General features: G+C 69.7%; 50 protein-coding genes and 1 tRNA gene (1 of these 51 running past the window's edge). 29 read left to right on the forward strand and 22 right to left on the reverse strand.

The window, feature by feature from the left end:
* Positions 1-505: 505 nt before the first annotated feature.
* From F6X53_RS12445 to F6X53_RS12455, 3 genes are all read left to right on the forward strand, one after another.
* Positions 506-1,765, forward strand: a complete 1,260-nt coding sequence (locus tag F6X53_RS12445) for a DUF4214 domain-containing protein (RefSeq protein WP_151000354.1) — start codon at positions 506-508, stop codon at positions 1,763-1,765.
* 393 nt (positions 1,766-2,158) lie between these two features.
* Positions 2,159-2,231 (forward strand) — tRNA-OTHER (locus F6X53_RS12450).
* Between the two features lie 306 nt (positions 2,232-2,537).
* Positions 2,538-3,218: a hypothetical protein gene (locus F6X53_RS12455; RefSeq protein WP_151000355.1), complete on the forward strand. Its 681-nt coding sequence runs from the start codon at positions 2,538-2,540 to the stop codon at positions 3,216-3,218.
* Between the two features lie 77 nt (positions 3,219-3,295).
* Here the strand turns inward: F6X53_RS12455 and F6X53_RS12460 are convergent, their stop codons facing one another.
* From F6X53_RS12460 to F6X53_RS12470, 3 genes are all read right to left on the reverse strand, one after another.
* Entirely contained in the window at positions 3,296-3,670 is a 375-nt protein-coding gene (locus tag F6X53_RS12460) for a hypothetical protein (RefSeq protein WP_151000356.1), read from the reverse strand.
* Positions 3,671-4,140: 470 nt separating this feature from the next.
* Positions 4,141-5,184, reverse strand: a complete 1,044-nt coding sequence (locus tag F6X53_RS12465) for a DUF4214 domain-containing protein (RefSeq protein ID WP_151000357.1) — start codon at positions 5,182-5,184, stop codon at positions 4,141-4,143.
* A 566-nt stretch (positions 5,185-5,750) separates the two neighbouring features.
* Positions 5,751-6,119 carry a hypothetical protein gene (locus F6X53_RS12470; protein WP_238296060.1) on the reverse strand — a complete coding sequence of 123 codons (369 nt, stop codon included), beginning with the start codon at positions 6,117-6,119 and terminating at the stop codon, positions 5,751-5,753.
* A gap of 174 nt (positions 6,120-6,293) precedes the next feature.
* Here F6X53_RS12470 and F6X53_RS12475 point away from each other — a divergent pair, with 174 nt between their 5' ends.
* Positions 6,294-6,575 (forward strand): hypothetical protein, encoded by a 282-nt coding sequence (locus F6X53_RS12475; protein ID WP_151000358.1) that lies wholly within the window; start codon positions 6,294-6,296, stop codon positions 6,573-6,575.
* A 344-nt stretch (positions 6,576-6,919) separates the two neighbouring features.
* The gene (locus F6X53_RS12480) at positions 6,920-7,567 is read left to right on the forward strand and encodes a DUF4142 domain-containing protein (RefSeq protein WP_151000359.1); all 648 of its coding nucleotides are present in this window, start codon (positions 6,920-6,922) and stop codon (positions 7,565-7,567) included.
* A 70-nt stretch (positions 7,568-7,637) separates the two neighbouring features.
* Here F6X53_RS12480 and F6X53_RS12485 read toward each other — a convergent pair whose 3' ends face one another.
* The 6 genes from F6X53_RS12485 to F6X53_RS12510 form a co-directional block, all read right to left on the reverse strand.
* A complete protein-coding gene (locus tag F6X53_RS12485; RefSeq protein WP_151000360.1) occupies positions 7,638-7,928 on the reverse strand; it encodes a formate dehydrogenase subunit delta in 291 nt (96 codons plus the stop codon).
* Positions 7,929-7,932: 4 nt separating this feature from the next.
* Positions 7,933-10,794: a formate dehydrogenase subunit alpha gene (gene fdhF / locus F6X53_RS12490; protein WP_151000361.1), complete on the reverse strand. Its 2,862-nt coding sequence runs from the start codon at positions 10,792-10,794 to the stop codon at positions 7,933-7,935.
* Positions 10,795-10,804: 10 nt separating this feature from the next.
* Positions 10,805-12,364: a formate dehydrogenase beta subunit gene (locus tag F6X53_RS12495; protein WP_151000362.1), complete on the reverse strand. Its 1,560-nt coding sequence runs from the start codon at positions 12,362-12,364 to the stop codon at positions 10,805-10,807.
* The gene (locus F6X53_RS12500) at positions 12,361-12,831 is read right to left on the reverse strand and encodes a formate dehydrogenase subunit gamma (RefSeq protein ID WP_151000363.1); all 471 of its coding nucleotides are present in this window, start codon (positions 12,829-12,831) and stop codon (positions 12,361-12,363) included. Before F6X53_RS12500 ends, F6X53_RS12495 begins: the two co-directional genes overlap by 4 nt.
* Positions 12,832-13,024: 193 nt before the next feature.
* On the reverse strand, positions 13,025-13,330 hold the full coding sequence (locus F6X53_RS12505) for a hypothetical protein (protein ID WP_151000364.1): 306 nt from the start codon (positions 13,328-13,330) through the stop codon (positions 13,025-13,027).
* A gap of 147 nt (positions 13,331-13,477) precedes the next feature.
* Positions 13,478-14,245, reverse strand: coding sequence for a class I SAM-dependent methyltransferase (locus F6X53_RS12510; RefSeq protein ID WP_151000365.1), 768 nt, complete (start codon positions 14,243-14,245; stop codon positions 13,478-13,480).
* 159 nt (positions 14,246-14,404) lie between these two features.
* Between F6X53_RS12510 and F6X53_RS12515 the strand changes: the two genes are divergently transcribed.
* The 3 genes from F6X53_RS12515 to F6X53_RS12525 all read left to right on the forward strand — a co-directional run bounded on the left by F6X53_RS12515 (position 14,405) and on the right by F6X53_RS12525 (position 17,628).
* Positions 14,405-15,010 carry a sulfite oxidase-like oxidoreductase gene (locus F6X53_RS12515; RefSeq protein WP_151000366.1) on the forward strand — a complete coding sequence of 202 codons (606 nt, stop codon included), beginning with the start codon at positions 14,405-14,407 and terminating at the stop codon, positions 15,008-15,010.
* Positions 15,003-15,722 carry a ferredoxin reductase gene (locus F6X53_RS12520; RefSeq protein ID WP_151000367.1) on the forward strand — a complete coding sequence of 240 codons (720 nt, stop codon included), beginning with the start codon at positions 15,003-15,005 and terminating at the stop codon, positions 15,720-15,722. Before F6X53_RS12515 ends, F6X53_RS12520 begins: the two co-directional genes overlap by 8 nt.
* Before the next feature lie 187 nt (positions 15,723-15,909).
* Entirely contained in the window at positions 15,910-17,628 is a 1,719-nt protein-coding gene (locus F6X53_RS12525; protein WP_151000368.1) for a DEAD/DEAH box helicase, read from the forward strand.
* An 88-nt stretch (positions 17,629-17,716) separates the two neighbouring features.
* Here the strand turns inward: F6X53_RS12525 and F6X53_RS32365 are convergent, their stop codons facing one another.
* Both F6X53_RS32365 and F6X53_RS12535 read right to left on the reverse strand, forming a co-directional pair.
* Positions 17,717-18,640 carry a hypothetical protein gene (locus tag F6X53_RS32365; protein ID WP_191970815.1) on the reverse strand — a complete coding sequence of 308 codons (924 nt, stop codon included), beginning with the start codon at positions 18,638-18,640 and terminating at the stop codon, positions 17,717-17,719.
* Between the two features lie 263 nt (positions 18,641-18,903).
* A complete protein-coding gene (locus F6X53_RS12535) occupies positions 18,904-19,845 on the reverse strand; it encodes a DUF6925 family protein (protein WP_151000369.1) in 942 nt (313 codons plus the stop codon).
* 166 nt (positions 19,846-20,011) lie between these two features.
* Here F6X53_RS12535 and F6X53_RS12540 point away from each other — a divergent pair, with 166 nt between their 5' ends.
* The 5 genes from F6X53_RS12540 (at position 20,012) to F6X53_RS12560 (ending at position 25,247) form a co-directional block, all read left to right on the forward strand.
* A complete protein-coding gene (locus F6X53_RS12540) occupies positions 20,012-21,448 on the forward strand; it encodes an ATP-binding protein (protein ID WP_151000370.1) in 1,437 nt (478 codons plus the stop codon).
* Entirely contained in the window at positions 21,445-22,119 is a 675-nt protein-coding gene (locus F6X53_RS12545) for a response regulator (protein ID WP_151000371.1), read from the forward strand. The genes F6X53_RS12540 and F6X53_RS12545 overlap by 4 nt, the downstream gene beginning before the upstream one ends.
* Positions 22,120-22,145: 26 nt before the next feature.
* Positions 22,146-22,862: a TenA family protein gene (locus F6X53_RS12550; protein ID WP_151000372.1), complete on the forward strand. Its 717-nt coding sequence runs from the start codon at positions 22,146-22,148 to the stop codon at positions 22,860-22,862.
* 18 nt (positions 22,863-22,880) lie between these two features.
* Complete coding sequence (locus tag F6X53_RS12555) at positions 22,881-23,654, forward strand: DJ-1/PfpI family protein (protein WP_151000373.1); 774 nt, start codon at positions 22,881-22,883, stop codon at positions 23,652-23,654.
* 129 nt (positions 23,655-23,783) lie between these two features.
* A complete protein-coding gene (locus tag F6X53_RS12560) occupies positions 23,784-25,247 on the forward strand; it encodes an amino acid permease (RefSeq protein ID WP_151000374.1) in 1,464 nt (487 codons plus the stop codon).
* A 21-nt stretch (positions 25,248-25,268) separates the two neighbouring features.
* On the opposite strand, the gene F6X53_RS12565 is transcribed toward F6X53_RS12560, so the two are convergent.
* The 3 genes from F6X53_RS12565 to F6X53_RS12575 all read right to left on the reverse strand — a co-directional run bounded on the left by F6X53_RS12565 (position 25,269) and on the right by F6X53_RS12575 (position 30,312).
* A complete protein-coding gene (locus F6X53_RS12565) occupies positions 25,269-26,195 on the reverse strand; it encodes an MBL fold metallo-hydrolase (protein WP_151000499.1) in 927 nt (308 codons plus the stop codon).
* Positions 26,196-26,402: 207 nt separating this feature from the next.
* On the reverse strand, positions 26,403-27,593 hold the full coding sequence (locus F6X53_RS12570; RefSeq protein ID WP_151000375.1) for a L,D-transpeptidase family protein: 1,191 nt from the start codon (positions 27,591-27,593) through the stop codon (positions 26,403-26,405).
* 136 nt (positions 27,594-27,729) lie between these two features.
* The gene (locus F6X53_RS12575) at positions 27,730-30,312 is read right to left on the reverse strand and encodes an ATP-binding cassette domain-containing protein (RefSeq protein WP_151000376.1); all 2,583 of its coding nucleotides are present in this window, start codon (positions 30,310-30,312) and stop codon (positions 27,730-27,732) included.
* Positions 30,313-30,640: 328 nt separating this feature from the next.
* On the opposite strand from F6X53_RS12575, the gene F6X53_RS12580 reads away from it, so the two are divergent.
* From F6X53_RS12580 to F6X53_RS12645, 14 genes are all read left to right on the forward strand, one after another.
* Positions 30,641-31,300 (forward strand): cytochrome c3 family protein, encoded by a 660-nt coding sequence (locus F6X53_RS12580; RefSeq protein ID WP_151000377.1) that lies wholly within the window; start codon positions 30,641-30,643, stop codon positions 31,298-31,300.
* Positions 31,279-34,239, forward strand: a complete 2,961-nt coding sequence (locus F6X53_RS12585) for a TAT-variant-translocated molybdopterin oxidoreductase (protein ID WP_244965560.1) — start codon at positions 31,279-31,281, stop codon at positions 34,237-34,239. The genes F6X53_RS12580 and F6X53_RS12585 overlap by 22 nt, the downstream gene beginning before the upstream one ends.
* Before the next feature lie 5 nt (positions 34,240-34,244).
* Complete coding sequence (locus F6X53_RS12590) at positions 34,245-36,245, forward strand: quinol:electron acceptor oxidoreductase subunit ActD (protein WP_191970816.1); 2,001 nt, start codon at positions 34,245-34,247, stop codon at positions 36,243-36,245.
* A complete protein-coding gene (locus F6X53_RS12595) occupies positions 36,242-36,772 on the forward strand; it encodes a c-type cytochrome (RefSeq protein ID WP_151000379.1) in 531 nt (176 codons plus the stop codon). Before F6X53_RS12590 ends, F6X53_RS12595 begins: the two co-directional genes overlap by 4 nt.
* Positions 36,769-37,818: a hypothetical protein gene (locus F6X53_RS12600; protein WP_151000380.1), complete on the forward strand. Its 1,050-nt coding sequence runs from the start codon at positions 36,769-36,771 to the stop codon at positions 37,816-37,818. The genes F6X53_RS12595 and F6X53_RS12600 overlap by 4 nt, the downstream gene beginning before the upstream one ends.
* A complete protein-coding gene (locus F6X53_RS12605; protein WP_151000381.1) occupies positions 37,815-38,285 on the forward strand; it encodes a hypothetical protein in 471 nt (156 codons plus the stop codon). Before F6X53_RS12600 ends, F6X53_RS12605 begins: the two co-directional genes overlap by 4 nt.
* A gap of 4 nt (positions 38,286-38,289) precedes the next feature.
* Positions 38,290-39,255 carry a cytochrome c oxidase subunit II gene (gene coxB, locus F6X53_RS12610; protein ID WP_151000382.1) on the forward strand — a complete coding sequence of 322 codons (966 nt, stop codon included), beginning with the start codon at positions 38,290-38,292 and terminating at the stop codon, positions 39,253-39,255.
* On the forward strand, positions 39,252-40,931 hold the full coding sequence (locus F6X53_RS12615; protein WP_151000383.1) for a cytochrome c oxidase subunit I: 1,680 nt from the start codon (positions 39,252-39,254) through the stop codon (positions 40,929-40,931). The genes coxB and F6X53_RS12615 overlap by 4 nt, the downstream gene beginning before the upstream one ends.
* Positions 40,928-41,599 (forward strand): cytochrome c oxidase subunit 3, encoded by a 672-nt coding sequence (locus F6X53_RS12620; protein WP_244965561.1) that lies wholly within the window; start codon positions 40,928-40,930, stop codon positions 41,597-41,599. The genes F6X53_RS12615 and F6X53_RS12620 overlap by 4 nt, the downstream gene beginning before the upstream one ends.
* 8 nt (positions 41,600-41,607) lie before the next feature.
* A complete protein-coding gene (locus F6X53_RS12625) occupies positions 41,608-41,919 on the forward strand; it encodes an oxidase (protein ID WP_151000384.1) in 312 nt (103 codons plus the stop codon).
* Positions 41,920-42,037: 118 nt separating this feature from the next.
* A complete protein-coding gene (locus F6X53_RS12630; RefSeq protein WP_151000385.1) occupies positions 42,038-42,868 on the forward strand; it encodes a class II glutamine amidotransferase in 831 nt (276 codons plus the stop codon).
* A 126-nt stretch (positions 42,869-42,994) separates the two neighbouring features.
* Positions 42,995-43,738 (forward strand): NepR family anti-sigma factor, encoded by a 744-nt coding sequence (locus F6X53_RS12635; protein ID WP_150962978.1) that lies wholly within the window; start codon positions 42,995-42,997, stop codon positions 43,736-43,738.
* 203 nt (positions 43,739-43,941) lie between these two features.
* Positions 43,942-44,355 carry a DUF1236 domain-containing protein gene (locus F6X53_RS12640; protein WP_151000386.1) on the forward strand — a complete coding sequence of 138 codons (414 nt, stop codon included), beginning with the start codon at positions 43,942-43,944 and terminating at the stop codon, positions 44,353-44,355.
* 177 nt (positions 44,356-44,532) lie between these two features.
* On the forward strand, positions 44,533-44,832 hold the full coding sequence (locus F6X53_RS12645) for a hypothetical protein (protein ID WP_151000387.1): 300 nt from the start codon (positions 44,533-44,535) through the stop codon (positions 44,830-44,832).
* Positions 44,833-44,938: 106 nt separating this feature from the next.
* Here F6X53_RS12645 and F6X53_RS12650 read toward each other — a convergent pair whose 3' ends face one another.
* The 6 genes from F6X53_RS12650 to F6X53_RS12675 all read right to left on the reverse strand — a co-directional run bounded on the left by F6X53_RS12650 (position 44,939) and on the right by F6X53_RS12675 (position 51,970).
* The gene (locus tag F6X53_RS12650; RefSeq protein WP_151000388.1) at positions 44,939-45,259 is read right to left on the reverse strand and encodes a DMT family transporter; all 321 of its coding nucleotides are present in this window, start codon (positions 45,257-45,259) and stop codon (positions 44,939-44,941) included.
* A gap of 116 nt (positions 45,260-45,375) precedes the next feature.
* Positions 45,376-45,804 (reverse strand): large conductance mechanosensitive channel protein MscL, encoded by a 429-nt coding sequence (mscL, locus tag F6X53_RS12655; RefSeq protein WP_151000389.1) that lies wholly within the window; start codon positions 45,802-45,804, stop codon positions 45,376-45,378.
* A gap of 115 nt (positions 45,805-45,919) precedes the next feature.
* Entirely contained in the window at positions 45,920-46,810 is an 891-nt protein-coding gene (locus F6X53_RS12660; protein WP_151000390.1) for a CDP-alcohol phosphatidyltransferase family protein, read from the reverse strand.
* A gap of 13 nt (positions 46,811-46,823) precedes the next feature.
* Positions 46,824-47,534: a phosphatidylserine decarboxylase gene (locus tag F6X53_RS12665; protein WP_151000391.1), complete on the reverse strand. Its 711-nt coding sequence runs from the start codon at positions 47,532-47,534 to the stop codon at positions 46,824-46,826.
* 827 nt (positions 47,535-48,361) lie between these two features.
* A complete protein-coding gene (locus F6X53_RS12670; RefSeq protein ID WP_151000392.1) occupies positions 48,362-50,293 on the reverse strand; it encodes an ABCB family ABC transporter ATP-binding protein/permease in 1,932 nt (643 codons plus the stop codon).
* 138 nt (positions 50,294-50,431) lie between these two features.
* On the reverse strand, positions 50,432-51,970 hold the full coding sequence (locus F6X53_RS12675; protein ID WP_151000393.1) for a LysM peptidoglycan-binding domain-containing protein: 1,539 nt from the start codon (positions 51,968-51,970) through the stop codon (positions 50,432-50,434).
* A gap of 246 nt (positions 51,971-52,216) precedes the next feature.
* Between F6X53_RS12675 and F6X53_RS12680 the strand changes: the two genes are divergently transcribed.
* Positions 52,217-52,819: an LOG family protein gene (locus F6X53_RS12680; RefSeq protein ID WP_151000394.1), complete on the forward strand. Its 603-nt coding sequence runs from the start codon at positions 52,217-52,219 to the stop codon at positions 52,817-52,819.
* Positions 52,820-53,092: 273 nt separating this feature from the next.
* Here the strand turns inward: F6X53_RS12680 and F6X53_RS12685 are convergent, their stop codons facing one another.
* Positions 53,093-53,323 (reverse strand): hypothetical protein, encoded by a 231-nt coding sequence (locus F6X53_RS12685; protein WP_151000395.1) that lies wholly within the window; start codon positions 53,321-53,323, stop codon positions 53,093-53,095.
* A complete protein-coding gene (locus F6X53_RS12690) occupies positions 53,320-56,175 on the reverse strand; it encodes an EAL domain-containing protein (RefSeq protein ID WP_238298360.1) in 2,856 nt (951 codons plus the stop codon). Before F6X53_RS12690 ends, F6X53_RS12685 begins: the two co-directional genes overlap by 4 nt.
* A gap of 343 nt (positions 56,176-56,518) precedes the next feature.
* On the opposite strand from F6X53_RS12690, the gene F6X53_RS12695 reads away from it, so the two are divergent.
* Positions 56,519-56,579: the beginning of a cupredoxin domain-containing protein gene (locus tag F6X53_RS12695; protein WP_238298571.1), read on the forward strand. Its footprint extends 350 nt past the window's final position; 61 of the gene's 411 nt are visible here — the first part of the coding sequence; it begins with the start codon at positions 56,519-56,521; the stop codon falls past the right edge of the window.

Below are 56,579 nucleotides of genomic sequence, written 5' to 3' on the forward strand. Positions count from 1 at the left end.
CGCTTCCGGGAAGGAGTGAATCACGCCCAGCTCGGCCACGCCACGGACTTCTTCAACACCCTGCTAAGCGTCTGAACGGGCTCGGGTATGTATTCTCGAATGACCTCTGCGACGCGACCGTCAACTCACGCTGCGTCGGTATCTTTCGGCTCAAGCCCGTTGGTCAGCCGGATGCGCGACGTTTTGGAGCCGATCGGGTCTGCGTCGATCTCGCCTCGGGGCAAGAACGGCTTTGGGGAACGCTTAAATTATCCGGCGTCCCTGCTCCCGCCGCGACAAACGCAAATCGTTGTGTCCAACCTTGTGATAATGTCTACACCGAACGGACTATATGCTAATACTGTTTACTGTTAATATAATCACAAGTTACGGCCCATTAGCTTGTGAAAACGGGCATATAGCTTCATACAAGCGCTCGCGTCAGATCGGCTGAAAGTGTCGACCTTATAGGTTAGAGTTCGCCTTGGCCTTGCGCGCAGAGATCGATTCGCGTGGAGTGGTTCCAATGCCTATCGTAGTTGATGGATCTCTCGCAGACTGGCAAGCGACACAGCGTCTAGATACGTCTGGAACTGGCGTTGAAAATTACGCACTATATGGCACCTTGCAAGGTGATAACTACATCTTCGGGCTTCAATCACCTATCGCTATCGGACCAAATACAACCTTTTGGTTGAACACCGATCATACTGACACGACAGGCGGTCAAGCCTACGATGGCTCAGCCACTGGAGCGGAGTACTTCATCAATTTTGCAGCAGACGGAAAGCCTTATTTATACAGCGGAACTGATTTCGGAGCTTTCCTGGCAGGCCCCCTGCCTGCAGTCTTTAGCGCTGACGGGAAGATTGTCGAGTTCTCGGTTTCCACATCGCAGCTCGGAGATGTGACCACCGGCTTTGACCTCAAAATAGATGTCAATGACAACGCGTTTTTACCCACCGATTACTCCATTTATAAATACACGCTTACGCCTGACGAAAATTCTCCAAATCTGCAAAATCAAGCTTACTTTGGGTCAATTACGACTGACGTGCACAGTTTTGGCGGTCAAGTCTTTGCGCTATACGATGGGCTGCTCGGGCGCGGGCCGGATTCACTCGGGTTAGAGTACTGGGCTGATAAGCTCGAGCACGGCACCTCCGTGCGCGATGTGGGCCAGCAGTTTCTGTTTTCAGCGGAGGGTCAAGCACGTGCTGGCGCGCTCGATAACTCGGCCTTCGTACAGCAGCTCTACCAAGCCACTTTGCATCGTGACGCCGACAGCGCGGGTCTCTCCTTTTGGACCGAGCAGCTCAATAACAATGCTGCGCGAATCGATGTGGCGAACGGTTTCATATTTTCCGAAGAGCATTTGAGTAATTTACAGCCGGTGTTCGGCGCGGGCCTGTTCGTGCCGGACGCGCAGGCTGCCGATGTGGCACGTCTGTATTATACCATGCTTGATCGAGCACCGGATGCGGGTGGCCTAGAGTTCTGGACTGATCAGCTTGAGCAGGGCGGCGCGCTCAGCAGCCTCGCTCAGGGTTTCCTCGCCACATCGGAGAGCCAAGCGAAGTACGGTTCCCTTGCCAACAGCTCTTATGTGGACGCGCTCTACGAAAACGCATTAGGTCGGCATGCTGATGCGGACGGCCTGCAGTTTTGGACGGCGCGCCTTGACAGTGGCACCTCGCGGGCTGATCTCGCGGTACAGCTCTCGGACAGCGCTGAGGCGCATACCGTCCACGTCGGTCAGATCGAGTTGGGTTGGCACTTAGCCTAATCACCGTTATTGAGACGGCCCATGTTCAAGGCTGTAAGGCGTATGGCGCAATTTCTGGCCCATACCTCTGTCGGCCTTGAATACCCTCGATAAGTGGATGCCTCCGGGCGGCCTCGTTGCTGCCCGCTGCCCTCGGGCCTATGATCGAGGCGTGAGCCCCGGGAAACGGTCACTGCGCTTCAGCACACACCCCTTGGCGACGAGATTTAGGGCGGCAGCTTCCGGGCGGTCGCCTTCGCTTTTTGTCCGCCATCGGGCGCGATTGGGGCGCGCCAGCGCTGCGGTCCGCGCCTGTGGCAGCGGACGGTAAAGCGGCCGCAAAGGGGTTAGACAAATCGCTGGAAAGCTGAATGATTTCAGTGAACGGTTAGACGAGGCTGCCGACCTATAAGTGCCTGAAGAACCAGCAAATACACTGCTCCTGAAAATCGCAGTGTCGGCGGTTCGACTCCGTCCCTGGGCACCATTCTAACTCCCTGCGTGCGCTGCCTTTTCGGCATTCATGTGACTCAACGCTGTTTCCCTGCGATTAGGTCGGGGACGCGCCGGGGACATGAACTGCGACCACTGCCCCGTTTCTCATTGCAGAGCCTTATCCGCCTGTCTGTCCACGGGGAGGCATGATTCAGCTATGCTGACGCTCCCTAAAGGAAGGCGGTCAACCTACGAAGTCGGTTGACGATAGCGCGCTTGCGGCCCGGCTAAAACCAAGCGCGCCGAGGCATTGAGATCGGTTCTTAAGGCGACGAGCGCCCGCAAGTCAGAAGCGGCCATGCTGGGCGCGCTCGGGAACAGTCGGCTTCAACTCACCCTCAACGAGGACGCGGAGCGCATCTTCATCGCCGAAGTGCGCGGTGCCGCTGCTTACCTCTGGCACGCTCTCGATGCCCTGGCTGAGAGTAAGACAGCACTACTCCTGGCATTTGCCGAGGGGCTACGGGACGAAATCCTTGGGCGCCGCGCCAGCGACGATGCGGCGGCGGCGGCATTCGGCCAGTCGAAATGGAAGGCGACTTGCCGGTCGAAACTGCGAGACCGCCTGACCGCTCAGACGAACGCATTGATGTTCGACTTCGGAAACGGAATCGTCGGGAGCCAACTTATGAAGCGATTACCCCAGAACGTGGTAAACATTCAAAACAGCATTTTCACCGACTCGCCCGTTTCAATTAACCAGTCGCTCACCTTCGACGAGAAGCGTGCCGAAATCACCCGCGCCTTGCAGGACATAGCAAGAAGCGATGAGTTTCGAGGGCTACCAGAGAATCACAAGTCGAAACTAAGCGGTCTGACCGATGAAGCGCTTACTCAAATCGCGAAGTCGCCGCCGGACGCGAGCCGGATTAACCGAAAGCTGAAGCAACTTCAGGGCTTTGCAGGCAACATTGGCGCAGTAGCGGCTTCGAAGGCGATCGCCGACCTGATCGTGAAGGCAGCAAGCCTCTTCGGATAAGACAGGTTGCCTAACACCGGCCAACGACCTCCTAGCGAGACCGTTGCTGTTACCGGCCCCGAGCCGCTCGCCTCGCGTCAAGGATCGCCCGAGCGTAGGGCCGCCTGACACTCGGCCTCGGCCCCCTTCGGCGTCATGGCGATGATCTTCTGAGCCCGCGCCCGCTCGGCGAGCACAGCCGCCGAGGGCGACGGGGTGACCGGCTTCACAGGCATTGGGCGCGGGGCGGGCTTCGCGATAGGCTGAGCAGACCGCACGCCGGGGGCAATCGTCCCGCGAGGTGCGGGGGCAGCCGCCAACAGGCCGGTCTTCTCGCGCTCGATCTGCGCCCGCAACAGGCTCAGCACGAAGCCCTCGCTCGCCGGATCAAGCCCGCGCGAGCGCTCGTCGGCCCTGAAGGCGATCATAGCCGCGTCGACCTCAGCCTGGGTTGCATGCACTCTCTTCGTCATCGTCAGGCTCCGCCGGGCGTCCCTCTGCCGGCAGGGTCGATGTCAGCCCGCCTGGTTCATCGGCCCGGGCGTTTTCGTGCGATGCGCACCTGATCCAGGTGAGTGACCGCCTCGCGTCACGAGCACAGATTGGCAGTGTCGGCATCCTGACCCGACGCGGCCTCGCATGCTCTTCCTCTCACAATCCTGCGGGGCCGCACTCCCAACAAAGCGCAGAGCCAGAGGCTCGACCGCGCGGCATGGCCGCGCGATCGGGGCTCAGAATGCGTGCACGCGCGGGTCTGTTGCCGGATCGAGAATCCGGTCGTCAGGACCCTCGATCCGATCTCGGCTCTGCTGGCACGCCCTGACCCGGTCTCGCTGCGCCGGGCCTTCGGAGCGCGAGCCGCGCAGGCCTCGGCCCCCGCGGCCTCATGGCGCGCGGGGACCCGTGTTGTCGAGCGCCGCGGTTCGCGCTCGCGGAATGTCCGCTAGGTGAGAACCCACCCCGATTCGATGACGGAGCTCAGGTGCTGGTTTGCCTCCGGGCTGTCGGAGATGGCGACCGCAACATCGGCGCGCGTCTGACCGGAGGTGAGCGCGTTGCTCCAGAACTGCGCGCCCACCGGATCGACCGAGCGTCCGAGCGCGCCCTCGTAGAGCGTCTCGACATATTGCGCGTCGGTCAGTGCGGTCGGATGCAAGGCCGCATATTCGGGCGAGGCCAGGATGCCCTGGGCAATCGGCGAGAACGAGGTTCCCGCATGAGCCTGGGCGTACCAGCCTTGCAAGCCGGACGTGTCAGGAGCCCGGTCAAGCAGCCCGTAATACAGGCGCGCGACGTCGGAATTGCCCGGGTCGGGCACGAAGATGGCCTGTTCGAAAGCCGGCTGCAGCTGCGCGAAATGCTCGGTCGAGAAGACGAAGCCATCCGCCACGGTGGCTCGCGAGGAGCCGCCGTCGAGGAGCGATGTCCAGAACTGAGCACCGGCCGCGTCGCCGGCCCGGTCCAGCACGGTTTGGTAGAGCTGCTCGACGAAGCCGGCATTGCTGGTGGCGTTGAAGAGCGCTTGGCCCTCCGGTGAGTTCAGGATGGCTTCGGTGACGGCGCTGAGGCTCGTGCCCTGGTCGAGGAGCGTGTGCCAACCTTCGCTGAGCGGATCGGGGGCGCGGTCGAGAAGGCCTTCATACAGCGCGTAGACCTGTCCGCCCGTGCTGTTGACGTAGTGCGTGTAGGAGCCGAACCAGAGGGCATTGTCCGGGTCGGGGCCTGACCCCCCGCCTCCGCCGGCACCACCGCCCGCCGTGTCGGTGCCGCCGGACCCATCCGTGTCGGTCCCGCCACCGCCGGCCGTGTCCGTGCCGCCGGACCCATCCGTGTCGGTCCCGCCGCCACCCGCCGTATCCGTGCCGCCGGAGCCCGTGGTTCCGCCGCCGGATGAGCCTGTCCCGCCCGAGCCGTCGGTGCCACCGGACGAACCCGTTCCGCCGGATGGATCCGTGCCTCCGGACGGCTCTGTGCCGGGCGGTGTCATTCCCCCGCCCGGCATCCCTGAATGCCCGTGACCGGAGGTGTGGGAATGCCCGTGATGGGAGTTGTGGGTGCCGCCGCCGGATGATGGCGCGTCATCCGGAGCGTGATGGTGCCCGCGACCGCTTGTTTCCCAGTGCGCGGGAGACAGGTCGTCATCGTCGTGGATTGGACCTGTGTGTCGGAGAGTCATGGCGGTCTTTCCCTGATGGGTTCACGCCCCCAGACGTAATGTTTCGATGAAAAAGCAGAGGTCAACTCGATCTTGCGCAAACTCATGCGAAGTTTCGGACGAGTAATCCTTATTCGCCATGGCCAACGTCTAGGACTCGACAAAAACAAAGTATGCTAATTTATGAGTTGATCTGTGCCCTGTCCTCTCATGATGGGGCTCGAGTGCGAAGGAGCGCGCGGCCTGAGCGCGGGCATCCGCGGGCGCGCGCGACGCGCGGACGGAGCCGCCGCGGGCGATGCGGTCGCGGCGCGTGAGGCGGCCGCGGGGTTGAGCGCGGCTTCGCGCATCCTCGGCCCTGCCGCCGATCCCTGACCGCCTCCGGCGCGGGCGGAGAGCTACTTTCGGACGATGATGTCCGGCAGGACTTTGCCGTCCTGCCCGAACAGCTCGACCGCCTTCTTGCAGCTCTGCGGTGCCTGTCCGCGATAGGCCTCCACGTAGGACCGGGCGCGCAACAGCAACTCGCCCTGCTCCAGTTCCTCGAGACGGACCCCCATGGCTTCGATCGCGGCCTTGATCCGCGCCGGATCGCTCCGCAGGTCCGGGCAGGCCATGTTGACGAAGCCGACGAGTCCGGCGAGCTTCGCCGCCTGGATGCGCGGATCCCCCGCGGCGGCGGCCCCGCTTCCCTCCGGGCCTGCCGCCAGCGCGGGGCAGGCGGCGAGCGCGGCGATCGTCAGCAGGGCGGGTCCCGACAGCTTCATCAACGCGCGTCACTCCTGGGCCGACCGACCGACCATCGCGCCGTGAGCACCGGGCGGCATTGCCGCCCTTCCTCAGGCTATCCTTCGGCCGACTGTTTCAATCCTTGCGGCCTATGCTATCCGGCGATACGTGTAAATGGATGCGGGGAGGTATTCATGGTCCGGATATTTGTCATGTCATTATTATTATTCTCAAATGTCACGCTCGCCGCCAGGGCCGATCGCCTGAAACTCGACGATCGCGCCTCCCTCTGGCCGCGCGCGAGCGCGACGGACAAGGTCGATTTCAGCAATCGCATGGGCAAGGCCTTCGTGGCGCTCGCGCCCGGCCTCGATCGGGAATACTTCCTGCGATGCCTGGAGGAGACGGCCAATATCGGCGATACGGGCGTTCTGACCTTGCAGGAGATGGTGAAGACGTGCGTCTCGCTGCAGAAGCCGACGGGCGACGAGTAGAGCCATGTCTCGCCCGGGATGGCGCGCAGTGGCTCGCAACATCCCGTCGGTGGGCCGGTTGCCGGCCTTGCCGTCGCGTCTCCGCTCGAGACCCTGTCGCCGGGCGGCCCTCCGGTCTGTGCCAGGGGGCCACGGTCGTGCGGACGAAGACGGATATGGGGAGGGCCCTCACCGCGCCCGCCAATCGATCCGCCGACGGAAACGGCCCTTCGGGCCCTATTATTACAACTATCAAGTGTATCCTATGTTAAATTAGGAACATAAGTTGTTTTCCTCGGTTTCGGCTCAACCACCGGGCCGGATGCGCGGCCCAGGTGCAATCTCTTGGAACCTGGAGACCTCGAATGCATCGCCGTGCGTTTCTCGCCACCATGCTGACGGCCACCGCGGCGCTTGCCGTGACGCGGACTGCCATCGCCCAGCCGACCCCGGCGGGCGCGCTTCCGACGCCGGTCTATCTCAACATGGCGACCAAGGGCGGGTTGTTCCTCGAGAACACGGCCCGCGATGCGAATGCCAAGTCCGGCAATCCGCGAATCCGGAAATTCTCGCGGGCCGAGGTGGTCGAGCAGGTCGGCCTCGCCAACAAGATCGATTCCTACACGGGCGGCGCGGCGCCGGGCGCACCCGGCACGCCTTCGGGTCCGGGCGGCCTCGTGGGCGGCCTCGTCGCCGCGCCCCTGGCGGTGGCGGGCGGGGTGGCGGGTGCCACGGTCGGGGGCGCCCTCGGAGTGCCGCAGGGGGGCGGCATGACCACGGACCAGCAGAAGGCGCAGATCCTGGCCCAGCTCTCGGGCATGCAGCCGGGGCCGCAATACGACGCCACCTTCGTGAACGCGTCGCTCCAGGGCCACCGCGAGGCGCTCGCGATCCACGGCTCCTACGCGGAGAGCGGCGAGGATCCGGGCTTGCGCCGCATCGCGCGCGGCGCGCTGCCGCTGATCCACCTGCATATCGCGCAGCTCTCGCGGATGCAGGCCGCGGCGGGCTGAGCGGTCGGGCGCGCCCGAATCGGAGAGCGGGCCCCTGAGCCGCGAGGGGCGCTCGCCGTCCCCTGGGCGCTCAGCCGGCGTCGCTGGCGCCGGCGCCGAGAAGCTGCGGGTTGCGGGTCGCGGCCCGTACCGGGCTCTCGGCCCGGGGCTCACCCTCCAGGGCCCGCCGCACCAGAGCGTCGAGGCCATCTCCGGCGCTCGCGGCGTGGCGCTCCAGGGTGGCCCGCATCTTCGGGGTCCAGAAGGCCACGATGTGCTTGTGGATGCCCGCCACCGCCTCCTCGTCAGGGTAGGAGCGGAAGAAGGTGGCGATCTGGTTCGCCATCCGGACCAGCTTGTCGACGTTCGAGGTCGCACTCATCGGCTTACTCCGCCGCGTCGAGAGTCTGGGCGATGCGCGTCAGCGAGAAATCCTCCTCAAAGAAGCGCGCCTGCCAGTCGGAGGGCCGGTTCGTGCGCCGGACCTGCACCGCCGTGACTTTGTATTCGGGACAGTTCGTGGCCCAGTCGGAGTAATCGGTCGTGATCACGTTGGCACCGGTCTTGGCGTGGTGGAACGTGGTGTAGACCACCCCCGGCTGCATCCGCTCGCTGACCCGCGCCTTCAGGGCGATGTCGCCCGAGCGGCTCTCCAACGCCACGAGGTCGCCGTCGACGATGCCCCGCGTCTCGGCGTCGAAGAGATGGATCTCCAGCACGTCCTCCTCGTGCCAGCGCGAGTTCTCGGTGCGCCGGGTCTGCGCGCCGACATTGTACTGGGACAGGATGCGCCCCGTCGTGAGGATGAGGGGGAAGCGCGGGCCGGTGCGCTCCTCGGTGGCGACGTATTCGGTGATCATGAACTTGCCGAGGCCGCGCACGAAGCGGTCGACATGCATCATCGGGGTGCCGAGCGGCGCCTTCTCGTTGCAGGGCCACTGGATCGAGCCCAGCGCCTCGAGCGTCTCATAGGAGACACCGGCGAAGCTCGGGGTCAGGCTCGCGATCTCCGCCATGATCTCGGACGGGTGGCCGTAGCGCATCGGATAACCGAGGGCGTTGGCGAGCAGGATCGTGCCCTCCCAGTCGCCGTACCCGCCCATGGGCGGCATCACCTTGCGGACGCGGGAGATGCGCCGCTCGGCATTGGTGAAGGTGCCGTCCTTCTCGAGGAAGGAAGCGCCCGGCAGGAAGACGTGGGCGTATTTCGCGGTCTCGTTCAGGAACAGGTCCTGGACCACGATGCACTCCATCGCGGTGAGGCCGGCGGTGACGTGGTGGGTGTCGGGGTCGGACTGGGCGATGTCCTCGCCCTGGATATACATCCCCTTGAACGAGCCCTCGACGGCCTCATCCAGCATGTTGGTGATGCGCAGGCCCGGCGCCGCGTCGAGCTTGGCGCCCCACAGGGCCTCGAAGCTCTCGCGGGTGGCGTCGTCCGAGACGTGGCGGTAGCCGGTGAGCTCGTGCGGGAACGAGCCCATGTCGCAGGAGCCCTGGACGTTGTTCTGGCCGCGCAACGGGTTCACGCCGGCCCCGACCTTGCCGATATTGCCGGTGGCCATGGCGATGTTGGCCATGCCCATCACCATGGTGGAGCCCTGGCTGTGCTCGGTGACGCCGAGGCCGTAGAAGATCGCGGCGTTGCCCCCGGTGGCGTAGAGGCGGGCCGCTTCGCGCAGGTCCGCGGCGTTCACGCCCGTATAGGCTTCCGTCGCCTCGGGTGAGTGACGCTCATCCGCGATGAACCGAGCCCAGGATTCGAAATCGCCGAGGTCGCAGCGCTCGCGCACGTAGGCCTCGTCGACGAGCCCTTCCGTCACGATGACATGCGCGAAGGCGTTGATGAAGGCGACGTTGGAGCCCGGCTTCAGGGGCAGGTGATAGTCGGCCTTGATATGGGGCGACTTGACGAGGTCGATCCGGCGCGGGTCCGCCACGATGAGTCTGGCGCCGGCGCGCAGGCGCTTCTTCATGCGCGAGCCGAAGACCGGGTGGCCGTCCGTCGGGTTCGCGCCGATGACCAGGATCACGTCGGATTCGTCGACCGACTTGAAGTCCTGCGTGCCGGCCGAGGTGCCGAGCGTCGACATCAGGCCGTAGCCGGTCGGCGAGTGGCAGACGCGGGCGCAGGTATCGACATTGTTGTTGCCGAAGGCCGCGCGCACGAGCTTCTGAACGAGGTAGGCCTCCTCGTTGGTGCAGCGCGACGAGGTGATGCCGCCCACCGAATCCTTGCCGTAGGTCGCCTGGATGCGCTTGAACTCGGAGGCTGCGCGCTGGATCGCCTCCTCCCAGCTCACCTCGCGCCACGGATCCGTGATCTTCTCGCGGATCATCGGCTTGGTGATGCGGTCCTTGTGGGTGGCGTAGCCGTAGGCGAAGCGGCCCTTGACGCAGCTATGGCCCTCATTGGCCTTGCCGTCCTTGTAGGGCACCATGCGGACGACCCGGTCGCCCTGCATCTCGGCCTTGAAGGCGCAGCCGACGCCGCAATAGGCGCAGGTCGTCACCGCCGCATGCTCCGGCTGGCCCATCTCGATGATGGATTTCTCCTGGAGCGTCGCGGTCGGGCAGGCCTGCACGCAGGCGCCGCAGGAGACGCATTCCGAATCCATGAAGTTCGTCGGCCCGGCCGCGACGCGGCTGTCGAAGCCGCGGCCCGCGATGGTGAGCGCGAAGGTCCCCTGCGTTTCCTCGCAGGCACGCACGCACCGGTTGCAGACGATGCATTTCGACGGGTCGTAGGTGAAGTAGGGGTTCGACTCGTCCTTGGGCAGGTACTTCTCCGCGCTCGGCTTGACGTGGTTGTCGCCGTCATAGCCGTAGCGCACCTCGCGCAGGCCCACTTGACCCGCGGTGTCCTGCAGCTCGCAGTCGCCGTTTGCCGCGCAGGTCAGGCAATCGAGGGGGTGGTCGGAGATGTAGAGCTCCATCACGCCCTTCCGGAGCCTGGCGAGCTTGTCGGTCAGGGTGGACACCACCATGCCGTTCTCGGCCGGTGTCGTGCAGGAGGCCGGCGTGCCGCGCCGTCCCTCGATCTCGACGAGGCACATCCGGCAGGAGCCGAAGGGCTCCAGCGAATCCGTGGCGCAGAGCTTCGGGATCTGCGTGCCCATGCTCATGGCGGCCGCCATCACGGAGGTGCCGGCCGGGACGGTCACGGCCACGCCGTCGATCGTCAGGCTGACGCTCTGATCCGAGACGCGGATCGGGGTGCCGTAGTCGATTTCCTTGATGAGGCCCATGGAACGCTCCTCACTCCGCCGCGATCGGCATGCTGCCGCCGCGCGTAAAATCATCCGCGAAATGCGTGATCGCGCTCATCACGGGCATCGGCGTGAGGCCGCCCATGGCGCAGAGCGAGCCGTCCGTCATGATCTCGCAGAGATCCTCGACGAGCTTCAGGTTCTCGGCCGGGCGGATGCCCGCCATGACCTTGTCCATGGTCTCGACGCCGCGGGTGGCGCCGATGCGGCAGGGGGTGCACTTGCCGCAGGATTCGGTGGCGCAGAACTCAAAGGCGAAGCGGGCCTGGGAGGCCATGTCGACGGTGTCGTCGAACACCACGATGCCGCCATGGCCGACGAGGCCCTTGGCGGCCGCCATCGCCTCGTAATCGAGGGGCGTGTCGAGGAGGTGGTCCGGGAAGTAGGCGCCGAGCGGGCCGCCGACCTGCACGGCCCGGACCGGCCGGCCCGAGCGGGTGCCGCCGCCGAATTCCTCGATGACGGCCCGCAGCGTGATGCCGAAGGCGTACTCGATCAGGCCGCCCTGCCGGACATTGCCGGCGAGCTGGATCGGCAGGGTGCCAAGCGAGCGGCCCTGGCCGTAGGCGGCGTAGGCCTCAGCGCCGTGCTCCAGGATCCAGGGCACGGCCGTGAAGGTCATGACGTTGTTGACGAGCGTCGGCTTGCCGAGGAAGCCCTTGAGGGCCGGGATCGGGGGCTTGGCCCGCACGATGCCGCGCTTGCCCTCCAGGCTCTCCAGCAGCGAGGTCTCCTCGCCGCAGATATAGGCGCCGGCTCCGAGGCGGACCTCCAGATGGAAGGACTTGCCGGAGCCCATCAGGTTCTCGCCGAGCACGCCCGCGCGCAGGCCGTTGGCGATGGCCTCCTTCAGGGTCTCGAAGGCTTGCGGGTATTCCGAGCGCAGATAGATGTAGCCGCGCGTCGCCCCGACGGCGATTCCGGCGATCGTCATGCCCTCGATGAGGTTGAAGGGATCGCCCTCCATCATCATCCGGTCCGCGAAGGTGCCGGAATCGCCCTCGTCGGCGTTGCAGACCACGTATTTCCGGTCGGCCTCCGCGACCATCACGGTGTTCCACTTGATGCCCGCCGGGAAGCCGGCGCCGCCGCGCCCGCGCAGGCCCGACTCCCGCACCGCCGCCACGATGCCCTCGGGGCCGCGCTTCAGCGCCGCTTCGAGCCCGCGATAGCCGCCATGCGCCCGGTAATCCTCGACCGAGACCGGGTCGACCACGCCGCAGCGATGGAAGGTCAGGCGGTGCTGGCGCGCGAGGTAGGGGATCTCTTCCGGCTTGCCGAGGCGCAGCGGATGATCGGCGCCCCGCGTCAATCCGGCCTCCAGCAGGGCGTCGACGTCGCCGGGCTTGACGGGACCGTAGGCGATCCGGCCCTCCGGGGTTGCGACCTCGACCATCGGCTCGAGCCAGAACAGGCCGCGCGAGCCGGTGCGCACGATGGTGATGTCGAGGCCGCGGCGCTCGGCCCCGGCGAACAGGGCGCGGGCGACGCGGTTCGCGCCGAGGCCGAGGGCGACCGCGTCGCGCGGGACATAGATCGTGATGCTCATGCCCGGGCCTCCGCGAGGGCGGCTTCGAGGCCGTCGAGCGTCAGATGCGCGACGGGCTCGCCGTCCACGAGGGCCGCCGGGCCGTTGGCGCAGAGCCCGAGGCAGTAGACCGGCTCGACCGTGACGCCGTCCGCATTGGTGCCGTGCCACGCCACCCCGAAGCGCGACAGGATCTCACCGTGAAGCCGGTTCGAGCCCATCGCCTGGCAGGCTTCCGCACGGCAGAGCTTCACCGCGTGGCGGCCGGCCGGGTGGGCGCGAAAATCGTGGTAGAAGCTGATGCAGCCGTGCACCTCCGCGCGCGACAGGTTCAGCGCATCGGCGATCAGGGGCACCGCCTCCCCGTCGACATAGCCGAAGGCCTCCTGCAAGGCGTGCAGGATCGGCAGGGTCGCGCCTTCGCGATGGGCGTGCGCGGACACGATCCCGGCCGCGCGGCTCGCGTTCCAAGGCTCGTAGCTTGGCATGAATTTTCCTGCCCAGATTGGTCTTGTTCTAAGACCGATTGGAACAGGCGGACCCGGTGTATTCAATCAAGCAGTCCGGTCGAACGACAGGGGAAGCCTGTCGAGGAGGAACGATCCTGCTTGATCCCGGAACGCAGTCAGCCCCGAAGCCGGGGCTTCGGGGCTGAGGGACGACGCGTCGGGCGGGTGCGGCTTACTCGCAGACGCGAATGCGCCGGAAGATCACGTCACCGTAGGGATCGACGTAGCGGCGGCGCTCGACATGGCAGATCGGGCCGACATCTTCCTCGACATAGACCGGCGGCGGGGCGCGGTAGACCGGGCGGCCCGGGTAATAGCTGTTCTGCGAGGAGGCGATGGCGCCTCCGACCGCGAGACCACCGAGCACGCCGAGCGCCGCTGCGCCGCCGGCGCCGATGCCGTCGCGCGCCTGCGCGGCGGGTGCCGCCGCGAGGGCGAGCCCGCCGGCCATCAATGCGGTGGTGAGAAGCCTGTTCATCGATCAACCCCTCCAGGGACGCCGTGTTGGATTCGAGAACGTTACGGCGCAGATCTAAAGAAACAGCCTCGCCAATGGGGCAATTGTTCGGCAGGCGCACGCCCCTCGCGATCGTCCGCGCGCGCCTGTGCCGCCGCGCACGCGCCCTCAGAGACGCCCGAGCCGCAGGGCGAGGGGCCAGCGTACGCTCCGCCGCGCCGCCGGATCGCCCCAGCACGCGGCGAGCGCCGCGCGAAAGCGCTCGACCGGCCCAGGGCCGGACGCGGCCTCCAGAGCGCGGACCGCCGACCAGGTGTCGACGTAGCCAATGAGATCGGCGAGCCCCCACGAGACCATGATGGCGAGATCGGGCGTGGGCAGGTCTGGCGTGGACAGGTCGGGGACCGGGAAGGGCAGGCTGCGATAGCCGGTCTCGACATGGCGTCGCTCGGGCGGCCAGTGCGGGCCGGCGACCGCGCGGTAGAAGTGATCGACGACGGGCCCGGGCTCGCCCTCCACCCGCAGGATCCCGTAGCTGATCAGCGCCAGGATCGCGCCGGGCCGCGCCACGCGGCGGGCCTCCGCGTAGAAGGCGTCGAGGTCGAGCCAGTGGGCCGCCTGCGCCACGCTCACGAGGTCGATGCTGCCCGCCGGAAGCCCGGATTGCTCGGCGGGAGCGACGCGGTAGTGGATTTTCGGATGCGGCGTCGCGTTGGCGACCTGCGCGGCGCTCGCATCCGTGGCGATGACTTGCGCGAAATGCTCGGCCAGGAGCACCGAGAGCTGGCCGCTGCCGCAGCCGCAATCCAGGGCGCGGTCCCGCGCGGGCGCGAGCGCGGTGAGATGGGCCGCGAGCTCCGCCGGGTAGGTCGGGCGATGGGCCGCGTAGGCGGAGGAGCGGGCCGAGAAATGGTCCTTGAAATCCGCTCCGCTCATGGCCGCCCCCGCCCGCTTTCGCCCTCGGGGCGCCAGATTAGCCGCCCCGCCTCCCGGTTGCGAGGGCGTGCCGGCCTTGACGGCGCCGGGCATTCCGGCTCGAACCCGACGGGCGGGCCGCCGCGTTCGTTGCCCGGTCCGCCGCGAGCGAGGTTCTGCATGGCCACACGAGGCTTCACCGGACGGCGTCCCCCCGAGGCGACGCGGGAGCGGCTTCCGCCGGGGCAATACCTGACGCAGGATTTCCCCGTCCTGCAGATCGGGCCGAACCCCCGCATCGATCTCGACACCTGGCGCTTCACCCTGCGCGACGGCCCCAAGCCCGTGAAGACCAGGACCTGGGAGGCCTTCAGCGCCCTGCCCCGCACGCGCTGGGGCGGCGATATCCACTGCGTCACCAAGTGGTCGAAGTTCGACACGGCCTGGGAGGGCGTGAGCTTCGACGACCTGCTGGCCGATGCGGGCCTTGCCGCGCCGACGGACTTCCTGCTGGCGGAGGGCTACGACGACTACACCACGAACCTGCCGGTGGCCGACCTCGCGGGCGGCCGGGCCATGGTGGCGACGCATTACGACGGCGACCCGATCCCTCCCGACCATGGCGGACCGGCCCGGCTCTTGGTTCCGCATCTGTATTTCTGGAAGAGCGCCAAATGGGTGAAGGGTCTGCGCTTCACCCGCAAGGACGAGGCGGGGTTCTGGGAGCTTCGCGGCTATCACATGTACGGCGATCCTTGGCGCGAGCAGCGCTTCACCGGTGATTGAGCCGGCAGCCCTCCGCTGGCAGGACGCCGTCATCGCGGAGATCGCGATCCTGACGCCGCGGGTGAAAAGCTTCCGCCTGCGCGTCGGCTTCGCTGCCCGGTTCCGCCCCGGGCAGCACGTCGACGTGCGCCTGACCGCGCCGGACGGCTACCAGGCGCAGCGCAGCTACTCCATCGCCTCGGCCCCGGACGCCTCCGGCCTGATCGAGCTGATGATCGAGCGGCTCGACGACGGCGAGGTCTCGGGCTTCTTCGCCGATATCGCCGAGGTCGGGGACACGATCGAGCTGCGCGGGCCGATCGGCGGGTCCTTCGTCTGGTCGGCGGCGGAGGGCGGCCCGGTTCTGCTCGTCGGTGGCGGCTCGGGGGTGGTGCCGCTCCTGGCGATGCTGCGTCACCGGGCCGCCGCCGCTCCCGGCGTGAAGGCCCTGCTGCTCTACTCCGCCCGCACCCGCCAGGAGGTCATCGCGCGCGCCGAGCTCGACGCCCGCGCCCGCGACGAGCCCGGCTTCGCGCTGCATCTCGCCCTCACCCGCGAGCCGGGCGGCCGCCGAATCGACCGCGCTGCAATCGACGCGGCCCTCGCCCGGATCGGGGCGCCGGCCCACGTCTTCGTCTGCGGCGGAAACCCCTTCGTCGGCGCGGTCTCGAACCTGCTCCTCGATGCCGGGGTCGCCCCGGCCCTGATCCGGACCGAGCGCTTCGGCGGCTGAGGCGCCCTCGCGCCCGGCCCGCTTGTGCAACGCAATAGGCCTATGCGGGCCGGGTTCTGGCGCACGGCGCCCGGAACGCGTAGAAGCATGCCTTCCGCACTCGATTCGAGACCGGTCGCTCTCCGTCCGCCCATTCGGCTTTGCCCGTGCCGCGTCGGATGGCTCGCCGGCGTTGAAAGCCCAGTCCGTGCCGTTTCCTACCCTGCCCGCCCCCTTCACGCGGGCGCTCGCCGAGCGCGACTACAATGACCCGACGCCGGTGCAGAGCGCCGTGCTCGAAGCCAATGCCGAGGGCCGCGACCTTCTCGTCTCCGCCCAGACCGGCTCCGGCAAGACCGTCGCGTACGGGCTCGCCATCGCGGCGACCTTGCTCGGCGAGGCCGAGACCCTGCCCCCCGCCGCGGCGCCGCTCGCCCTCGTGATCGCGCCGACCCGCGAATTGGCGCTGCAGGTTCACCGGGAACTCTCGTGGCTCTACGCCAAGGCCGGTGCCCGCGTGATCGCCTGCGTCGGCGGTATGGACCCGCGCCGCGAGCATCGCGCGCTGGCGGAGGGCGCCCATATCGTGGTCGGCACCCCGGGGCGCCTGCGCGATCATATCGAGCGGCGCAACCTCGACACCCGCGACCTGCGCGCCGCGATCCTCGACGAGGCGGACGAGATGCTCGATCTCGGCTTCCGCGACGATCTCGAATTCATCCTGTCGCAGACGCCGGAGAGCCGCAGCACGCTGCTGTTCTCGGCGACGCTGCCCAAGGCCATCGCGACGCTGGCCGAGCGCTACCAGCGCGACGCCCTGCGCATCGCCGTGAAGGGCCAGGAGCGGGGCCATGCCGACATCGCCTACCGGGCGATCCGGGTCGTGCCGCGCGAGATCGAGCACGTGGTGCTCAACGTGCTGCGCGAGGCCGACGCGCCGACCGCGATCGTGTTCTGCAACACCCGCAACGCCGTGCGCCATCTCCAGGCCGGGCTGACCGAGCGCGGCTTCTCGGCCGTGGCGCTCTCGGGCGAACTCGGCCAGGGCGAGCGCAACGCGGCGCTTCAGGCCTTGCGCGACGGCCGGGCCCGGGTCTGCGTCGCCACCGACGTCGCGGCGCGCGGCATCGACCTGCCGACCCTGAGCCTCGTCATCCACGCCGACCTGCCCCACGATGCCGAGGTGCTCCAGCATCGCAGCGGCCGCACCGGCCGGGCCGGCCGCAAGGGCACCAGCGTGCTCCTCGTGCCGAATTCGCGCCGGCGCCGGGCCGAGCAGATGCTGATGATCGCCAAGATCACCCCGGACTGGAGCGGCCCGCCCTCAGCGGACGAGATCCGCCGCCTCGACGGCGAGCGCATGCTCGGCGACCCGCTCTTCACCGAGCCGGCGGCCGAGGAGGATCTGGCCCTGGCCGAGTCGCTGCTGGCCCAGCGCTCGCCGCAGGAACTCGCCGCGGCGCTCGCCAAGGTGTACCGCACCCGCCTCCCCGCCCCCGAGGACGTCACCGACCCGGGCGATACCGGGCCGAGGCGCTCCACCGGCCGGCTGCCCTACGACCCGGCCGATGCCGAGCGCATCGAGGCCATGGGGCCGGCCGTCTGGTTCCGGCTCAATCTCGGACGGCGCGACAATGCCGATCCGCGCCGCCTGCTGCCGATGCTCACCCGCCGCGGCGGCATCGACCGCCAGGAGATCGGCGCGATCCGGATCTTCGACCGAGAGACGAAGTTCGAGGTGCGCGGCAACGCGGCCGGGCGCTTCGCGGCGAGCTTTGCCCGCAACGGCTCCCCCGAGATCCAGGTCGAGGCGCTGTCCGGCAACGAGGGCGCGCCCCCCGAGCGCAAGGGTCCGAAGGGCTTCAAGAGCCCGCGCGCCGTCAAGCACACGCGCGAGGCGGGAAAGCCGCCGCGCAAGCCGGCCTGATCCGGCGCGCGACGCTCCGGAGGCCGGGCATCGCCCTGCGCCTCCGGAATGAAGGCTCGGTCTCGGCCGAGCCTGGGCGAGCGCTTGGCTAGAACTTTTCCGGAATGCCCCGGACCGCATCGCCGAGCGCCTCGACGCTCTCGCGGATCTTGCGGCCGGCGGGCGCCAGCGACGGCAGCTTCAGGCCGAAGACCTCGGTCGTCTCGGGCTCGGCCTCGGCGACGGCCTGCGCCGGAGCGGCCTGCGCCACGGCGGGCTTGGGCTTGGGGTCTGACTTGGCCTTCGCTGCTGCCGCCTTGGCGGGTTTCGCCGGCTCAGCTGCGGCTTTGGTCGGCGGCAGGGCCGCGAACGCGCTGTCAGCCGAGCGGGCGCGCACCGTCTCAGTGCGCAGGGGCGCCACCGCGACGGCCGTCTTCGTTGGCGCTAGCACGGGTGCCTCGCGGCTCGGACCGATCACGGCGGCGTTCTCGATCATGGGCGGGCGACGCGGCGGGGCCGGGACAGCGGAGACCTTCGCGGCAGCGGGCGCCGCCGCAGGACTTTTCGCAGTCGAATTCTTGGTGTCCGAAGCTTTGCCCTCCGGGATGCTGGCTTCGGGAATCTTCGGATCGGGACCTTTGGCAGCCGGCATGTCGGACGCCGGGGCGAGGCTCGGCCGCAGGGCGCTGTCGGTCGCCGGCGTCATCACGAGCGGCACGTCCGGGTCGGCGCTGGCGACCTTCGCGAGCGGCGCCGAATCCGCGGCCGGCAGCGCGATCGGCTTCGCCGGGCCCCGGTTCACCAGGTCGGGCACGCCGTCCTTGAGTTCGGGCCAGTTCGCCGCGCTGCGGCTAAGGCTGACCGGCATCGGGGGCGGGCCGGCCAGGCCGGAGAGAAGCGCGTTGGCGGTGACGGACAGGCCGACGATGCCGCCGATGCCGAGGCCGCCGAGGAGCACGAGGCGTCCGATCGGGGCCTTGCCGGGCTTCGTCTCAGTGCGGGTCTCGGACGGGTCGATCGCGATCGGCATCATCGGGCGGGGTCTCTGAACGCTACAGCTTGGGACGAACCGGCTCCCCCATTCGCCGGTCCCGGCGCGCCGCGAGCGAGGCAACGCACCGTGAGGCCGATGCCGGATGACGGGAACGCATCACCGGCACAGGCTATCAATAGACGAAGTGATGATGACAATGCGGCGCAAAGATGTCCGCAGCTGCAACGCCAGTCATCACGGCCGGCGGATTCATAACCTACCTGTAGAGCTCTGACGATTAAGGGTTCGTATCTGACGGAGACTTAAGGCGTCCCGCCCTGGTTCGCGCCGCGACCTGTCGTGCGGCTAGGCGACCCGCCGAGGTAGGCCGCCTGAGCCCGCCCGACCCGTTCGGCCCCCCGCGTCCAGCGATCCGCCGGTAGGTCCGGGGGCGGGCCAAACCCGAGGGCGTGCCGCTTGGCGGCAACGAGCCTCGGGTCGCCCCAGCGCGCGAGGAGGGCCTCGAAGGCGGCGTGGCGCGCCGCGTCGAACGCGATCGCCTCGCCCGAGGCGCGTCTGGCGGGATGGGGCGGGAGGAAATGCGCGACCGGGACGAGGCCGGCCGGGATCGGCGCGGTGGCCGGGTGGGAGCGCCGCAGGCGGAGCATGCGCGGCACCAGGAAGAGCCGGAGCGCGAGGGGATCCGTCGAAACCCCGGCCGGGATCTCGATGCGCCCGAGCGGACCGGAGACGATCCAGGTGAGGTCCGCGGGAATCTCCGAGGCAAGGCGCGGATCGTCGAGGGAAGGGGCCGACCCGCCGCAGGCCTGGCGCAGGAAGGCCAGCACCTTCGGGCCGCGCGCCCGAAGGCCGATCTCGGCCTGGCCGAGGCCGAAGCCGAGATCGAACAGGACCGCGTCGCGATCCTCCGCGCACAGGGCTTGCCGGTCCCGCCCGATCTCCGTCACGGCGTTCCGGCCCGGCGCGGCGCAGGCCACGCCGGGCAGGCAGAGCGCGACCGCGTGGCTCCAATCCGCCCCGAACGCGGTCTCGTAGGCGAAGGGCACGAGATCCTGGCGCGGCCGCAGCCCGATGCCGCCGCGCGGCGTGATGAGGCCGTATCGACCGTCGGCGAGCGGCCGGCAGGGCTCGTCGGCGGTCCACCGGAAGCTCGCCAGGGCCCCGTAGGCGCCGAGCGTCCAGCCGGTCTCGCAATCGCGGAGCGCTGAGGCGATGAGGTCGCCGATCTCGGGCCGGAAGGTCATCGGCCCGTGGCTACGCCGCCGGCCGCCTCGGCTCAAGCGCGCCCGCGCCGCGCCTGTGGACCCGACCGAGCGCGACGTCGTCGGGCGTGGACATCGCCTCCGGGCTTTGCCACGGTTCGGCGCCGGCACGCGAGAGGCCCATCCCCCCATTTCCGTTCCCGATGCCATGACGCCCGCAGCCGATCCGGCCCAGACGTCCCCGCAGCTCGTGCATCGCCGCGCGCCCGTCTGGGCCAGCTGGTCGACACGGACGCGGATGCTCGCCGTCGTCCTGGCGATCGACGTGATCGCGGCCCTCGTCTCCTGCGGCGTCATCGTGCTGAACGCGCGCGCGGCCGTGAAGGTCGAGACGCGGGCCTCCCTCGCCACCGTCGAGCTGCTCGTCGCCGACACGATCCGCCTGTCGCAGACCGCGTCGCGCGAGAGCCTGCTGCGCACCCTCGACCTGCGCTTCCAGGCTCTGCGCCACGTCCGCGTCGCGGTGCTCGACGCGGGCGGGCAGGATGTGCGCCTCTCGGTCCCGCGCCTGCGGCCGGACAAGCACGTGGCGCCGACCTGGTTCGCCCTGATGATCGCGCCACGAATCCAGCAGCACGTCCTGCCGATCGTGGCGGGGGGCGAGCGCATCGGCACCGCCCAGATCACCACAGAACCCCTCGACGAGATCGACGAGGTCTGGGGCTACGCCGTGGCGCTCTCGCTGACGACGCTCGGCATCAACGTCGCGATGCTGGTGGCGCTCTACCTCGCCTTCGGCCGCGTGCTGGCGCCCCTCGGCCGCCTCTCCCACGGACTGACGCAGCTGGAGCGGCACGATTACACCGCCCGCCTCGATGCGGAGGGGCCGCCCGAGATCGGCGTCATCGCGGAGCGCTTCAACAAGGTTGCGGCGGCGCTCACCGAGGCGCGCGCGGCCAATGGGCGCCTCAACCGACAGCTCCTCACCGCCCAGGACGACGAGCGGCGGCGCACCGCCCTCGAGCTCCACGACGAGTTCGGGCCCTGCCTGTTCGCCCTGGAGGCGAATGCCGCCTCGGTGAGCCGGATCGCGCAGGGACCGGGCGAGCCGGACCGGAGCCGGCTGGCGCAGCGCGCGGCCGATATCGGCACGATCGTGCATCAGGTCCAGACCCTGAACCGGGACCTGCTCAACCGCCTGCGGCCGCATGCCCTCGGGCAAGTGCCGCTCGCCGATTGCCTGAATCTCCTCGTGCGCGACTTCACCCGCCGCCATCCCGGCACGGCGTTCGAGGGCGTGTTCGACGACCTCGCGCGCGGCTACGGCGACCTCGTCGACCTCACGATCTTCCGCTGCATCCAGGAGAGCATGACGAACGCGGTGCGCCACGGCGCGGCGCGCCATGTCCGGGCCGTGGCGGAGGAGCGCGACGGAATCCGCCTGCACCTCACGATCACCGATGACGGCCGCGGATTCGCCCCCGAGCACGGGGTCGGGCTCGGGATTTCCGGGATGCGGGAGCGGATCGGGGCCCTCGACGGCACCTTTGCACTTGACAACGCCTCACCCGGCGCGGTTGTCCGGATCAGCATCCCGATCGATCCCGACCGGGGGGACGACACGCAACAGAACCTCTCGTCATGAACGCCATCGCGCTGAACACGGCCGCCGCGACGACACGGACCCCCGTCCTCGTCATCGACGACCACCCGATCGTGCTGCAGGGCTGCCGCCGCGTGCTGGAGGATGCCGGCATCGAGACCATCGCGGAAGCGACCAGCGTGGTGGCCGGCTACCGGCTGTTCCACCGGCTCCGTCCGCCCGTGGTGGTCTGCGACCTCACCTTCCAGGGAAGCGGGCTCGCGGGCCTCGGTCTCATCCGCCGTATGCGGGCGGTGGAGCCGAAGACGCGAATCCTCGTTTTCAGCATGCACAACGACCCGGTGATCGTCTCCCGGGCGCTCGAGGCCGGCGCCCTCGGCTACGTCCTGAAGGACCATGCCTCGGGCGAGTTGTTCGAGGCCTTCGAACGGGTGCGGGCGGGCGACGTCTATCTCGACCGGCGCCTGGCCACCGAGGTCGCGATGCTGCGCACCGATGCGCGTCGCACCCCCGAATCGCAGCTGACGCCGCGCGAGCAGCAGATCCTGGCGCGCCTGGCCCAGGGCAAGTCCTACGGCGCCATCGCGGCCGATTTGTCGGTGAGCTACAAGACCATCACCAATGCCTGCTCGCAGATGCGCCAGAAGCTCGGCGTCCGCACGCTGGCCGAACTCATCCACGTCGCGGTGACGCAGGCGCAGCGCCAGGGCTGAGGCCGCCACGCCAGGGAGCGCGACCGATGGCCGAAACCGGATCCTCGCCCGAGGCCTTCTCAGCTGAGACTTTCTCGGCACAGACTTTCTCGGCAGAGGCCTGGGCCCGCAATGCCGAGGCCTACGAGGCCATCCGGACGATGCCGTTCAACGCGGAGCTCGCCGCCGGGACGCTGAGCCCGGCGCGCTTCCGCCACTACATCGTGCAGGACGCGCATTACCTGATTGGCTTCGGCCGGGCGCTCAGCCTCGCGGCCGCCAAGGCGCCGGACCCGGACCGCATCGTGCAATTCGCCCGCGGCACCGAGACCGCCATCGTGGTGGAGCGCGCGCTGCATGGCGGCTTCCTGCGCGATTACGGCATCGGCCCGGAGACTTTCGCGGGCACCCCCCTGTCGCCGCCCTGCGACCATTATGTCTCCTACCTGCTGGCCACGGCCTATGCGGAGCCCTACGAGGTCGTGCTCGGCGCCTTGCTGCCCTGCTTCTGGATCTACGCCGAGGTCGGGCGGGACATCTTCGCCCGCGCAGCACCCCGCAACCCCTATCAGGCCTGGATCGACACCTATGCGGGCGAGGACTTCGCCGCCGCCGTCGCCGAGATGATCGCCGCCACCGACGCGGCGGCCGCCGGCGCTGCGCCGGCCCTGCGCGACCGGATGCACCGGGCCTATACCCACGCCACCCGCCTCGAATGGATGTTCTGGGACGGGGCCTACCGGGACGCGGCCTGGCCGCTCTAAGCGACCGAGGGGCTTGCCATGATGGACCGGCGCGACGTGACGGCGGCGCTCGCGGCCTTGAGCCTTGGGGCGATCCGCCCCGCCCTGGCCCTCTCTGAGCCGGCCCCCGAACGGCCTCTGCGCATCGCCATGCTGCTCTATCCCGGCATGACGGCCCTCGACGTGGTCGGGCCGCAGGCGTTCCTTGCCGGCCTGTCGCCCGGCACGCTCCATCTCGTGGCCAAGGCCGAGGGTCCGGTCCCGAGCGATACCGGGTTGAGCCTCCTCGCCACGACGAGCCTCGCGGCGTGCCCGGGCGACCTCGACGTGCTGTTCGTGCCCGGCGGCGACGGCACCCCGGCGCAGATGCGCGATCCCGAGATCCGCGCCTTCCTGCGCGACCGGGCGGCGCGGGCCGGCTGGGTCGCGAGCGTCTGCACCGGCTCGCTCATCCTCGGCGCCGCGGGCCTGCTCGAGGGCTACCGCGCCACCTCCCATTGGTGCGTGCGCGACGCCGTGCTGCCGCTCCTCGGGGCCGAGCCGGTGGACGAACGGGTGGTGTTCGACCGCAACCGCGTGACCGCGGCCGGCGTCTCGGCGGGCCTCGATCTCGGTCTCGCCCTCGCGGCGCGCCTGCGCGGGGCCGATTACGCCCGCACGAGCCAGCTCGTCGCTGCGTATGCGCCGCAGCCGCCCTTCCGGGCCGGCACGCCGGAGGAGGCCGGCCCCGCGATCACCGAGGCCGCGCGCCGGATTCTCGAGACCCTGACCACGGATGCACGCGCCGCCGCGCGCGACCTGCAGCGCCGTTGACCAGAATTTCCCAGCCGCCTCCGCGCCTTGGACTGGTCGAGTGGCGGCGCTCTGCTAGCTTGACGGAGTGGGGTCGCCGTCACGGCCGTGAGGCGTCCGGCGCTCACCTTTGAAAATCGGGATGGAAGCATGGCCTCCGGCGTCGCGAACGATCTGATGCGCACGAAATCCCTCGAACGGCTGAACGCCGACGCAGAGGCCGGAGAGCACACGCTTCAGCGCACCCTCGGGCCCTGGAGCCTGATCGGCCTCGGGATCGGCGCGGTGATCGGCGCCGGCCTGTTCTCGCTCACCGGCATCGCGGCGGCCGAGCATGCGGGTCCGGCGGTGGTGATCTCCTTCGCCATCGCGGCCCTCGGCTGCGCCTTCGCGGGCATGTGCTACAGCGAGCTCGCGGGCATGATCCCGGTGGCGGGCTCGGCCTACACCTACGCCTACGCCACGATGGGCGAGTTCGTTGCCTGGATCATCGGCTGGGACCTCGTGCTAGAATACGCGGTGGGCTCCGCCACCGTCTCGGTGAGCTGGTCGAAATACGTCACGCGATTCCTGCACGAATTCGGCGTCGACCTTCCGGCGAGCCTCGTCCACTCGCCCTTCGAGACCTACCAGCTCGCCGACGGCACCGCGGCGCACGGCCTCGTCAACCTGCCGGCGATCCTCATCATCTGCGCCGCCTCGTTCCTGCTGATGGTCGGCATCCGGGAATCGGCCCGGGTGAACGCCATCGTGGTGGCGATCAAGCTCGCGGTGGTGGCGGTCGTGATCGGCGTCGGCGTGTTCTACATCAAGCGCCAGAACTACGTGCCCTTCATCCCGGAGAACACCGGCACCTTCGGCGAGTATGGCTGGAGCGGCATCATGCGGGCGGCGGGCGTGGTCTTCTTCGCCTATATCGGCTTCGACGCGGTCTCGACCGCCGCGCAGGAGGCCAAGAACCCCCAGCGCAACATGATGATCGGCATCCTCGGCTCGCTGGCGATCTGCACCGTCATCTATATCCTGTTCGCCGGCGTGCTGACGGGCCTCGTGCGCTTCGACGCCATGAAGGGCGATGCCGCCCCGGTGAACACCGCCATCGCGCAGACGCCCTTCCCCTGGCTGACCTCGCTCGTGACGCTCGGCATCATCGCGGGCTTCTCCACGGTGATCCTGGTGCTGCTCCTCGGCCAGAGCCGCGTCTTCTACACCATGTCGCAGGACCGGCTGCTGCCGGGCTTCTTCTCGCGCATCCACCCGACCTGGAAGACGCCCTACCGCTCGAACCTGTTCTTCATGGTGTTCACGGGGGCGCTCGGCGGTTTCCTGCCGATCAGCCAGCTCGGCCACATGACCAGCATCGGCACGCTCCTGGCCTTCGTGCTGGTCTGCCTCGGCGTCATCATCCTGCGCCGGACGCAGCCCGACGCGAAGCGGGAATACCGCACGCCGCTGGTGCCGCTCGTGCCGATCCTCGGCATCGTCGCCTGCGGCGCCATGATGTTGTCCCTCGACGGGGAAACCTGGCTGCGGCTCGTCGTCTGGCTGGCGATCGGTCTGGTGATCTACTTCGCCTGGAGCCGCCGGCACAGCCGCATCGGCCGCGAGGCCTGAGGGCAGCTCCGGATCGGGCGATCAGGCGATCCGGGCGAGCGCTAGGGGCTCGATCGCCTCGCTCGGGCGGGGCGCGCCTGCGGGCGCCTCAACCGGCGCGCCGACGAGCACGCTCTGGCGCTCCCGGGCGATGAAGGCCGACGGCATCTCGGCCTGCATGTCGGCCTCGACGCTGTGGAGCAGGGTGTCCGAGTGGCAGGGATGGAGGTGGATGATCGCCAGGGCCTTCACGCCCGCGGCCTTGGCGAGCTCGACGCCCTTCTGCCACGTGGAATGACCCCAGCCGCGGCAGGTCGGATACTCGCAATCCGTGAACATGCCGTCATACACCATCAGGTCCGCGTCCCGGACGAAGTCGAGCAGGGCGGGGTCCGGCCAGGGGTCGGTGTGCTCGATGTCGCTGATGACGCAGAGGCGCTTGCCGCCATGCTCGAACCGGTAGCCGACCGAGCCCTGCGGGTGGTTCAGCAGGATCGTGTCCACGCGGGTGCCGTCCGGGAAGGTCAGCGGCTCGCCGGCCCGGAAGCCGTGATGGCGCATGGTGCAGGGCAGGACGTCGAGGGTGACGGGAAATAGCGGCGGCGCGAACAGGCGCCCGAGCGCCTCCTCGGCGGAGGCGCCGTCGAGATTGCCGCAATAGGTGTTGAGCGTCCGCTCGGCATCGAAGATCGCCGGCTTGAAGAAGGGCAGCCCGCTGGTGTGGTCGAGATGGAGGTGGCTGAACAGGAGGTCGACCTGTTTCGGCAGGGCGTCGCGGTGGTGCTGGCCGCAATTGTAGAGGCCGGACCCGGCATCGATCAGGAACATGCGCTCGCCGCAGCGAACCTCCAGACAGGGGGTGCTGCCGCCGAACTCGGCGTAACTGGAGCCGCTCACGGGCGTAGAGCCACGCACGCCCCAGAAGCGAAGGACAAGGCCGCCGTCCGAGGTTGGACTTTCCGACGTCATCATCACGGTTCGTTTTACCAATCGACCTGATCTCGAGCGATCAGGAACCTGTCGCCGCGCCTCCGTCAATGCGTCTGCGCGGGTCGGCCGAATGGCCAGGAGCGGCTCGCGCTCTCTATAGAGTGTTGAGGTGGTGAGGGGCCACCGGCCCTGATGTGCGTGTCCGCACACCGCAAATGCCGCATCCCGCGTGTTTTCCCAGTGATTTCAGCGCTGAGCCACCAACTCGCGAGACGCGATCGGGCTCCGTTCGAGGGGCCGGGTGGTGCCGGCGAGGTCCGCCTGGAGCCAGCGCGGCAGGGTCTGCGTATAGGCCGCGAGCATCGGTCCGAACCGGTCGGGCGCCTGCGCGTAGGCGGGCACGAAACCGCCGGCGCGCCGCGCGAGCGAGAGCGGGGAATCCGGCCCGATCCAGGCGGCCCAGACAGACTCCGGCACGGGCGCGGGCGCGCGCCGCGCCGGGATCACCACGACCTCCTGGCCCGCATAGGCCAGGGCCTCCGGCCGGCTGACCTCCCCGAGCGAGACGCCCTTGGCGGCGAGCGCCGCCCAGAAGGCGTGCTGGCCGCCGTCGGAATAGGTCGTGCGCACGGCGGCCGCGCCATCCTCCACCAGGGCGGCGATGCGCGCCTCCTCCACGGCGCGCCGGAGCGCGACCGCGTTCTCCTTGGCGGGGTCGCGCGAGGGCGCGAAGACGTAGCGGCCGCCCTCGACGCCGACCTGGAGCTCGTCGCCGGTCGCCTCGAACCGGTCCGAGCCCTCCTTGAGCTGGCGCCAGAAGGCAATGTTCGGGTCGGTCCGGTGGCGCGCCATGTTCGCCGCCGTCATGCGGAACGGGTAGGATTGAAACTGGAAGGCCGCCTGCCCGCCATTCAGGGCATCGCGGGCGATGGCGTAAATCTCGCCGACCGATTGGTCGGTCATCGCGAAGCAGCCCATCGACGAACAGACCCCGTGCACCATCACGGCCGAACCGGTGCCGCCATGGGCGCGGTCGTAGGCGTTGGGATAGCCGACGTCGAAGGAGAGATAGTAGCGGGAATTCGGGTTCATCTGGCGCTTGGGCACCGTGTAGAACCCTTCCGGCGTCTGCCGGTCGCCGTTCTTGCGCTTGGGCCCGAGCTGGCCGGACCAGCGGCAGATCGGGAAGGCCTTCACCAGCACGAAGCGGCCGGCCGGGTTTTTCTTCCAGACCTCAATCTCGGATTCGCGCTTGAAGGCCCGGAACAGAACCGGGGACTGGGCTGTCACGCCCTTGGCGGCCATCGCGGCCAGGGTCGCGGCCGGGATCGGTGCCTCGGCCTTGGCGTTCTGCGCCCGGGCGCCGCCGATGGGCAGCCCGAGAAGCAGCCCGAGGCAAGCGAGCCGGAGACCCTTTGCGGGTGAGGGAAGGTGCATGCGTGGCCCGACGAGACGGCAGAGCTTGTAGCAGCCCCGCCGACGGCGCGCGAGACGCGCCTGCCGGGCTACGCTGACGGCCCAATGGGGCGGGGTTGAGGCCGCCGCCAGAGCGCCGCCCGCCCAAGCCGGGGCCTCAGGCCGGCACCGCCTCCGCAATCACGGCGTCTGCCGGCACCACGGTGTTCCGCTCCACCGCGATCACCGCGTCGAAGGGCGGCAGGTCGCGCAGATCCGCCGTGTCCGGCAGGCAGACGATGAGGCCGCGCCCTTCGCGCGCGGCGCGCAGGCGCTCCAGCCGCTCGCGGAAATCCTCGGGCTTGCGCTCGTCGAGCAGGATGGCCACGACGGCGATGTCGGGGCGTCGCACGAGGCTGCGGGCGAGATCGATGGCGACGCGCTCGCGCGGGCCGATCGCCCCCTCCCCGAGGCTCGCGCCGGAGCCGGCGGTGGCGGGCTCGACCCGGCTGTCAAGGCCGAGGCGGTAGACCGACCGCTCCAACCCCTGCTCCGCGAGGACGCGGCGAACGAGCGCGCGCACCCGGGGCTCGGCGCCGGCCTCCCCGTAGGCGATGCGGCCGAACAGCAGGTTCTCCTCCAGGCTCGCGGCGGCGTTCAGCCGGCCCGGATCGTAGAACTCGACCTTGGGGCGAAATTTCTGCGGCAGCATCCGCGAGAAGGAGCGGCGCGCCTCGACGAGCCGCGCCTCGAAATCCGCATCGATCAGGCCGAAGCGGTGCCGGGTCTCGCTGTAGCGCAGGGACAGGCCGATCAGCCGCTCGCGGTCGCGCTGGCCGGCCGGCCCCCGGCGCCAGCCGCTCGCCTCCGTCTGCCGGGCGACGAGGTCCTCGAAATAGCCGCGCTCGGCCGCCGGGAACAGCGAGAACGCGTCGAAGAGCGGGTGGTCGTTCGGCAGGTCGGCGAAGATCTCGATGGTGGAGCGAGCCACCTGCAGGCCGATCTCGCTGAGGGGACGGGTGAGGTCCTCCGCCTCCAGCACCGCCCGCAGGTAGGGGTGGCGCGCGAGGTTCGCCTGCGCGAAGGCGGTGCCGACCGGCTCGCCGAACAGGATGTTCTCGCCGACCGTGGCCTGATGATTGTAGCGGGCGGGATCGAAGGGCTCGACCAACCGCTCCGCCTGGTCGGCTTCCAGAGCGTCGCGGACCGCGTGGCGGGCCGCCACGATCGCGCGGGCGAGATCGGGCTCGGCGGCGGGATCGACCTTGCCGACGAGCCCGCGGGTATACGCGAGGGCGTCGAGCCCGGTGAGGCGCAGGATCTCGACGAGGTCCGCCTCGTCCGGCGTTCCCTCCGGATCGGTGCCGTAGAGGATGTTCTGGCGCAGCGAGCCCTCCATCAGGATGGCCTCGCCGGCCGCGAAGGCGATGCGCCGCGCCCGCTCGGACGGATCGAAGCTGCGCAGGTCGTGCCCATCATAGGTGACCGACCCCGCGGTCGGCTCGACCTGACCCGCCAGCACCGCCGCCAGCACGCGGCTGCCGCTGCCGCGCCCGCCCGTCACAGCGACGTGGGCCGGCATCGCGAGGCGCAAATCGACGCCGAGCAGGCGCTCGCCCGTGGTCGAATCGTAGGCGCCGACGCCGCTCGCAACCAAGTCGCCCTGCCGCGGGACCGGCACGCTCTGCGCGCCCGGGCGCAAGCGCCGGCCCTCGAGCCCGCGCCGCGCCCGCGTGATCTCCTCGAAGATCGGACGCACCCCCTCGCGCACGAACCAGAAGCGCAGGCTCGCGGCGATCATCAGCGCGGCGACCGCGAAGGCGCTCGCCGCCGCCACGAGGGCGCCGGGCTCGACGATGGCGGCGGGCGGCGCGCCGCCGCCCGCCCCGCGCCACAGCGCGCTCCCGAGGAGGATGGCCGGCAGCAGCACCGCGAGGGCGATGGCCGGCGCCCGCGCGTAGGCGAGGCGCTTCTCGGCCCGCGCGAAAGCCCCGCGGCTCGCCAGCATCTTGCCCCGCAGGCGCGCGCGCTCGTAGGCCGCCGCGCCGTGGACGCGCACCGCCGGCATGCGCCGCACGAGATCGACGAGGATGCGCTCGGCCGCCGCGCTCTCGGTCCGCCGCAGATTGGTGCGCACCCGGCTGCGTCCCAGGATCAGGGCGTGGGCGAGCCCCACCCCCAAGAGGCCGACGGCCACGGCCGGGACGAGCCGCGGGGCGGCGAGCGCCGCCATCAGCAGGGCCAGCAGGATCGACCCGAGCGTCATCGCGGGGACGAGAAGCCCCACGGCCAGGAGGCCGTCGATGCGCGACAGGGCGTCGCCGACGAGGTGGGCGAGGCTGCGCGCCTCGTCGCGGGCGCCGACGGGCGCGCCGAGGATCGCGCTGCTCGCGACCTCCCGCAACCGCGCGGCCGCCCGGGACTGCGCCGAGAAACACAGGTACCCGACGCCCCAGGCGAGGCCCGCGAGGGCGAGCGCGATCAGGGCGAGCCCGACGAAGCCCGCGAGTTCGAGCTGCAGCGGGTCGAGGGACCAGCCCGCGGCGAGAACGAAGTCAGGCCGATCGCCGGGCAGCGGCAGCACCACGCGCAGGAAGGGCAGCGCGCCGCCATCGTCGCGGGTGAGGACGCCGATGAGGTCGCGCAGGCAGAGCAGCGCCAGGGCACAGAGCGGCCCCCCGACACCGAGCGCCAGCCCGATCGCGGCCGCGTGCCGGCCCGGCGCGGCGCGCCAGGCGAAGAGGATCGGGTCACGTTCCATCGTCGCCCCTGCCCGGCCGGAGGCGCGGGCTCTCATCAGAACTGGGGCTTAGTGGATCGGGCTGCCGAGGCAAAGCGTGTCAGCGCACGCGGCTGACGGCTTTGTGAGTCCCTCGGCCCGTCAGGCCTTTGCCATGAAGACTCCGGTTCCTGGACTGGCCCGCGACGGACGGGCCGGCCTTCCGGCATTGATTTATGATAGGGACGCCCTTCCTAAGCTCGGGCACAGAACTGGCTGGACGCGCCGGGTCGGCGAAGACGGGAAGTAGCGGATTGCGGCACTCCGATCCCGTATCTGAGGTTCGCGGCCCCGGCCGAGGAGCCCTCTGATGGCGCAGCTCTTCTCGCCCGGCGCCGACGCGATCTATCGCCTGACGCTCCTCACCGCCCTCGCGTGCCTGGCCGGCGTGCCGATGGTCGCGGCCGGCATCGTGCGGTCGGACTACGTCACGGGGGTCGGGGTCGCGCCACCGCAGCCCGCGCCGTTCAGCCACAAGCACCATTCGGGCGAGCTCGGCGTCGATTGCCGCTACTGCCACACCACGGTGGAGACCCAGGCCACCGCCGGCCTGCCCCCGACCCATACCTGCATGACCTGCCATTCGCAGATCTGGACGGGCTCGGACATGCTCAAGCCCGTGCGGGACAGCTACGCCCGGAACGAGCCCCTGCAATGGGTGCGCCTGAACCGGCTGCCGCAATATGTCTATTACAACCATTCCGTGCACGTGACGAAGGGCATCGGCTGCTCCACCTGCCACGGGGACGTCACCACGATGCAGATGACGTACCGGGCCAACGCCTTCGAGATGCAGTTTTGCCTCGATTGCCACCGGAACCCCGAGAAGTACGTCCGCACCCCGGATCAGGTCTGGAACATGAACTGGACGCCGCCGCCGGATCAGGCGACCCTCGGTCCGAAGCTCGTGGCGCAGAACCATATCCGCGGCGGGGAGCGCCTCGTCGAATGCTCCGTGTGCCACCGCTGATGCGCGCCGACCTCGATCTCGCCGCCCTGCGGGCGCGGCTCGCGGGCGGCGACGGGCCGGCCTTCTGGCGCAGCCTCGACGCGGTGGCCGACACGCCGGAATTCCGCGCCTACATCGCCGAGGAATTCCCGGCGGCGGCCCGGCTCGCGGCGGCGCCGGAGCGGCGCGGCTTCCTGAAGCTGATGGCGGCCTCCTTCGCGCTGGCGGGGCTCTCGGCCTGCGACGGGTTCGACGGGCGCCGGCACGAACTGCCCTACGTGAACCAGCCGGAGCGCATCCTCCCCGGCGCGTCGCTCAGCTACGCCTCCTGCGCGGTGTTCGACGGTTTCGCCAACGGCGTCCTCGTCACCACCCGCAACGGGCGCCCGCTCAAGATCGAGGGCAATCCCGACCATCCCTGGACCCGCGGGGGCACCGACGTGCTGGGCCAGGCCTCGATCCTCGGGCTCTACGATCCGTTCCGGTCGCAGGCGGTGCAGCATCTCGGGCGCCCGAGTTCCTGGGCGGCGTTCCGGGGCGCGATGGCCGGTTTTCTCGCGGCGTGGCGGGAATCCGGCGGCCGCGGCCTCGCGCTGCTGACGGGGCCGATCACCTCGCCGGCCCTGGCGGCCGAGATCGCGCGCATCCGCGCGGCCTATCCGGGCCTGCGCTGGTTCTCGTCGGCGGGCGTGCCGCGCGACACCCTCTACGAGGGCGCGCGCCAGGCCTATGGACGGCCGCTGGAGACCCTGCCGCGCTTCGAGCGCGCCCGGGCCATCGTGTCGCTCGACGGCGACTTCCTCGATCTCGGGCCGGGACAGGTCGGGCTGTCGCGCCGCTGGATCGAGGCCCGGCGCGCCGCGCACGCGGCCGGCGGGCTCCTGCCGATGCATGCCGCCGCCCCCACCCCGAGCCTCACCAGCGCCAAGGCGGATCACGCGGTCGCGGCCGGCAATGCCGAGATCGCCCAGCTCGCCCGCGATCTTCTCAGCCTGCAGGAGGGCGGCTCCGCCACCCTCGCGGACGGCCCCCTCGGCGCCTGGCTGAAGGGTGCCGCCGGCGCGCTCGCGGCGGCGCGCGGCGCCGGCATCGTCACGGCGGGCCTCGCTCAGCCGGCGGAGGTCCATGCCCTCGTCCACCGCCTCAACGGCGCCCTCGGCAATACGGGGGCGAGTGTCGTCCATGTCGGCGCCGTGCCCCTGCTCGGGGCCGAGCCGGTCCCGGCTTTGGCCGAGGCCATCGGGCGCGGGGAGGTCCAGGCCCTGTTCATGCTCGGGGTCAACCCGGTCTACGATGCGCCGGCGCGCCTCGATTTCGGCAAGAGCCTCGCGCGGGTGCCGCTCAAGATCCATGCGGGCCTGTATGCCGACGAGACCGCGGCCTACGCGGATTGGCACCTTCCCCTCGCGCATCCCCTCGAGGCCTGGGGCGACGGCCGCGCCCTCGACGGCACCGTCGGGCTGATCCAGCCGATGATCGCGCCCCTGTATGAGGGCCGCGCCGCCCACGAGATCCTGGCGCTGCTCGATCGCGGCGAGCCGGGCGATGGCCGCGCGCTCCTGCGCGACCATTGGCGCGGGCCGGATCAGGACGACACGGCCTTCGAGGCCCGCTTCTCGGAGGCCCTGCGCCTCGGCTTCCTGCCGGATTCCGCGCTGCCGGTCGAGAACGTGGCGCTGACCGGCAGCGCGCCCGCCCCGGCTCAGCCCAGCGCCCCGGGCGACGCGATCGAGGTGGTGTTCCGGCCCGATCCCACGATCTGGGACGGGAGCGTGGCGGATCTCGGCTGGCTGCAGGAATTGCCCAAGCCCCTGACCAAGGTGGTGTGGGAGAACGTCGTCGCGCTGAGCCCGGTGCTCGCCGGGCGCCTCGCAATCACGACGGGCGACATCCTGCGCGTGGAGGCCGCGGGGGCGGCCGTCGAGGGGCCGGCCTGGGTTCTGCCCGGGCAGGCCGAGACCACCGTGACCCTCACGCTGGGCTATGGCCGCGCGGTGCCCGACCACCTCTCGAACGGGCTCGGCTACGACGCCACGCGGCTGCGCGCCGATGGCGGCTGGAGCCTGGCCGGCGCCACGCTCCGCAAGACCGGCGCGCGCCGGGCGCCCGCCACGACCCAGGACCTCGGCACGATGCAGGGGCACGATTTCGTTCGGGTCCAGAATGTCGGCGCCCCGCCGGCCGGCGAGACGGACAGCTTCCGGCTCGCCTCGTTCTACCGGGCGCCCGAGGCCGCCGATCCGGGCCACGAGCGCGCCTGGGGCATGGTGATCGACCTCGATGCCTGCATCGGCTGCAATGCCTGCGTGACCGCCTGCCAGGCGGAGAACAACATCCCGGTGGTGGGCCGCGAGGAGGTCGAGCGCGGGCGCTGGATGGGCTGGATTCGGGTCGACCGCTACTACGCCGGCGGCCTCGACGCGCCCGACACCCATTTCCAGCCGGTGCCCTGCATGCATTGCGAGCAGGCGCCCTGCGAGGTCGGCTGCCCGGTCGAGGCGACGGTGCACGACAGCGAGGGCCTGAACCTGCAGGTCTACAATCGCTGCGTCGGCACCCGCACCTGCCAGAGCTACTGCCCCTACAAGGTGCGCCGCTTCAACTACCTCGACTATACCGGCGCGATGGCCCCGGTGGAGCAGCAGCAGCGCAACCCGGAGGTCACGGTCCGGGCCCGCGGGGTCATGGAGAAGTGCACCTACTGCGTCCAGCGCATCGCGGCTGCCCGGATCGATTCCGCCAAGGACGCGCACGCGCCGATCCCGGACGGCACCGTCGAGACCTCCTGCCAGAACGCCTGCCCGACCCGGGCGATCATCTTCGGGGATCTCTCGGATCCGGGCAGCCGCGTCTCGGCGGCGCGCCAGGACCCGCGCAACTACGCGCTCCTCGGCGAGTTGAACACGCGCCCGCGCACCACCTACCTGGCGAGCCTCGCGCCCGCCGCAAAGGACGGATGAAGGCCATGGCCGGTGCCGCCCTCGACTCCGCGCAGGATCCGGGCCTGATCGGCGCCACCCAGACGGGCATCCCGCTGCGCCATCCCGCCAACCGGCGCTGGTGGATCGCCTTCGCGGGCGCGCTGTCGCTTCTCGGCGTGTTCGGCGCGGCGATCGTGTGGCTGCTCATCAACGGCGTCGGCATCTGGGGCAACAACAACGCCGTCGTCTGGGCCCTCGACATCGCCTCCTACGATTGGTGGATCGGCATCGCCTCGGGCAGCCTGCTGGTCTCGGCGGTGCTCCTGCTCCTCGGGGCGGAATGGCGCGGCGCCATCAACCGGATCGCCGAGACCTGCGCGCTTCTCTGCACCCTCGCGGCCGGGCTCTACCCGATCCTGCATCTCGGAAGGCCCTGGTTCTTCTACTGGAACCTGCCCTACCCGAACACGCTGGGGCTGTGGCCGCAATTCCGCTCGCCGCTGGTCTGGGACGCCATCGACATCGTCTCCTTCCTCGTGGTCAGCGTGAGCTTCTGGTATATCGGGCTCCTGCCCGATCTCGGCGCGCTGCGCGACCGCGCCTACGAGGCCGCCCTCGCCACGGAGGCGGAATACGGCCGGGTCCGCAAGCTGGCGCTCCTGAAGGCCCAGCTCTACGGCATCCTGGCGGCGGGCTGGCGCGGCTCGGCCTCGCATTGGCAGCTCTGGGTCCAGGCCTACCGCACCGTCGGGCTCCTCGGGGTGCTTCTCGTCGTCTCGCTGCAGACCGGCGCCTCGGTGATGCTCGCGGGCTCCGTGCTGCCAGGCTGGCACGACACCATCCTGCCCGTGACTTTCCTGGTGAATGCGGTGTTCTCCGGTGTCGGCGTCACCGCGGCCCTCGTCGTGATGATCCGGGCCGTCTACGGGCTCGACGCCCTGATCACCGAGCGCCACCTCGCGATCCTCGCCCGGCTGTTGCTCTGCCTCGGCCTCGCCAGCCTCTACGGCTACGCCACCGAGCTCTTCTCGAGCTTCCTGCACGGGGATTCCTTCGCCCGCGCCACCCTGGTGCGGCGGATGACGGGCGCCCATGCCTGGGCCTTCTGGACCATCGTCGCCTGCATGCTGGTGCCGGTCCAGGCCTTCTGGTTCGCGTCCGCCCGGCGCTCCGGCCCCGCCATCGCGGCGATCGGCCTCCTCGTCGCCATCGGGGCCTATGCCGACCATTTCATGGTGCTGGTGGTGACGCTGCAGCAGGATTTCCTGCCCTCCTCGCGTCTCGCCTACAGCATCAGCATCTGGGGCGTCGCCACCTTCGCGGGCTCGATCGGGCTGTTCCTGACGCTGCTGCTCCTCGTCCTGCGCTACCTGCCGGTGGTGTCGATCACGGAGACGCGCCGGCTCGCCCGCGATCACGGGCCGGCGGCCGGCGCCGGGGCCGGGGCCGCGGAGCCCGGCGATCCGCTCGCGGCCGCCGACGTCGACCCGCGCGACGCGCCGCTCTGGGGCATCAGCGCCGAATTCGCCTCCGAGGCCGAGCTCGCCGCGGCCGCGAAAGCGCTTCACCGCTTCCAATCCGAGCATGTCCATCTCGACGCGCACGGCCCCGTGCCGATCCCGCAGACGCTGCGGGCGCTCCGCATCCGCGACCGCACCATCCGCCCCTTCGCCATCCTGGGCGCGCTCCTCGGCGGCGGCGCCTTCCTGGCGATGTGCATCTACGCCACGGCCTTCGATTACACCTTCCTGATCGGCGGGCGCCCGCGCTTCTCCTGGCCCTCCTTCGTGGTGCCGAGCGTGTCCTTCGCGATGATGAGCGGGACGCTCGCGATCCACCTCGCGCTGCTGGTGCTCAACCGGCTGCCGCGCCTGAACCATCCGGCCTTCAACATCCCGGGCTTCTCGCGCTCCACGGTCGACCGCTACTTCCTCTCGGCCGAGGCGCAGGGCGACGCCTTCGACGCCGAGCGCATCGCCGAGACCCTCGCGGACCTGCCGCCGCAGGCCGGGCGCCCGATCGCGATCCGGCGGATCGCCCGATGAGCGCGCGCAACGCCCTCGCCCTGCTCGGCCTCCTCGCCCTCGCGGGTTGCGGCGAGGCCAACATGACCGAGCAGGACCGCGCCGACACCTGGGACAAGAACGCGTTCTTCGGGAAGGGCATGACGATGCGCCAGCCCGTGGCCGGCACCGTGCCGCGGGTCGACCCGGCGAAGGAAGTGCCGCAGCCCGCGCGCATCACCGAGTCGATGCTCGAGCGCGGGGCCGAGCGCTACGGCATCTTCTGCACCCCCTGCCACGGCCGGGCCGGAAACGGCCGGGGCATGATCGTGGAACGCGGATTTCCCGCCGCGACGCTCGTCTCGGACCGGATGCGCGCCGAGAGCGCCGCCGAGATCTACCGGGTGATCGCCCAGGGGCACCGGGCCATGTACGGCATGGCCCAGATGATCCCCTCCGCCGATCGCTGGGCCATCGTGGCCTATCTGCGCGCCCTCCAGGTGAGCCAGAATTCCGAGGTCGCGGGCCTGCCCGAGGAAGACCGGGCCAGGCTGGAGGCGCCACGATGACGCCGCCCACCGCCCGCCGCTCCGGCCTCGCGGCCGCTTCCGGCCTCGCCCTGATCGCCCTGGCTGGCCTGTCGCTCGGCTGGCGCGCCGCGATGCTGTCCTATCTCGCGGCCTGGCTCGTGCTGCTCGCCCTTCCGGTCGGGGCGATTCCGCTGGTGATCGCGATGGAACGCTTTGCCGGCCGGGAGAGCGGAACCGAGACGGCGCTGCTCGCGGCCCTGCGCCGCCTCCTGGCGCTGATGCCGGTCGCCGGCCTCCTCGCCCTCCCGGTCCTTGCCTGCCTCGGCCTCCTCTACCCCTGGGCGCGGGGGGCCACCCCCGCGACGCCCCTCGCGGCGATCTGGCTCACCCCCGCCTTCTTCGCGGCCCGCCTGATCCTCTTCCTCGGAGCCTGGCTCTGGCTCGCCCGCCGTCTCGCGCGCTTGGGCGGCATCGATGCGCGCGGCGCCATCCTGGGGATCGGCCTCCATGCCGTGGTCGGCACGCTTCTGGTCACCGACCTCGTCGCCTCCCTCGACCATCGCCTCGGCTCGAGCCTTATGGGCCTTCTCATCCTGATCAGCTGGAGCGGCCTCGCCGCCGCGGTGGCGGTGCTCCTGTGCCCGGCCCCGACCGAGCCGGCGCGCGCCGAGATCCGGCTGATCCTGCTCGTCGTCCCGACGGCACTCTGGGCCTTCCTGCACTTCGTCCAGTTCCTCATCGTCTGGTCGGCGAACCTGCCGGACGAGGTGCTCTGGTACTTCGCCCGCGGCGGCTGGTCCGGGCGGGGCCTCGCCATCCTGGGCGGCGGCGTCGCGCTGCTCGGGGCGGTCCTGACCCTGCGGCCGGGCCCTGGCACCGCCCGGCTGCTCGCCTGGCCGATCGTGGCCCTGCACGCGGCCGAGATGTTCTGGTTCGTGACGCCGGCCCTGCGCGACCGTTTCGTGCTCGCCTGGACCGACATCCTGGCGTTGGCGGCGGTGCTGTGCCTCGCCGTCGCGGCCCTGCCGGTCGGGGCGCGGCTCATGCGGCCAGGACCGGCCGCCCCCGGGAGGGCCGCCGCGTGAACCAGAATGACGGACGCTCTCATCTCGGCCTCATCCCGGCGATCCTCGCGGGCCTCGCCCTGCGCCGCAGCGGCCTGCTGCCGAAGCGGCGCGAGGCCGCCGCCGAGGCGCACGGCTTTGAGCCCGGCTACGAGAAGACCGACGTCGATGTCGGCAAGACCGCGATCGCCATGGGCGGCCTCGCGGGGAGCGCCCTGGTCGCCGTGATGCTCATGCTCTGGTTCCTGACGAGCTACTCCGCCAGCCAGCGCCGGTCCCAGCCCGCGCTGACGCCGCAGCAGAGCGCCCGGGTGAACCCGCCCGCCCCCAACCTTCAGACCAATCCCTTCGCGGATATCGACCGGCTGCGCGCCGCGGAATCGGCGCGGCTCGACGGTTACGGCTTCACCGACGGCACGCGCCAGCGCGCCCGCATTCCGATCGGCCGGGCGATGACGCTGACGGTCGGCCGACCGCTGGATCCTTGAGCCGATGTCGCCGCATCAATCCGCCCTCGAACTCTGGCCGGCCTCCGCCTCCGCCGTCGCGGTCGAGACCGATTACCTGATCCTCGCCTTCACGGTGCTGACGCTCGTCCTCACCGTGCCGGTCTTCCTCGGCATCACGTATTTCGCGATCCGCTACCGGGACGGCGTCGAGGCCGACCGGGACACCAGCGGCCTGCGCTCGAACCTGATCGAGATCAGCTGGATGCTGATCCCCTTCCTGCTGACGCTGATCTTCTTCGCCTGGGGCGCGCGCCTGTTCATCATCTCGAAGAACCCGCCCGCGGACACGATGGTGATCGAGGCGATCGGCCGGCAATGGATGTGGAAGTTCCAGCACCCGACCGGCCAGTCCGAGATCAACGACCTGCACCTTCCGGTCGGCCAGCCGATCAAGATCCGGATCATCAGCCAGGACGTGATCCACGCCCTCTACCTGCCGGCGCTGCGCGTCCAGATGGCGGCTCTGCCCGACCGCTACACCGAGCTCTGGTTCAAGGCCGACCGGACGGGCACCTTCCGGCTCTACTGCTCGGAATATTGCGGCAGCGACCATTCGGTGATGGACGGCAACCTCACCCTGATGACCCAGAGCGACTACCAGCATTGGCTGACGCATTCGGGGGCGCAGATCACCGCCGTGGCGGCGGGGCGCGCCATCTACAACGCCTATGGCTGCGGCGCCTGCCACGATGCGCGCGCCCAGGTGAAGGCGCCGAAACTCGCCGGCCTGTTCGGCCGCCCGGTGAAGCTCGCGGATGGCCGCACCGTCACGGCCGACGAGAATTACCTGCGCGAGAAGATCCTCAACCCGAACGGCAACCGCCTCGCGGAAGGGTACAAGCAGATCATGCCGAGCTTCGCGGGCGTGATCCCGGCCGACGATCTCGGCCGGCTGATCGACTACCTCAAGGCCGACACCCAGACCGCCGACGGGGAGGCGACGCGATGAGCGGCACCAGCGCGATCGAATCCGGCTTCGCCGAGCGCGAGCCCCATATCCCCGAGCCGACCCTCGACCGGCCGATCGACTACCTCCACGCGCAATCCACCCTGCGCTCGTGGTTCCTCGCCACCGACCACAAGCGCATCGCGATCCTCTACCTCGCCAGCATCACGGCCTTCTTCATCATCGGGGCGGTGGCGGCCGGCATCGTGCGCCTCGCCCTCGTCGTGCCGGACGGCGCGATCCTGACGAACGACACCTACAACAAGGCCTTCACCATCCACGGCGTCGTGATGGTGTGGTTCTTCCTGATCCCGTCGATCCCCGCGACCTTCGGCAACTTCCTGATCCCGCTGATGATCGGGGCAAAGGACCTCGCCTTCCCCAAGCTCAACCTGACGAGCTGGTACATCTTCATGGCGGGGGCGCTCTTCACCATGGTCTCGGTGGTGCTCGGCGGCGTCGACACCGGCTGGACCTTCTACGCGCCCCTCTCCACCGCCTTCTCGAACAGCTGGGTCCTGCCCGCGCTGATCGGCGTCACCATCGTGGGGTTCTCCTCGATCCTGACGGGCCTGAACTTCGTCGTGACGATCCACACGATGCGCACCCCCGGCATGACCTGGTTCCGGCTGCCGATCTTCGTCTGGGCGCATTACGCCACGAGCCTGATCTTCCTCCTCGCCACCCCGGTCATCACCACGGCGCTGATCCTGCTCATCCTGGAGCGCGCCTTTCATATCGGGGTGTTCGATCCGGCCTATGGCGGCGACCCGGTGCTGTTCCAGCACCTGTTCTGGTTCTACTCGCACCCGGCGGTCTACATCATGGTCCTGCCCGGCATGGGGGTGATCTCCGAGATCGTGCCGGCCTTCGCCCAGAAGAAGCTCTTCGGCTACCGCTTCGTCGCCTACGCGTCGATCGGGCTCGCCTCGGTAACCTTCTTCGTCTGGGGCCACCACATGTTCGTGAACGGCCAGAGCGACCTCGCGAGCCTCGCCTTCTCGGCGCTCTCCTTCGCGGTCGCGGTGCCCTCGGCGGTCAAAGTCTACAATTGGACCGCGACGATCCATAAGGGCCGCATCCGTCTCGACACGCCGATGCTCTACGCCATGGGGTATATCGGCCTGTTCGTGCTGGGCGGCCTGACCGGGCTCTACCTCGCGACGCTGGCCATCAACCAGCACATCCACGCGACCTACTTCGTGGTGGCGCACTTCCACTACATCATGGTCGGCGGCACGGTGCTGGCGTTCCTCGGCGGCCTGCACTTCTGGTGGCCGAAATTCACGGGCCGGATGTACAACGAGGCCTGGGGCCGGATCTCGGCCCTGTTCATCTTCATCGGCTTCAACGTCACCTTCTTCCCGCAATTCATCCTCGGCTATCTCGGCATGCCGCGGCGCTACGGGACCTATCCGCCCGAGTTCCAGCTTCTCAACGTCCTGTCCTCGGCGGGCGCCACCATCCTGGCGGCGGGCTATCTCTTCCCGATGGTCTACCTCCTCTACTCGCTCTGGTTCGGGAGGCGCGCGCCCGCCAACCCGTGGGACGCAAAGGGGCTCGAATGGGAGACGGCCTCCCCGCCGCCGCCGCACAACTTCCTGTCCCTGCCCGAGGTGCCGCGCGTGCCCTACGATTACCCGATCCAGGAGCGCGAATCCGGGAGGCAGCACACGTGAGCCGCGAGGCCGAGCCCCCGATGGCACCGGGTGTCGGCGTGGCGCGCGTCGAGCACTTCGCCACGGTGGAGCAGCAGCGCCACGCGGCGGTGCTCGGCATCTGGGCCTGGCTCGTCACCGAATTGCTGCTCTTCTCCGCGCTCTTCCTCGTGGCGCTGGTCCTGCGGCTGCAGCACCCGGAGGCCGTCAAGGCCGCCGCCCTGCATCTCAAGTTCTGGATCGGGGCCGTCAACACCGTGGTGCTGATCTGCTCCAGCCTCACCATGTCGATGGCGATCGCGTTCTCGCGCATGGGCTGGCAGCGGGCGATGGTGCGGGCGATGCTGGCGACCGCGGCGCTCGGAAGCCTCTTCCTCGTGCTCAAGGGCTACGAGTATTACGCCGATTACGAGGAGCACATGATGCCGTTCCTGGCGCTGCGCCCCTACGCGCTCGCCGAGACGCCGGCCTCGCGCCTGTTCGTGAACCTCTATTACGTGGCGACCTCGCTGCACGGCCTGCACCTGTTCACCGGCATCAGTATCCTGCTCGGCATGACCTGGATGGCGGCCAAGCCCGGCTTCCTGGCCCGCCACCAGAACTGGATCGAGGTCTACGGCCTCTACTGGCACTTCATCGACCTGATCTGGATCCTCGCCTTCCCGATCCTCTACGTGGTCAACCGTTAGGCCGAGCCATGCGCAATCCCCTCGCGCGCCTCACCGACGAGGACCGCGCCCGCCTCCGGCAGCACCTGCGCGTGCCGGTCCTCAGCTTCCTGGCGCTGCTCGGCCTGCTCGCCGTCAACGTCACCCTCGGGGCGACGCTGCCCTTCGCGCAGGTCTGGGCTCTCGAGCTCGCCGTCGTCGCCGTGATGGTGGCGGTCATCCTTCTGTTTTCCATGGAGATCCGGCACGAGCCGCCCCTGGTGCGGCTGTTTGCCGGCCTCGGCTTCTTCTGGGTCGCGATCCTCGTCGGAATGACGCTGACCGATTACCTCGGGCGCTGATCGGTTACGAGTCACGGTTGTTCCGCAACCGGAAGGCTTCTAAATCTCGGCCTGAGCTCCCGCGCGCCGGGCGCCATCTCCCGCCCTTCCGCGCGAACCCACGGCCGAACGAGACCCCATGTGCGAATTGCTCGGCATGAGCGCGAACGTGCCCACCGATATCCGCTTCTCCTTCGCGGCGCTGGCGCGGCGCGGCGGCGAGACCGGGCCGCACGTGGATGGCTGGGGCATCACCTTCTACGAGGGGCGCGGCTGCCGCAGCTTCCACGACCCGGAGCCGAGCGCCCGCTCGGAGCTCGCCAAGCTCCTGCGCAACTACCCGATCAAGAGCCGGATCGTGATCGCGCATGTGCGCAAGGCCAATCGCGGGCGCGTCTCTCTGGAGAACACGCATCCCTTCACCCGCGAATTGTGGGGCCGGCGCTGGACCTTCGCGCATAACGGCCAGCTCCGGGGCGTGAAGAAGCTGCCCCTGCGGGGCTTCGAGCCCGTCGGCACCACGGATAGCGAGCACGCCTTCTGCTGGATGCTGGGCCAGCTCCAGCAAAGCTGGCGCGCGCTCCCGCGCCCGGCCGTGCTCGACCGCGCCGTGGCCGACCTCTCGGCGGAGCTGCACGCGCTCGGCGTCTTCAACATGCTGCTCTCCGACAGCCGCACCCTCTACGCCCATTGCGGCAAGCGGCTGTGCTACCTCACGCGCTGCGCGCCCTTCGGCACCGCGACCCTGATCGACGAGGATTGGCGGGTCGATTTCGCGCAGGAGACCACCGAGCGGGATATCGTCACGGTCATCGCCACCCAGGCCCTGACCCGGGACGAGCTCTGGACCGACGTCGCGCGCGGCGACGTGCTCGTGCTGCGCGATGGCGGCATCCGCCTGCTGACGCCCGGCACGAGGCCCGCCAAGACCGTGACGGCGCCCCCGACGCCTGTTGACGCGCGGGCTTAAGCTCAACCGTGTCGCGGCCTGGAAGGGTGCGCCGGGCGGCGCGATGCGCTACAACAGGCACAAATCCCTGCGCCCGCCGGAACCGGACCGCCGGCCAGCGCCGAACATCCAAGAACAAGACGAGCCATGAGAAGCGACGAGATTCAGACCGCCCCTGACCGCCGCCTGGATCAGGATTCGGATGCCCGTCCGAACCTGTCGCCGAGCATCCGCACCCATCTCGGCGATCACCTGCGGACGGCCTACGAATCGATCGGCCAGGCCGATCTCCCGAGCCGGTTCGCCGACCTGATCGAGAAGCTCGAAGCCGCCCTGAAGGCGCGCGGCGAGGCCATCGAGCCCGAGTTCCGCAACGGTCTGCTCGCCGCGGTGCCGAGCCTGCGCGCCTTCGCGTTGTCGCTGACCTCGAACCCCGCGCGCTCGGACGACCTTGTGCAGGACACGCTTCTCAAGGGCTGGCAGCACCGGGCCCGCTTCCAGCCGGGCACCAACCTGAACGCGTGGCTGTTCACGATCCTGCGAAACATCTTCTACTCGGATCACCGCAAGCGCGTCCGCGAGGTCGAGGACCAGGACGGTTCCTACGCGGCGCGCCTCGCGACGGCGCCGCACCAGGGCGACCGCCTCGACGTCGAGGATCTCCAGAGCGCCCTGGCCAAGCTCCCGCCGGATCAGCGCGAGGCCCTCGTGCTCGTCGGCGCCGAGGGCGTCTCCTACGAGGAGGCCGCCACCATCATGGGCTGCAAGGTCGGCACGGTGAAGAGCCGGGTCAGCCGCGCGCGCGGCCGCCTCGCCGAACTCCTCGGCTATGACGAGGAAGATCTCGGGTCCGACCGCTTCATCCAATCGGCCATGCCGAAGGACGCGTGAGGGTGCCGCCTCTCGCCGGGTGAGTCGGCATTTCGGAGCATTTGGCGCTCCGCGCCCATGGCCGTGCCTATCCGGCGGGCACCCGAACTGAAATTAACCTTGTGAACTTTCGACGCATCCGTTTCGCGAGGTCGCGCGTTACCGGCCCAAGCTCCACCTTGCCGGCCAGGCTTGGTGGACCGCTGGAAACGGAGACTTCTCGCATGAACATCAAGACGCTTCTCGCGGCTTCCGCGATCGCCCTCGCCCTCCCGATGGCTGCCCAGGCCCAGGGCCTCGTTCGCGGCGCGGAGCAGGGCGCCCGTGACGGCGGCGACGCCGCCGGCCCGGTCGGCGCCATCGTGGGCGGAGCCGTCGGGGCGGCCACCGGCACGGTCGGGGGCATCCTCGGCATCGATGACCGTCCGCGCTTCCGCAGCTACGTCACCGAGCGCCGGGTTCGCTCCTACGATTACGATGGCCGCGTCGCCGTCGGCACGGTCCTGCCGGGCACCGGCGTCACCTACTACGACGTGCCGGACGATTACCGGGTGAAGCCCGGCTACCGCTACACCGTCGTCAACGACCGTCCGGTGCTGGTCGATCGGGGCCACCGCATCGTCGAAGTGATCGACTGATCGCGCGCCGGCGCTCCTCGCGACGCCGAACGCAGAAGGCCCCGGCGCGACCGCGCCGGGGCCTTTCTCGTCTTGGAGCCCCGGACATTCGCAATTGTGGAGATTTCATGGCGCGGATCTCGCAACGCTCGCGCTGATCGCACGTTGTTGCGCTCAGGTGATGGGAGATTTCAGCCAATGCGTGACGATGATCCTCAGCCGCAGGTGGTTCTTCCGGAGCCGGTGCGTGATCACCTCGGGCAGCAGCTTCGCACCGTCTACACGGTGGATGGCGGGAAGCCGCAATATCTCGGCGACGACGTCCTGCCGCAGGAATTCGAGCCGCAGATCAAGCGCCTCGAGACCCGCCTGAAGACCCACGAGGAAGGCACGGTCGCGGTGGAGCACGCCCTCGACCGCATCCTCGACGCCTTCGGGGTTCAGGTCGAGGCGGACAAGGACGCCGCGCGCGAACCCCAGGGCGACCGCTCGGCCTGATGGGCCGCCGCCTCGCCCGTCATCCGTGATGGCGCACGTCATCCGTGATGGCGCCGGCCCGGACGATCCGCCCGTCCCGCCCCTGGCGTCCGGGTGACGCGCGACCTCAATGGGCGCTGGACAGCTTCATCATGACGAGACCGGAGACGATCAGGACGGCCGCGCCGAGGCGCGCGGCGCTCGCCTGCTCGCCCAGCACCATGATGCCCACCAGGAAAGCCCCGACGGCGCCGATGCCGGTCCAGATCGTGTAGGCGGTTCCGAGCGGCAAGGTTCGCATGGACAAAGCCAGCAGGCCGAAGCTGCCGGCCATGGCCACCACCATGATCACGGTCGGCCAGAAGCGCGTGAAGCTGTCCGATTGCTTCATCGCGTACGCCCACACGATCTCCAGCGCGCCGGCGATCAACAAATAGATCCAGGCCACGTCAGCCCTCCTTGAAAGGGCCGGGCCGTCCCGGACTTGAACCCGCGCTGGCGGTGAGGACGTGGCCTCGCGGGTGGAAGTAGGTTGGGCGCCCGGCCCGGTCAACCGTCAGGCGCTCAGGCGGCCGGACGCGTCGCCAGGATGTCCCGGATCTCGGCCAGGATCTTCACGTCGGCCGGCACCTCCGCCACCGCCTCGGGCTTTTTCTCCTCGCGGGCCGCGAGCTTGTTCATGGCGCGGATGACCAGGAACAGCACGAAGGCGACGATCATGAAGTTGAGCGCCACCGTGATGAACTGCCCGTAGCCGAGCACCGCGCCCTGCTTCTTGGCCTCCGCATAGGCGAGGCCGGACTGCACCTTGGAGGAGAGCGGGACGTAGTAGTTCGAGAAATCGAGCCCGCCCGTGATGGCGCCGATCACCGGCATGAACAGGTCCTGCACCGCCGAGGTCACGATGGCCCCGAAGGCGGCCCCGATGATGACGCCGACCGCGAGATCCACCACGTTGCCGCGCAACGCGAATTTCTTGAATTCCTCGAGCATGCCCGGCTCCCCTCCGTCGGGCCGGTCGCGCCGGCTGCCCGGAGCCTAAGAGCAGGGTTCGTGCCGGGCCAGGGGCCTGGGCGCGCTGTCCCCGGCTCGATCGAGCGGGCCCGCCTTACGGGTTGCTCGGCGCCGTCCCCGAAGCCTCCGGCGATCCGGCGCGCGCGGGCTCGTCCGGCGGCGCTCCGTCCGGGTTCGCCCGCTCCGGCCGCGCCGGCTCGAGCTTGGCCCGACGCCGGTACTGGGCCGCCCCGATCGGGATCACCGCCAGGTAGGTCAGGCTGATCGCCACCATCGCCTCGAACGGGTAGCTGATGGCGATCCCGAAGGCGGCGACGCCCGCGAGGAAGATCGGCAGGACCCAGGCCCGCGGCACCCGCTTGCCCATGGTCTTGCCCGAGAAGGTCGGCACGGTGGAGACCACCATGAGGGCGATGCAGAGGACGTAGCCGAGCACCAGGGGCGCGGCCCATTTCTCGAAGGAGAGGCCGAGGAAGTGGAGGTAGAGCGGCAGCATCGCGGTGAGCGCGCCCGCGGGCGCCGGCATGCCGACGAAATAATCCTTCTTCCATTCGGGCCGGTTCGGGTCGTCCAGCATGGCGTTGAAGCGGGCAAGCCGCAGCCCCATCGCGATGGCGAAGATCAGCGCCACGATCCAGCCGACCGAGCGCAGGTGGAACAAAGCGAACCCGTAGAGAATGAGCGCCGGCGCGCAGCCGAAATTGACGAAATCGGCCAGCGAATCGAGCTCGGCGCCGAAGCGCGAGGTGCCCTTGAGAAGGCGCGCCACGCGCCCGTCGACCCCATCGAGGACCGCCGCCACCACGATGGCGATCACGGCCGGCTCGAACTTGCCCTCGAACGCGAGGCGGATCGCCGTCAGCCCGAGGCAGAGCGCCATCAGGGTGATCATGTTCGGGGCGATCATCCGGAACGGCACCGGCTTGAAGCGGCGCGGCTTCGGCTCGTTCGGGTCCGGCTCGAAGGGCGGGAAGAGATCGTCCATGGGGCGGCCTCCCTCAGATGCGCCGGAATTGCCGCTCGGGGCCGCCGGAGAGATCGGCGAGCACGGTCTCGCCCGCCACCGCCTTCTGGCCGAGGCCGACGAGGACCCGGGTGCCGACGGGCAAATAGACATCGACCCGCGAGCCGAAGCGGATCAGCCCGAAGCGCTCGCCGACATTGAGCGTATCGCCCGCGCTGACGAAGCCGACGATGCGGCGCGCCACGAGGCCGGCGATCTGCACGACGCCGATGCGCAACGGCTCGCCCCGGTGCATCGTCTCCATCACCAGCCCGTTGCGCTCGTTGTCCTCGCTCGCCTTGTCGAGCTCGGCGTTGAGAAAAAGCCCGGGCGTGTAGTGGATCTGGCCGATCCGCCCCGTGACCGGCACCCGGTTCACGTGGCAGTCGAACACGTTCATGAAGACCGAGATCCGGGTCATCGGCTCGGGCGGCAGGTCGAGCTCGGGCGGCGGCAGCACCGTCGAGATCAGGTTGACGCGCCCGTCGGCCGGCGAGACCACGAGGCCCTCAGTCACCGGCGTGACCCGCTCGGGGTCGCGGAAGAAGTAGCAGACCCAGAGGGTGAGGATCAGGAAGATCCAGCCGAAGAACTGCGAGAAGTAGCCGGCCAGCACCGTCAGCACGATGCCGATCAGGATGAAGGGATAGCCCTCCTTGTGGATCGGCACGAGGACACGGCGGATCGTGGCGAGAAGGTCGTTCATGCGGTCTTTCGAAGGGCGCGCGGGAAACGTCAATTCCTACCCGCGCGGATGGCAGCCCGCCGCGCGAAGGTCAACCTCGGGCGCGATCGTGCGTGGACCGGATCAATCACGGGTCCCCTCTCCCGTTCGGGAGAGGGACAGGGTGAGGGGCGCGGATCATCCGGATAGACCTGTCCCCTCACCCGGTCCGCGTTCGCCGACTCGACCTCTCCCGAACGGGAGAGGCGGCCGCGCCGTGCTTCGAGCGGGTCGTCCGGCGCCGCCCTGCGGGACTATATGGGAGCCGCAGGTCGTGCGGGCTGAATCGCGGGTCCCCTCTCCCGTTCGGGAGAGGGACAGGGTGAGGGGCGCGGATCCTCCGGACAGACCTGTCCCCTCACCCGGTCGGCATTCGCCGACTCGACCTCTCCCGAACGGGAGAGGCGGCCGCGCCGTGCTTCGCGCGAGTCATCCGGCACCGCCATGCGGGACTATGTGGGATCCGCAGATCGTGAAGGTTCAATCGCGGGTCCCCTCTCCCGTTCGGGAGAGGGACAGGGTGAGGGGTGCGACTTCTCCGGACAGACCTGTCCCCTCACCCGGTCGGCATTCGCCGACTCGACCTCTCCCGAACGGGAGAGGTGGCCGCGCTGTGCTTCGCGCGCGTCGTCCGGCGCCGCCCTGCGGGACTATATGGGATCCGCAGGTCGTGCGGGCTGAATCGCGGGTCCCCTCTCCCGTTCGGGAGAGCGACAGGGTGAGGGCTGCGACTTCTCCGGATAGACCTGTCCCCTCACCCGGTCGGCGTTCGCCGACTCGACCTCTCCCGAACGGGAGAGGCGGCCGCATTACTCGACCAGCACGACTTCCCCACGCACCCCAAGCGGCTCAACCCGCTCCCGTTCCGCCTCCGCCTCAGCCCGCTTGAGCGCCGCCCGCGCCGCATCCGCCTCGCGCTGCCGGTTCCACAGCCCCGCATAGACCCCGCCCGCAGCTAAAAGCTCCGCATGCCCGCCGCGCTCGACGATCACCCCGTGGTCGAGCACCAGGATCTCGTCGGCATTGACCACCGTCGAGAGCCGGTGGGCGATGACGAGCGTCGTGCGGCCCCGGGCGACCCGGTCCAGCGCGTCCTGGATCTGCGCTTCCGTGAACGAATCCAGCGCCGAGGTCGCCTCGTCGAGGACGAGGATCGGGGGCGCTTTCAGGATCGTGCGCGCGATGGCGACGCGCTGCTTCTCGCCGCCCGACAGCTTCAGCCCGCGCTCGCCCACGGGCGTGTCGTAGCCCTCGGGCAGGCTGGCGATGAAGCGGTCGATCTGGGCGAGGCGGGCGGCCTCGCGCACCTCCGCCTCGCTCGCGTCCCAGCGGCCGTAGCGGATGTTGTAGCCGATCGTGTCGTTGAACAGGACCGTGTCCTGCGGAACCATCCCGATGGCGGCGCGCAGCGAATCCTGGCGCACCGCCGCGATGTCCTGGCCGCCCACGAGGATGCGGCCCCCTTGCGGCTCGTAGAAGCGGAACAGCAGCCGCGACAGGGTCGACTTGCCGGCGCCCGAGGGCCCGACGATCGCCACCGTCCGGCCGGGCGGCACCGCGAAGGAGATGCCGCGCAGGATCGGCCGGTCCGGGTTGTAGGCGAAGCGCACATCCTCGAAGCGCACCTCCGCGGTCCCGATCGCGAGCGCCGGGGCGTCCGGCCGGTCGGCGATCTCGGGGTTGCGGTGGAGGATCGTGAACATGTCGTCGATGTCGATCAGCGCCTGTTTGATCTCGCGGTAGATCATGCCCATGAAGTTCAGGGGCATCGAGAGCTGCACCAGCATGGTGTTGACGAGGACGAAGCCGCCGATCGTGGTCCGCCCCGCCATGATGTCGCGCGCGGCAAGCCACATCACCACCGTCATGCCGATGGTGAAGATCACGGCCTGTCCGGCGTTCAGCACCGCCAGCGAGACGTAGGTCTGGGTCGAGGCCTTCTCGTACTTCGCCATCGAGCCGTCGTAGCGGGCGGTCTCGCGGTGCTCCGCGCCGAAATACTTCACGGTCTCGTAGTTCAGCAGCGAATCGACCGCCTTGGTGTTCGCGTCCGTGTCCGAGTTGTTCATCCGGCGGCGGATCTCGATCCGCCACTCGGTGGCCTTGTAGGTGAAGCCCAGATAGGCCGCGACCATCACGAGGACGACCACGGAATAGAGCCAGTCGAACTCGTAGGCGAGGACGCCGAGGACCAGCACGAACTCCACGATGGTGGGCACCAGGGTCAGCACCATCAGGCGCGACAATTCCTCGATGCCGCCGCGCCCGCGCTCGAGCACCCGGGTGAGGCCGCCGGTCTTGCGCTCCAGGTGGAAGCGTAAGGAGAGGCGGTGCATGTGCTGGAAGGTCTCGAGCGCGAGGCGCCGCACCGCGTGCATCGCCACCTTGGCGAAGAGCCCGTCGCGCACCTGCGTCAAGCCGACCATCAGGATGCGGGTGAGGCCGTAGAGGCCGATCAGCAGCATCGGGGCCGCGAACAGGCCGGTCGGGACCGGCGTCCCGTCCTTGGCGCCGATCACCGCCACGAGGGCGTCCGTCGCCCATTTGAAGGTGAAGGGCGTCACCATGGTGGCGAGCTTGGCGACGAGCAGCAGCCCGAAGGCCAGGAAGACGCGCTTCTGGAGGTCGGGGCGGCCGTGGGGCCAGAGATAGGGCCAGAGGCGGCGGTAGGTCGCGACGAGGCCGGGGCGTTCCGGCGGCACGGGGGTGCCGCGCGAAGCGGGCGCGGAATCGGGTGTCATTCAGGCGTGTCCGGAAGGCCGATCCGAAAGGGAGGCCGGGATGAGTGTCTGGCGCCGCATATAGGCGCGAACCGGCGCCTCAGCCACCTGCCCGGCGGGCAGCCCCGGATTGCACGGGCGCGGCGCCGAGATGCGGGCTCAGCCGCGCCGGCCGCTGGGACGCGACGCGTCGTCCGTGGGCAGCACGAAGATCTGGCCCGGGAAGATCAGGTCGGGATCGCGGATCTGGCCCTGGTTGGCGTCGTAGATCACGGTGTAGCGGTCGCCCTTGCCGTAGGTCCGGCGGCTGATCTGCCAGAGGCTGTCGCCGCGGGTGATCTTGGCGGTGCTCACCTCCGCCACGAACACGTCGCGGGGCGTGTCGGGCGGGGCCGGGATCAGCGCGGCCGGGGGCTTGATGGCCTCGGCCGCCGCCTCCGGGGCGGGTGCGGCAGCAGTTGCGGCAGCAGTTGCGGCGGCGGGCGTGGCGCCGGGCGCGGTGGGGGGAGCAGATTGGCCGGCAGGCGTGGTCTGTCGCGCGTCGGCGCGCGGTTCGCCCGCCCTGCGGGTCGGCGCCGGCGCCTCGGGCTTCGCGCCCGGCAGCGCCATCGCGGCGACGGGGCGGTTGCCGGATCGCGGCGGCTCGGTCGGGGCCGGCGGCTCGCGCCCCGCGACCTTCGGGGTCAGCGCCGGGAAGGCGAAGGGCACCTCGGCCCGGTGGCGGACCTTGCCGGTGACGGGATCGACCTGATCGATCCGGACCCGGTAATCGCCGGCGCGCACGCCGCGCCCGATCGTGAAGGTGACCTTGCCGTCGGGGCCGGCACTGGCGGGCGCCACCAGCGTGTCGTTGAGGTAGAGGCGCAGGGTCGAGCCCGGCGCGGCCTGGCTGGTGACGTAGAGGCGTCCGCCATCCTGCGCGTCGACGCTGACGATCTTGACCGGGTCGGCCGCGCTGGGCTTCGCCTCGGCCGCCTTCTGCGCCGATTCAACGGGCTTCGGCCCGGCCACTGCTCCGGCCGCTTGCCCGGGCATCGGCGCCGAAGCCACGGCCTTGGGCTCACCGGCCGCGGTCTCCGGTTGCGACAGAACCACGGTCGGCTTGTCCGGGTCGGTGAGCGCCACCAGCGGCTTGGTATCGCGCGTCTCGGCGACCACGACCGCGACGCTCTGCTTCGAGCGGGTCTCGCGCCCGTCCGCGCCCGTGGTGCGCAGCACAATCTCGCTGTTGCCGGTGGGCAGCGCGGGCGGCACGATCGCGAACTGACCGTTCGGGTCGGTCAAGGCCCGCGCGACGGACTTGTCGCCGACCAGCATCTCCACGGTGGTGTTCGGAGCCGCGCGCCCCGCGATCACGGTGTCGCCGTTCGGCTCGACCCGGACCACGTCGAAAGCGGGCAGCCCGTCGGCCTGGCGCGCAGGCGTGCCGGGCACGCCCTCACCCGGGCGCACAAGCGTGCCGGGCACGCCCTCACCCTGGCGCGCCGGGGCGCCGGGCGCGGCCGGCTTGCCCGGCGCCGCATCCGCGCCGCGACGCCCGGCCGGATCCTGCGGCAGGCCCGCCAGCGAGTTTGGCGCCGTCTCGGGCATGAGGCGCTTCATCACCGCGCCGCCGCCGAACAGGGCGAGCACGAGCAGGAACCCGCCGAGAAGCCCGACACTCGCGAGGCCAAGGCTCCGCCGCAACTCCGCCGTCATGGCGTCCTACTCCAACCGGGTCGACGTGATCGGCGCCCGCTCCTGGCGACCGACGAGAGCCTGGCGACAAAAACCGTCGACGGATCGCGGCATATTAACGTACATGGCCGAGACACCAAGCCTGTCCCGCCCGCCCCGGGACGAATCTCGCGCGAATTCAGCAGTTTGGCGCAGCTCGTGCCCGTCCGGGACCGACCTTGCCGAGCGGCTCGCGCCGTACGCGTTGAAAACCATGGAGGACGCCGGATGGCTCCGGTGAAGACAGTCTGTGTGTATTGCGGCTCCGGGTTCGGCGAGGATCCGGCCTTCCGGCAGGCGGCGGAGGTGCTCGGCGCCGCGCTGGCGCAAGCCGGGATCGGCCTCGTCTACGGCGGCGGCAATGTCGGGCTGATGGGGACAGTGGCCCGGGCGGTTCTGGACGGCGGCGGCCACGTCACCGGCATCATCCCGGATTTCCTGAAATCGCGGGAGCGCATGCTCGACGATATTCAGGAGACCATCGTGGTCGGCGACATGCACACCCGCAAGCGCCTGATGTTCGACCGCTCGGACGCGTTCGTGGCGCTGCCCGGCGGCATCGGGACCCTGGAGGAGTTGGTCGAGCAGCTCACCTGGGCCCAGCTCGGGCAACACCGCAAGCCGATCCTGCTGGTCTCGATCGCGGATTTCTGGACGCCGCTCCTGACCCTGTTCGATCACATGCGGGGCCACGGCTTCATCCGGGCCGGGCTCGACCTGAACTATCTGGTGGCGCCCGACGCCGCCTCGGTCGTCCCGATGCTCTCGGAAGCGCTCGCCCGGACGAAGCCCGCGCCGGAGGCCGAGGAGTTCATCGTCGACAAGTTCTAGGCACCGCCGCCGGAGCGGCGTGCCTCGCGGCGTCGGGCTCGCCTCGCATCACCGAGCGCGGGCCGATCATCGATCGCGCGCCGACCGGCCGTGTCAGGCCGATGGGACATCGCGGCCCCCGCTCCGCGCGGGCGCCGCTGGCCTCAAAGCCGAATCCGAGCCGCATCAGTCACCGCGGCGCCCGGAAGCCGGAGCGGCCGACCGGGCGAAAAGACGATCCTCGCCGTACAGGCCGGCTCCGACGTCACGCCGGGGCATTCGAGCGGCGAAGGCTCAGTGCAGCCAGTTGGTGAAGAAATAGATCAGCAGGATGATCGGCAGCGGAATGCCGATGAGCCAGAGAAGACCACCCTTGAGCATGACGATTCTCCGTTGAACGAAAGCTCGACTCAACGAAGCGCGCGGTATTCGGGTTCCTCCAAAGTCGGCCTGCCTCGGTGGATAAGCGATAGGCTGCTGCACGTTGCTTGCGCGGTTGCTCGCGGCTTGACGGAGAACGGTCACGCGATGGCGCGCGCCTCGCCGTTCCAGCGTCGCAGCAATCCGGGAATGTCGGAGGACGGGACGGGCCGGCTGAAGAGGTAGCCCTGGACCTCGTCGCAGCCCTCTTCGCGCAGGCGCGCGAGCTGAGCCTCGGTCTCGACGCCCTCGGCGGTGGTGGTCATGCCGAGGCTCGCGCCGAGGCCGATCACGGCTCGCACGATGAAGCCCGAATCGTCCGCCTGTCCGAGATCGCGCACGAAGGACTGGTCGATCTTGATCTTGTCGAACGGGAAGGAGCGCAGGTAACTCAACGAGGAATAGCCGGTGCCGAAATCGTCCATGGAGACGCGGGCGCCGAGCCCCTTCAGGCTGTGCAGCATCGCGGTGGTGGTGCCCGGATTGGCGACGAGGACCGATTCGGTGATCTCGAGTTCGAGGCGCCGGCCAGGCAGGCCGCTGGCCGCGAGGGCCTCGCGCACGGCGCCGATGAGGCGCGCCGAGGTGAATTGCACGGCCGAGACGTTGACGGCGACCTTGAGGCCCTCCGGCCAGCGGCTCGCCTCCTGGCAGGCCCGGCGCATCACCCACTCGCCGAGCGGAATGATGAGGCCGAGCTCCTCCGCCAAGGGGATGAATTCGGCGGGCGAGATCCGGCCGCGCTCGGGGTGGTTCCAGCGCAGCAGGGCCTCGAAGCCGCAGACGCGCTCGGCGTTGAGATCGTAGATCGGCTGGTAATGAAGTTCGAAGCTCTCCGCCGCCACGGCCTCGCGCAGGTCGCGCTCCAGCAGGCGGCGGGCCTGCAGGCGGGCATCCATCTCGGGCTCGAAGAAGCGGAACGAGCCGCGGGCCTCGGCCTTGGCCCGGTCGAGGGCGACGTCGGCGTTCTTCAGGAGCTTGTCGCAGGACATGCCGTCGCTCGGCGCGAGCGAGATCCCGATGCTGACGCCGAGCGTCACCGTGTGGTCGGCGAGCGTGTAGGGGGCGCCGAGCACGTCGATGATGCGGCGCGCCAGGATCGCGGCATCTTCCGGGCGGTCGACGCCGCGCTGGACGATGGCGAACTCGTCGCCGCCCAGGCGCGCGAGGCTGTCGACCTCGCGCACGCAGGCGCCGAGGCGGCTCGCGGCGGCGCGCAGCAACTCGTCGCCGCAGGGATGGCCCAGCGTGTCGTTGACGAGCTTGAAATCGTCGAGGTTGAGGCAGAGCACGGCGAAGCCGCTGTCGCGCCCGGCCTGCGCGATGGCGCTGTCGATCTGCTCGCCGAGGAAGATGCGGTTGGGCAGGTTCGTGAGGGCGTCGTGGCGGGCCATGAAGGCGATGCGCGCCTCCGCGTGCCGGCGCTCGGTGACGTCCTCGTAGGTGGCCACGAAGCCGCCATCGGCGGTCGAGCGCTTCTCGATCGCCACGATGCGGCCGTCGCCGAGTTCCTGGACGAAGGTCCGGCCCTCCGCGCGCCCGAAGGCCTCAGCCTCCTCGACCTGCAGGTCGGCGACGGTGCGGCCCGGGTGGTTGCCGGCCTCGATGCAGCGTTGGAGCACGTCGCGGGCGCTGATCCCGGCCGCGATGCTTCCGGGCGCCAGCCCGTAGATCTCGCAGTAGCGCCGGTTGACCACCATCAGCCGATGATCGGCGTCGTAGAGGCAGAGGCCTTGCGACATGTTGTCGAGGGCGGCGTCGAGGCGCAGATTCGTGGCGGTGAGGCGCGCCTCCTGCTCCTTCAGCACGCTGATGTCGCTGCAGACCGCCACGAAGCCCCCGGCCTGGGTGGCGCTGCGGCTGACGCGCAGCCAGCGCCCGTCGGCGAGGCGCACCTCGCCGTCGCGGGCGAGCGTCCGCGCGGAATCGAGGACGCGCGCGGCCGGGTCGGCGCCGCGCGCGGGCAAAGCCGCCACCGGCGCGCCCGGCTCCATGGCGCCGGGCTCCATGGCGCCGGCCTGCCCGCCGAAGAAATCCGCCGCCTGGGCGTTGGCGAGGGCGATGCGGCCCTCCGCGTCGACCACCACGACGCCCTCGCGGGAGCTCTCCAGCGCGTCGGCGAGCATGGCCTGGGCCGAGCGGCGCTGGTTGACCTCGCGGGCCATCATCGCCCGGATGTTGTCGCGCATGCTCCCCATGGCGCGCAGGAGCGCGCCGAGCTCGTCGCGCCCGCCGATCGGGATGGCGTCGTCGAGGCGGCCGGCCGCGATGCGCTCGGCCGCCGCCGAGGCCGCCTTGACGGGCCGCATGATGCGCCGGTTCAGGAGCCAGGCGACGACGGCCGAGAGCAGCAGCGCGATGCCGGTGGCGGCCGCGTAGAAGCGGATCTCGCTGGCCACGATGGTGCGGGCGGTCTGGCGATAGGTGAAGCCGTCGCCGGCCGTGTAGTTGACCAGCATGTCGATCTGGCCGTCGACCATGGCGGCCTGGCGGTCGAGCGCCTCCCAGGCCGAGGACGTGGCGGCGGTGAGGTCGAGGCCGCGGCGGATCTCGTCCCAGGTCGAGACAGCGCCCTGCACGGCGATGCCGGCCCGGGCGGCCCGGTCCGATTGCGAGCGCTCGACCGCGATGGTGAGGTCCTCGGCGAGGTTGATCGCCAGCTCGGCCAGCTCCGCGTCGAGCCTGGCGCGGGTCGCCGCATCCGGCGCGATGGTGCGGCGGACGAAGACGGCGCGCATCTTGGCGAAATCCGTCGCCGCCGCCCGCGCGTAATTGATCGACATCAGCGACTGGTCGTAGGTCCGGTTGACCAGGAACCCGGCCTGCCGGATGCCGAGGGTCGCGTAGATGCCGAGCGCCCCCGTGATCAGGCTCATGATCAGGAAGGCGATGAAGATGCGCCCACGGATGGTCGACAGGCGGTCGGCGACGCGCCGCGGCGTGCCCGCCGCCGACATCTTTTCGCCATCGCTCGGTTCGGTCCGGTTCCGTCGCATCGAAACGCAGCAATCCTCATCCCATGCCGGGCGACCGTAGTTCGCACATCTTAAGAGGCGATTAGCCGAGATCGGCCGGCACGGACCCCCATCCACGACGAGGCTAGCCGCGTGGCGGCGGCCCGTCCCGAAGGTCGAGGATGCCGTGCACTGCGCGTTCGGAAAGCTGTGTTGCCGGATCACGATGGAACTTCGGACGCGCGGGCCGCATCCGCGCATATCCGTGTGCCGGAATCCAAAGAAGTCCAAAGCGGATTCTTAAACACTCGGCCGATAACGTTCGGGACCGCGCCAGAGACCGCCGATGATTCTCGCCACCTCGCCTCTCGTCGACCCGCACGCCGCCCGTCCGGTCACCGCCCTGT

The organism is Methylobacterium soli (genome assembly GCF_008806385.1).
GTDB classification, from domain to species: Bacteria; Pseudomonadota; Alphaproteobacteria; order Rhizobiales; family Beijerinckiaceae; genus Methylobacterium; species Methylobacterium soli.

Bases quoted from the DNA above. Each gene is read 5' to 3' on its own strand.
- F6X53_RS12445 (WP_151000354.1), top strand. From the start codon at position 506: ATGCCTATCGTAGTTGATGGATCTCTCGCAGACTGGCAAGCGACACAG.
- F6X53_RS12455 (WP_151000355.1), top strand. From the start codon at position 2,538: ATGCTGGGCGCGCTCGGGAACAGTCGGCTTCAACTCACCCTCAACGAG.
- F6X53_RS12460 (WP_151000356.1), bottom strand. From the start codon at position 3,670: ATGACGAAGAGAGTGCATGCAACCCAGGCTGAGGTCGACGCGGCTATG.
- F6X53_RS12465 (WP_151000357.1), bottom strand. From the start codon at position 5,184: ATGACACCGCCCGGCACAGAGCCGTCCGGAGGCACGGATCCATCCGGC.
- F6X53_RS12470 (WP_238296060.1), bottom strand. From the start codon at position 6,119: ATGAAGCTGTCGGGACCCGCCCTGCTGACGATCGCCGCGCTCGCCGCC.
- F6X53_RS12475 (WP_151000358.1), top strand. From the start codon at position 6,294: ATGTCATTATTATTATTCTCAAATGTCACGCTCGCCGCCAGGGCCGAT.
- F6X53_RS12480 (WP_151000359.1), top strand. From the start codon at position 6,920: ATGCATCGCCGTGCGTTTCTCGCCACCATGCTGACGGCCACCGCGGCG.
- F6X53_RS12485 (WP_151000360.1), bottom strand. From the start codon at position 7,928: ATGAGTGCGACCTCGAACGTCGACAAGCTGGTCCGGATGGCGAACCAG.
- fdhF (WP_151000361.1), bottom strand. From the start codon at position 10,794: ATGGGCCTCATCAAGGAAATCGACTACGGCACCCCGATCCGCGTCTCG.
- F6X53_RS12495 (WP_151000362.1), bottom strand. From the start codon at position 12,364: ATGAGCATCACGATCTATGTCCCGCGCGACGCGGTCGCCCTCGGCCTC.
- F6X53_RS12500 (WP_151000363.1), bottom strand. From the start codon at position 12,831: ATGCCAAGCTACGAGCCTTGGAACGCGAGCCGCGCGGCCGGGATCGTG.
- F6X53_RS12505 (WP_151000364.1), bottom strand. From the start codon at position 13,330: ATGAACAGGCTTCTCACCACCGCATTGATGGCCGGCGGGCTCGCCCTC.
- F6X53_RS12510 (WP_151000365.1), bottom strand. From the start codon at position 14,245: ATGAGCGGAGCGGATTTCAAGGACCATTTCTCGGCCCGCTCCTCCGCC.
- F6X53_RS12515 (WP_151000366.1), top strand. From the start codon at position 14,405: ATGGCCACACGAGGCTTCACCGGACGGCGTCCCCCCGAGGCGACGCGG.
- F6X53_RS32365 (WP_191970815.1), bottom strand. From the start codon at position 18,640: ATGATGCCGATCGCGATCGACCCGTCCGAGACCCGCACTGAGACGAAG.
- F6X53_RS12535 (WP_151000369.1), bottom strand. From the start codon at position 19,845: ATGACCTTCCGGCCCGAGATCGGCGACCTCATCGCCTCAGCGCTCCGC.
- F6X53_RS12540 (WP_151000370.1), top strand. From the start codon at position 20,012: ATGACGCCCGCAGCCGATCCGGCCCAGACGTCCCCGCAGCTCGTGCAT.
- F6X53_RS12545 (WP_151000371.1), top strand. From the start codon at position 21,445: ATGAACGCCATCGCGCTGAACACGGCCGCCGCGACGACACGGACCCCC.
- F6X53_RS12550 (WP_151000372.1), top strand. From the start codon at position 22,146: ATGGCCGAAACCGGATCCTCGCCCGAGGCCTTCTCAGCTGAGACTTTC.
- F6X53_RS12555 (WP_151000373.1), top strand. From the start codon at position 22,881: ATGATGGACCGGCGCGACGTGACGGCGGCGCTCGCGGCCTTGAGCCTT.
- F6X53_RS12560 (WP_151000374.1), top strand. From the start codon at position 23,784: ATGGCCTCCGGCGTCGCGAACGATCTGATGCGCACGAAATCCCTCGAA.
- F6X53_RS12565 (WP_151000499.1), bottom strand. From the start codon at position 26,195: ATGACGTCGGAAAGTCCAACCTCGGACGGCGGCCTTGTCCTTCGCTTC.
- F6X53_RS12570 (WP_151000375.1), bottom strand. From the start codon at position 27,593: ATGCACCTTCCCTCACCCGCAAAGGGTCTCCGGCTCGCTTGCCTCGGG.
- F6X53_RS12575 (WP_151000376.1), bottom strand. From the start codon at position 30,312: ATGGAACGTGACCCGATCCTCTTCGCCTGGCGCGCCGCGCCGGGCCGG.
- F6X53_RS12580 (WP_151000377.1), top strand. From the start codon at position 30,641: ATGGCGCAGCTCTTCTCGCCCGGCGCCGACGCGATCTATCGCCTGACG.
- F6X53_RS12585 (WP_244965560.1), top strand. From the start codon at position 31,279: ATGCTCCGTGTGCCACCGCTGATGCGCGCCGACCTCGATCTCGCCGCC.
- F6X53_RS12590 (WP_191970816.1), top strand. From the start codon at position 34,245: ATGGCCGGTGCCGCCCTCGACTCCGCGCAGGATCCGGGCCTGATCGGC.
- F6X53_RS12595 (WP_151000379.1), top strand. From the start codon at position 36,242: ATGAGCGCGCGCAACGCCCTCGCCCTGCTCGGCCTCCTCGCCCTCGCG.
- F6X53_RS12600 (WP_151000380.1), top strand. From the start codon at position 36,769: ATGACGCCGCCCACCGCCCGCCGCTCCGGCCTCGCGGCCGCTTCCGGC.
- coxB (WP_151000382.1), top strand. From the start codon at position 38,290: ATGTCGCCGCATCAATCCGCCCTCGAACTCTGGCCGGCCTCCGCCTCC.
- F6X53_RS12615 (WP_151000383.1), top strand. From the start codon at position 39,252: ATGAGCGGCACCAGCGCGATCGAATCCGGCTTCGCCGAGCGCGAGCCC.
- F6X53_RS12625 (WP_151000384.1), top strand. From the start codon at position 41,608: ATGCGCAATCCCCTCGCGCGCCTCACCGACGAGGACCGCGCCCGCCTC.
- F6X53_RS12630 (WP_151000385.1), top strand. From the start codon at position 42,038: ATGTGCGAATTGCTCGGCATGAGCGCGAACGTGCCCACCGATATCCGC.
- F6X53_RS12635 (WP_150962978.1), top strand. From the start codon at position 42,995: ATGAGAAGCGACGAGATTCAGACCGCCCCTGACCGCCGCCTGGATCAG.
- F6X53_RS12640 (WP_151000386.1), top strand. From the start codon at position 43,942: ATGAACATCAAGACGCTTCTCGCGGCTTCCGCGATCGCCCTCGCCCTC.
- F6X53_RS12645 (WP_151000387.1), top strand. From the start codon at position 44,533: ATGCGTGACGATGATCCTCAGCCGCAGGTGGTTCTTCCGGAGCCGGTG.
- mscL (WP_151000389.1), bottom strand. From the start codon at position 45,804: ATGCTCGAGGAATTCAAGAAATTCGCGTTGCGCGGCAACGTGGTGGAT.
- F6X53_RS12660 (WP_151000390.1), bottom strand. From the start codon at position 46,810: ATGGACGATCTCTTCCCGCCCTTCGAGCCGGACCCGAACGAGCCGAAG.
- F6X53_RS12665 (WP_151000391.1), bottom strand. From the start codon at position 47,534: ATGAACGACCTTCTCGCCACGATCCGCCGTGTCCTCGTGCCGATCCAC.
- F6X53_RS12670 (WP_151000392.1), bottom strand. From the start codon at position 50,293: ATGACACCCGATTCCGCGCCCGCTTCGCGCGGCACCCCCGTGCCGCCG.
- F6X53_RS12675 (WP_151000393.1), bottom strand. From the start codon at position 51,970: ATGACGGCGGAGTTGCGGCGGAGCCTTGGCCTCGCGAGTGTCGGGCTT.
- F6X53_RS12680 (WP_151000394.1), top strand. From the start codon at position 52,217: ATGGCTCCGGTGAAGACAGTCTGTGTGTATTGCGGCTCCGGGTTCGGC.
- F6X53_RS12690 (WP_238298360.1), bottom strand. From the start codon at position 56,175: ATGTCGGCGGCGGGCACGCCGCGGCGCGTCGCCGACCGCCTGTCGACC.